This is a genomic window from Streptomyces inusitatus (assembly GCF_014651115.1).
Taxonomy (GTDB): domain Bacteria; phylum Actinomycetota; class Actinomycetes; order Streptomycetales; family Streptomycetaceae; genus Streptomyces; species Streptomyces amakusaensis.
Genome location: NZ_BMWG01000035.1, coordinates 1 through 51,884 on the forward strand (window position 1 = coordinate 1; position 51,884 = coordinate 51,884).

Genomic DNA, 51,884 nt, shown 5'->3' on the forward strand with positions numbered 1-51,884 from the left:
GGATTGAACCAGTGACCTCTTCCGTGTCAGGGAAGCGCTCTCCCGCTGAGCTAATCGCGCGGGTCTCCAGACCCGGGGGGCCAGAGTCGAATCCTCTCGGATTCAGTGGACGATACTGGGATTGAACCAGTGACCTCTTCCGTGTCAGGGAAGCGCTCTCCCGCTGAGCTAATCGTCCTTGGAGGTGGAGACGGGATTTGAACCCGTGTAGACGGCTTTGCAGGCCGTTGCCTCGCCTCTCGGCCACTCCACCCGGAGTGTGGGGGTTCGGGAAGGATCCCCCACTTCGAGCGGACGACCAGGTTCGAACTGGCGACCTCAACCTTGGCAAGGTTGCGCTCTACCAACTGAGCTACGTCCGCTTGTCCATTTCCGTTCCGCTTGCGCTTCCCGGCGACGTGTTGAACTCTAGCGGATTCCTGAGCCAGCACAAAAACACGTTTCCGCAGCGTGCTGACGTGTGCCCGGGCCACGGCGGGGCGACGGGCGCTTCCGGGGCGCTCCCCGGACGGCCGCCGGGCGCGTATCCGTGCCGGTCATAGACTCGACAGCGTGCACGACCTCGCTCCTCTCGCCCGCTTCGGGCGTCTTGTCGCCACCGGCCTCCGGGATGTCACCAGCGACCCCGCGGCCCTCGACTCAGCCGGCTTCTGGGCCGTCTCCGCCACCTTCGAAGGGGGGCTGACCTGCGCGCGCTTCGCCGATGTCCGTACTGAACCGGTGCCCGCGCCGACCCCCGGTCGTTGGCGTGGACCCGCCAAAGGCGACTGGGCGTCATCGCTGGACCGCGCCGGGTACACAGCGGGCGTACGCCGCATACGCGAGCACATCGCGGCCGGCGAGGTCTATCAGGCCAATCTCTGCCGGGTGCTCTCCGCCCCGCTGCCCGAGGGCCCGGGCGCGGCCGATGTGGACGAGCTGACCGCGCTGCTGGCGCGGGGCAACCCGGCCCCCTACGCCGGAACGATTCGGCTGCCCTCCCACGGCGTCGAGATCGCGACCGCCTCGCCCGAGCTGTATCTGCGGCGGACCGGCACCCTGGTCGAGTCCGGGCCGATCAAGGGCACCGGCCGCACCGCCGACGATCTGCTGGCGAAGGACCACGCCGAGAACGTCATGATCGTCGACCTGGTCCGCAACGACCTGGGCCGGGTCTGCGCCACCGGAACCGTCACCGTCCCGGCGCTCTGCGCGATCGAGGCCCACCCCGGGCTGGTCCATCTGGTCTCGACCGTCCGGGGCGAGCTGGTCCCCGAGGAGGGCTGGCCCCGGCTCCTCGACGCCACCTTCCCGCCCGGATCGGTCACCGGAGCGCCCAAGTCCGCCGCGCTGACGATCATCGAGGCGCTGGAGACCGCGCCCCGGGGCCCGTACTGCGGAGGCATCGGCTGGGTCGACGCCGACCGCCGTACCGCGGAGCTGGCCGTCGGCATCCGCACCTTCTGGGTGGACCGCGCCACGGGCGCGGGCCCGGTGCTGCGATTCGGCACCGGAGCGGGGATCACCTGGGGCTCGGACCCGGACCGTGAGTGGGAGGAGACCGAGCTGAAGGCCGCCCGGCTGCTCGCGATAGCGTCGTCCCACGCGCGGGAGAACGCGGGCGTACGAGCATGAGGCAGACGGAAGGACCAGCCAGATGAAGCTTTGGGTCAACGGCGGACTCAGGGACGCGGACGATGCCAGGATCTCGGTGCTCGACCACGGCCTCACCGTCGGCGACGGCGTCTTCGAGACGGCGAAGGCCGTCGAGGGGCGGCCCTTCGCGCTCACCCTCCATCTGGAACGGCTGACCCGCTCCGCCCTCGGCCTCGGACTCCCCGAGCCCGACCACGACGAGGCGCGCCGCGCCTGCGCCGCCGTGCTCGACGCCAACCCGATGGCGCTCGGCAGGCTCCGGATCACCTACACCGGCGGCCTCTCCCCGCTCGGCTCCGAGCGCGGCACCGCGAGCCCCACCCTGGTCGTGGCGCTCGGCGAGGCCTCGCCCCGCCCCGACACCACGGCCGTGGTCACCGTCCCCTGGACCCGTAACGAGCACTCCGCGGTGGCCGGGCTGAAGACGACCTCGTACGCGGAGAACGTGGTCGCCCTCGCCAGGGCCGCCGCACACGGCGCGTCCGAGGCGCTCATGGCCAACACCGCCGGACGGCTCTGCGAGGGCACCGGCTCCAATGTCTTCATCGTCCTCGACGGCGAACTGCACACCCCGCCGCTGACCACCGGCTGCCTCGCGGGCATCACCCGCGCCCTGACCGTGCGCTGGACCGGGGCGAAGGAGACCGAGCTGCCCTTCGACGTCCTGGAGCGGGCCGACGAGGTCTTCCTCACCTCCAGCCTCCGCGATGTCCAGGCCGTCCACCGGATCGACGGGCGGGCGCTCACGGACGCGCCGGGACCGGTGACCGCCAAGGCCATGCGGATCTTCGAGGAGCGCGCCGGGGCCGACCGGGACCCGGCCCTCGGCTGACCGAGGTCCGCCGGCCACTCCGGTAAAACCGCGTGACGTACGGCCGTACGGCAGGTAGAACACCCCTGATGACCACCACCCTGCGGCCGACCGGGCCGCTTCAGCAGGAGGCGGCCGGCGTGCGCTCGCGCCGCTACGAGGTCTGCGACAACAGCCGTCCCGTCGGGACGATCGAGATCGCCACCTTCCCCTCGCTCGGCCCGGCGGCCGGCACCGTCCGCTCGCTCCGGATCGACGAGGCCGACCGCCGCCGGGGCCGGGGGACCGTTGCCGTCCTCGCCGCCGAAGAGGTGCTGCGCGGCTGGGGCTGTGACCAGGTACGGGTCTCCGTGCCCCCGGAGGCCGCCGGAGCGGCCGCCCTCGCCGGGGTCCTCGGCTACACCGAGCGAAGCCGCAACATGGTCAAGACCCTCCCGGCGCTGCCGCCCCCGCTGCCGGACGGGACCCGGGCCCGCCCGATGAACGACGCCGAGTTCGCCCTCTGGTGGGAGGAGGGCCTGCGCTCCTACGCGCGGAGCTGGTCCGAGCAGGGACTGACCCCCGCCGAGGCCCTCGCCAAGGCCGAGGCCGACCGCGCCGCCGGACTCCCCGCCGGCCGTGCCACGGCCGGCGTCCGGCTGGAGGTCCTGGAACACCACGGCGTGCCCGTCGGCCTTCTCTACCTCGGCCTCCGCGAGGCGCTGCCCGGCGAGACGGGCGCGTACGTCTACGACGTGGAGGTCCCCGAGGAGCACCGCGGCCGGGGCCACGGCCGCTCCCTGCTCCTCCTCGCCGAGCGCCTCGCCCTGGAGACCGGGGCACGGCTGCTGGGGCTCCATGTCTTCGCGGACAACGCCCCGGCGCTCGGGCTCTACACCTCGCTCGGCCACCGCACGACGGCGATCCACTTCTCCAAGCGGCTGCTCTAGGCCGTGTCCTCGAAAGCGGGGATCAGCCTTCGAGGAGGCGGTCCGCGATCTCCTCGATACGGCCGCGCAGGCCCTCCTGGCTGACGCCGCCGTCGAGGCGCTCGTCGCCGATGACATAGGTCGGGGTGCCGGTGACGCCGATCGCCTTGCCCTCGGCCTGGTCGGCGTCGACCATCAGCATGTGCCGGCCGTCGATGAGGGCGGTGTCGAACTCCTCGGCGTCCAGGCCCAGTTCGCGCGCGGTCTCCAGGAGGACCGGCTCGCCGCGCTCGCGCAGCTCCGTCACCCGCGCCAGCAGCGCCTCATGGAACTCCCGGCCGCTGCCCTGGTCGGCGGCCTCCTCCGCGGCCTGGGCGGCGGCGTAGGAGTGCTTGTTCTTCTCCAGGGGGAAGTGCCGCAGCCGTACGTCGAGCCGGTCGCCGTAGCGCTCGCGCAGGGCGCGGATGTCGTCGAGGGCGGTGAGGCAGTCGGGGCACGAGAGGTCGCACCAGACGTCGAGTACGGCGGTGCGGCCGGTGGTGGAGTCGTTCATGGGCCCAGTCTCCCAGCCGGGGCCGGGCCCGGCCGACCGGCCCGGCGGCGGGCCGGGACCTGGGGATGATCTCGCCCCGGAGATATCCCTGAGGTGGGTGGGGGCCGTGGCCCCGAGGGTGTCCGCCGGTGCAGGATGGAAGGGACGTAACCGCTCATGCCCGTCACAGCCTGGAGGACCGGATGATTGCCGAGACCATATGTGCCGCGGCGTCGGTGGCAGGGCTGGGCGTCGCGGGGATCACCGCGTACCGCAAGCGCTTCCTCGCCGCCGCCCGGATCGCCGCCTACGCGCTGGTGCCGCTCGGCCTGGTGCTGACCGGCGCGGTCCAGTGGGTCGTGGACACCGCCTTCAGCCCCACGGCCTGGATCGGCTTCGGCCTGCTGGGCGGGGCGTGGGCGCTGTTCATGACCGTCCGGGCCGTCGAGCGGCGCTCGGGAGTCGGCCGCAAGGACCGCAAGGCCGCCGCCAAGGCGGCCCGGCGCGAGGCGGTCGCCCCGGCGGCCTCCGCGCCCTCCCTCGGCCGGGGCGCTCGCGGCGCCGCCGAGCCCGCCGCGCGGCCCAAGGCTTCCGGCTCCGGCTCCGGCGCGGGCGAGGACTTCAGCGACATCGAGGCGATCCTCAAGAAGCACGGAATCTGAGACGACCCCGCCGGAGCCGCCCCGGAGCGGCTCCGCCCCACCTGGGGGAACGCGGAAGTGTGACGAACTCCGTGTAACGCGGCGCGTGTTGGGCGATCACGGTGCCGGACACTGCGTCATCATCGCCCCGAGATGCTCGATACCTCCAGGGGCGATGCCCCCGCACCCACGAATGAGCCGCGAGGCTGTCTCTTCGCGCTCTCCCAGCCACCCCTGATGATCTTTCTGACGGTGATCGGAGTGCTGCTGCTCATGGCGGCCGTCCATGACCTCTTTCCGCTGTGAGGGCCCGGACGGCGGCCTCGCCCCGTCGGCGGTTCTCAGCCGGCCGCCTCCCGGCGGCGCGCCCGGTAGGCGGCCACATGCAGCCGGTTCCCGCAGGTGCGGCTGGAGCAGTAGCGGCGCGAGCGGTTACGGGAGAGATCGACGAAAGCACGGCCGCAGTCCGGGGCCTCGCACCGCCGCAGCCTCTCCCGCTCGCCCGCGACGACGATGAACGCCAGCGCCATGCCGCCGTCGGCCGCGACATGGTCGGCGACCGAGGCGCCCGGCGCGAAGTAGTGCACATGCCAGTCATAGCCGTCGTGGTCGGTCAGCTGGGGGGTGGTGCCCGCCGCCGCCACCAGATCGTTGAGCAGCGCGGCGGCGATCGCGCTGTCGACCGCCGCGAAGACCGCCGCGAATCGGGTGCGTACGTCGCGTACCGCTTTCAGATCCCGGGGATTCAGCTCGCCGACATCACTGAAGTCATGTCTGCGAACGAATTCGGCCAATGCGTCGAGATCGGCCAGTCCATCCGTCTGATCTCCGTCCGGTGCGGTGTTCACCAGATCGATGACCGCCTCAAGGGCATATCTGGTGTCGTGGGGGATCAGCACGATTCGCTCCCTGGCCTGCTTGCGGACCGGTGCCCGCCGAATTGCGCTGACTCTAGCGGCTCGTGGCCAAGCGTATCGGCGTCGTCACCGCGCTGGAATGCGCGATGGCGACGCCGATGGGTTCACCCTGTGAGGTTGTCCGCGATGAACGGCTGATCGCCGTATGCGGCTGTGCGCGCGGCGCCGTCTCCCCGAGTAGGACGGCGCCGTGCGGCTCCCGGTCTGGCTCAGCTCTCCGCCAGGATGTGCGAGAGCTCCGTGTCCAGATCGAAGTGGCGATGCTCGGTGCCCGGTGGCACCGCGGCATCGGTTCGCTTGAGGAACGACTCCAGGGCCCGCGCCGGGGCTTCGAGCAGGGCTTCGCCCTCCGGGGAGCTCAGCGCGATGCAGACGACTCCCTGGCCATGACTGCGCGATGGCCAGACTCTGACGTCGCCCGTGCCGGTGGGCCGATGGAGGCCCTCCGCGAGAAGGTCGCGGGCGAAGACCCATTCGACCGTCTCCTCGGCTCCGGTGTGGAAGGTGGCGTGCACGGCATAGGGATCGGCCGTGTCATACCGCAGGCCCGCGGGTACAGGCAGTGAAGACTCGCTCGATACAACGAGGCGCAGGTGCAGCTCGCAGCTGACCGTGGTGTTCATAAGCGCCAGGGCCTTTCGCTCAGTGTGCGCTCGGGGATTCGCACGTCGGCGAAATCGACATGCCACCTACGGTGCCGTTGTAAACCCCTCTGAGGGTTTTGGGTGTCTTTAGGTACCCCTAACGGCGGAGTGATTGTTCGTTCCCTGGGACCATTCCGGTGACTGCGCTCCGTCAGGTAGATTTGCCGCCATGAACACGGGGAGTAACGGCACGGAGGTCGCGATGGCGATCGACGGCGACAGGTCGGCCGAGGGTGAGCGGGTGACGGTGGACAAGGACGAGCAGGAGACCGAGAGGCCGCTCGGCTCGCGCGCGCCCGCCTACATCAAAGCGCGGAAGACCCTGCATCTGAGCTGGCAGGTCGGCGTCTTCGTGGTCGGGCTCGCGGTGGTCTCCGCGGGCGTGGCCATGCTGGTGCTGCCCGGCCCCGGCTGGGTCGTGATCTTCGGTGGCATGGCGATCTGGGCGACCGAGTTCGTCTGGGCCCAGCTGGTGCTGCGCTGGACCAAGCGCAAGGTCAGCGAGGCCGCCCAGCGGGCGCTCGACCCCAGGGTCCGGCGGCGGAACATCATCCTCACCACCATCGGCGTGGTGATCTGCGCGGTGCTGGCCGGGATCTACCTCTGGAAGTTCGGCATCACCCTGCCGTGGAAGATCGAATCCTGACCCGAAACGGGTCCGGGGCACCTGCTGACATGGGGTAATGTTTGCGGTGCGCCCGGGCGATTAGCTCAGCGGGAGAGCGCTTCGTTCACACCGAAGAGGTCACTGGTTCGATCCCAGTATCGCCCACATGTTCGAGGGTCGAGCGGTTCGCGAAAGCGGACGCTCGACCCTCGTCGTATGTGCCCAACGCCCCGGGACCCAGCGGTCCCGGGGCCTTCGGCATTCAGGCCTGTCCCGGCCTTTCCGGCCCGGTCAGCGCATCCGGCCCAGCCGCTCCCGCAGCCGCCGCGCGTTCCGCAGCCGCTGCTCATAGGTCGCGCCGACCGCCAGCAGCAGCAGTCCCGCCAGCGCGGGCGGGGCCCAGCGGGGAAGCGCGCCGACCGCCTGGACCACATACGGGGCCAGCTCGTGCAGCGCGTCCAGCGCCAGCACCACCCCGCCGATCAGCAGCGGGGCCCGCAGCCGCCACCGGGCCCCGGCGAGCGTCACCGCCAGCGCGGCGAGCCCCAGGAGCAGCGGACGCACCCAGTGGGCGTCCCCCCAGGCCGCCACGAGGCTCGGCGCCAGGGTCACGGCCAGTCCGGGCCCGTACGCCGTCCAGGACGACGCCGAGGGGTCCCCGCGGCGGCGCAGCGCACCCACGGCGAGCGCCGGGAGCGTCACCGGCAGGGTGTACGCCTCGGGGGTGACCACGTCGGAGGCGTACAGCCGCGCCCAGGCGGCCAGCACCCACAGCACCACGGCGACCGGGGCGGCCGCCCGGCGGCGGTCCGCGCGCAGCGCGGTGCCCGCGGCGATCACCCCGCCCAGCGCGAGCACCAGGGCGAGCGTCGCCGCGTCGCCCTGGGCGAGCGCGACGGCGAGCAGCCCCGCCCCGGCCCCCGCGCACTCCGTCGGGAGCGCCACGGGATGCCCGCCGCCCAGCCGGGCGGCGAGCAGTGCCGCACCGGCCGGCACGGCGAGCAGCAGCGGCGCCGTCTGCTGCGGCGCGAGGCCGGCCGCCGCCGCGACGGCGAGGAGCAGCGCCGTCGCCAGGGCCGTGGCGGCGCAGCCGAGCACTCCCCGTACGGCCCGCCCGGCGCCGGGCCGGGCTGCCGCCAGGGCCGTGGCGGCGAGCAGCGCCCCCAGCACGGCGAAGGTCGCCGGACGGGCCGCCGACGAGAGGACCGCCACGCTCGTCCCCCCGGCGAGAGCGCAGCCGAGGGCGGCCCAGGCCGCCGGGCGGCCCGCCGCCCGCGCGGCGACCGTGAGCGCGGCGACGGTCAGCGCCGTCTGGAACGCGGCCGTCGCGGCGAATCCCGCGCCCACCGCGCCCGGAGCGAGGAACAGCGCGGCCCAGCCGAGCCCGCCCGCCGTCCCCGGGGCCGCCGCCCGCCACTTCGGCCCCACCGCGTACGGCAGGGGCGACCGGGTGGCCGCCGCGACCGCCGCCGCCAGGATCAGCAGCGAGACCGCGGCCGCGGGCAGCACACCGGCCGGCAGCCCCCCGGCCGGGCCCGCGGGGGCGTCGGGCCCGGGGCCCGCCCAGGCGTCCGGCAGCACGGCCACCGGCCCGGCGAGTACGAGGAGCAGCGGCGGCACGGCCGCGAGCAGGGCCAGCGCGTGGACCGTCGCCGAGGCCGCCGCGAGCCCGTGCGACAGCCCGCGCGGTGTACGCGCCCGTACCCCGGGCGTCACGACGGCGCACAGCAGCGCCACCGCGCCGAGCAGATAGGCCGGTACCGCCCAGCCTCCGGGGGCCGCCGTGCGCACCACCGCGCCGACGCCCGCCAGCAGCGCGAGACCCCCGACGGCCGACACGGCCATGGCCGCGGACGGCAGCCGCCAGGCGGCGAACAGCGCCACGGCGGCGGACGCCGCCAGCAGCGCGGCGGGCCCGGCCGCCTCGGCCGGGGAACCGGCCATCAGCGACGGGAAGACCCCGTGCACCAGCGCCAGAGCGCCCGTCACCGAGCCACCCGCCGCGGCGAGGGCCCGTACGCCCGGGCTCGTCGCCCGGATCAGGACAACCACGTCGAACAGGGCCGTGCCCAGCAGCGCCCACCCCGGCGACGGCGCGGGACCGGCCGTCGCCGACCAGAGCACCAGCGGCAGTTGGGCCGCCGCGACCGCCGCCGGCAGCGGGGCGCGCAGCCGCTTCGCGACCCGCCCGTACCCCGCCCAGACCGCGGCCAGCGCCGCCGAGGCCCACGCCGCGTACGCCAGCGCGCCGACGTCCGGCAGCGCCACCCGGTGCAGTGCGTAGGCGTCCAGCACCAGCAGCGCCAGGCCGAGCGCGGCCACCGACTCCGCGGTGGCGGCGAGCCCCCGGCGCAGCAGCGCGAGCGGCCCGGCGAGCGCGGCGGCCGTCACGGCGGCCAGTACGGCCGAGCGCCCGCCGATTCCCATGCGGCCCCAGCCGACCAGGGTGAACGCGACCGCCGCGATCGTCAGCAGCAGCCCGCCCAGGACGAGCAGGACGTTCCGCGCGCTCGGCGACGAGGTCTCGGCGGGGCGGATCGTTTCCGCGGAGAGGGCCCGTCCGAGGGCCGGTCCGCCGGCCGCCGGCTGCCGGAGCACGGAGACCAGCCAGGCCCGGCGGGCCAGCAGCCGGTCCCGGTGGGCGTCCAGCCGCACCAGCTCGCGATCGAGAAGCACCAGCTCCTCGGCGGGCGGCGGCGGATGGGGCGGAAAGTTCGTCATGTCCGGATGGTGTCCGCCGCCCCGTTCGCGCGGCATCGGCGCGGATACTCAGACCGGACTGAGTACCCCCAGTGGGGCCCCGCCGGGAGGAGAATCGGGCGATGAACTGGTGCCACTACCGATTCCGCACCGTCTGGGAGCTGCCCGCCGCGCCCGCCGCCGTCTTCGCGGCCCTCGAACGCGCCGAGGACTACCCCCTCTGGTGGCCCCAGGTCCGTGAGGTCGCCCCCCTCGGCCCGGACAGCGGCACCGCCCGCTTCCGCTCCTTTCTGCCGTACGAACTCCGCGTCACCGTCCGGGCGCTGAGACACGACCCGGCGGCCGGAGTGCTGGAGATCGCTCTCTCGGGCGATCTGGCGGGATGGGCGCGGTGGACGCTGTCGGCGCACGGCACCGGCACCCGGGTGCTGTACGAACAGGAGACCGAGGTCGACAGGCCCCTGCTGCGGCTGCTGGCGCTGCCGGGCCGCCCGCTCTTCCGCGCCAACCACGCCCTCATGATGCGCGCGGGCCGCCGGGGCCTCGACGCCCGTCTCCGCGGGCACCCCCGCGAGATTTGAAGGCGGGGCGCACGGCCCTGTATGGTTCAGTCCGTTCCCGGGCGATTAGCTCAGTGGGAGAGCGCTTCGTTCACACCGAAGAGGTCACTGGTTCGAACCCAGTATCGCCCACCCGGGAGAGGCCGGTCCGTCGTCGACGGACCGGCCTTCGCGTTTCCCCGCCACCTGAACGGGACCTTTGGGCCGAGCCTGTCGGCTCAGGCGGCGGCCCGCAGTTCGGGACGGAGCGGCCACGCCGGATCCACCGGCTCCGCCGTGCCGCCCCGGGCGAACCAGGTCTGGAGCCCGCGCGCCTGCGCCGCGTGCCACACCGCCTGCAAGGTGTGCAGCTCCGCCGCCGACAGCCGCTCCATCCGCGCCGCGAACCGCCGGCCCACCGCCCGGGTCACCTCCAGCGCCGCCAGCGCGTCGGCCGCCCCGTCCCGCTCCTCGGCCAGCTCCACCTCGTACTGCTCGCACAGATCGGCCAGCGTACGGCTGCCCTTGCGGTAGCGGTCCAGATGGCGGTCCAGCACCCAGGGATCCAGCACACACAGCGAGACATTCTCCAGATAGCGGCCGAGCGAGGCCGCCCGATGGCGGCGCAGCTCGCGGTCGAGGACCGTCAGCGCGAACGGCGCGTTCAGCACCACCAGCGGGCGGGCGGCGGCGCACTGCTCGGCCAGCGCCCTGCCGACCTCCTCCATCACCGGCGCGGGCCAACGGCCGTGACACCGCAGCCGCTCCTCGGTCAGCCCGTGCGCCGCGGTCGCCTCGGGAGGCACCGGAACACCGGGATGGACCAGCCACCGGGTGACGCGCGGCCGTCCCCCCGCCGTGTCCTGGACCACGATCGAGACCGAGATTATTCGGTCCTCCTCGACATCGGTCCCGGTCGTCTCGGTGTCGAACGCGGTCAATGGGCCCTCGTACCAGAGCGTCATCCCCGAACCCCCAGGTCGTGTCTGACGGATGGCGACATCCTCCGCCGAATCGGTGATACCCGCGCCGTTTGCCGCGTACGCCGGGCGGTGACAACACAGATGACGGACCCCACAGCTGACGACCCGTCCGGAGCCATCAGACACCCCCTGATCCGCCCCGTCCCGGAAGGCACCCAGAGCCATGGCGCTCCCCCTGCCCGAAGACCCGCTCCGGCGGCCGGATCCCGCCGGGGTCGACCCCGCCGCCCTCGGCGCGCTGCTGGACCGGCACGGCTGGCGGCGGCGCGGTGGGGCCCCGGGGAGATACGCACACTGGACCCCGCCCGGCCGCACCACCGGCGGGGCCGGGCTGCTCGTCCCGGAGAGCCGGTCCCTGCCCGGCTGCACGGATCTGCTCGGCGCCGCCCTCACCGAGCTGGCCCGCAGCGCCGCCCCCTCCGCCCGTGAGGTCCTCCTCGGCCTGACCGTGCCCAGCGACGAGATCCACTGGTACCTGGACGCCCCCGGACAGCCGCCCGCCCCCGCCCCCGGGGCGGCGCAGGAGCGGCTGCGCTCGGCGGTGCGGCAGACGCTGATGGCCGGAGCGCTCGCGGCGCGCGGCCGCGCCGGGTACCACGGGGCCCGGCACCGCCGAGGTGCCCTGGACTCGCTGGGCGGGGTCCTGGTCTCGCCGGTGCGCGGCGGGCGCGCCCTCACCGCGTTCCTCCCGGTCGACACGGCGCGCACGGTCACCGTCGGGCTGCACCACGCGCTGCGCGCGACCCGGGAGGCCGTCGACCGCAGACGGGCCACCGGCGACATGGAGGCCTTCGACGCGGCGGTGGCGCGCGGGGTGAGCCGGGAGCTGACCGAGGCGGTCATCGCGCTGGTGCGCGGCTCGCAGGGGGCCCGGATAGCGCTGGAGTGGTCGCCCGCCGCCCCGCCGCCCGAGGGCTGCCCGCCCCGGAGCGAGCCGGTCGAATTCACCCCCGGCGATCTGCCCGCGCTCCGCGAGGCGGGCGCGCGCTATCTGCGGGACGAGCCCTCCGTGGCCGTACGGCTCACGGGCACGGTGGTCCGGCTGCGCCGCGCGGGCCCGGCCGGGCCCGGGACCGTACGGCTGAGAGTGCTGTCGGGGGCCGAGGTGCCCTTCGTCCGCGCGGCCCTGGAGGACGAGGCCTACGGCACGGCCGGCCGCGCCCATCTCGCCGGGGTGCCCGTCCGGGTGTCGGGGCGGCTGGAGAGCCGGGGCGGCTTCCGGCGGCTCACCGACGCCACCGGGATGCAACCGCTCCACGGCCCGGCGGGCGACGCTCCGGCCGACCTTCCGGCCGACCGCCACTCCGAGACGTACGTGCACACGGAGGTCTGCGGAGAGCTGTGGGAGGACGACTGCTACGAGGACGACGGGGCGGACGAGCCCGGCCGCCCCGGCGACGGCGGCTGACGGGCGGGCGGCCGGGCACGGGCGGACACGGCCGGGCCCGGGCCGGGCGCACGGCCCCCGCGGAACAACCGTTTCGCGGGCGGCCCCCTTCGCTCGGTACGATTCAGACGCGCGCAGTGACCGCTGGCGCACCCCATCAGTCAGGAGAGACCGGTGTCAGACGTCCGTGTGATCATCCAACGCGATTCCGAGCAGCGGGAAGAGCGCGTGGTGACCACGGGCACGACGGCGGCCGAACTCTTCCCCGGCGAGCGCACCGTCGTCGCCGCCCGGATCGCGGGCGAGCTGAAGGACCTCACGTACCAGGTGCGGGACGGCGAGGAGATCGAGCCCGTCGAGATCTCCTCACCCGACGGCCTCGACATCCTGCGCCACTCCACCGCGCATGTCATGGCGCAGGCCGTGCAGGAGCTGTTCCCCGAGGCCAAGCTCGGCATCGGCCCGCCGGTCAAGGACGGCTTCTACTACGACTTCGACGTCGAGAAGCCGTTCACGCCCGAGGATCTCAAGGCCATCGAGAAGAAGATGCAGGAGATCCAGAAGCGCGGCCAGAAGTTCTCCCGCCGGGTGGTGAGCGACGAGGCCGCCCGCGAGGAGCTGGCGGACGAGCCGTACAAGCTGGAGCTGATCGGCCTCAAGGGCTCGGCCTCCAGCGACGACGGCGCGGACGTCGAGGTGGGCGCCGGCGAGCTGACGATCTACGACAACCTGGACGCCAAGACCGGCGACCTGTGCTGGAAGGACCTCTGCCGGGGTCCGCACCTGCCCACCACCCGCAACATCCCCGCCTTCAAGCTGATGCGCAACGCGGCCGCCTACTGGCGCGGCAGCGAGAAGAACCCGATGCTCCAGCGGATCTACGGCACCGCCTGGCCGTCGAAGGACGAGCTGAAGGCGCACCTCGACTTCCTCGCCGAGGCCGAGAAGCGCGACCACCGCCGCCTCGGCACCGAGCTGGACCTCTTCTCCGTCCCCGACGAGATCGGCTCCGGCCTCGCCGTCTTCCACCCGCGCGGCGGCATCGTGCGCCGGGTCATGGAGGACTACTCGCGCCGCAGGCACGAGGAGGAAGGGTACGAGTTCGTCTACACCCCGCACGCCACCAAGGGCACGCTCTTCGAGAAGAGCGGCCACCTGGACTGGTACGCGGACGGCATGTACCCCCCCATGCAGCTCGACGGCGGCACGGACTACTACCTCAAGCCGATGAACTGCCCGATGCACAACCTGATCTTCGACGCCCGGGGGCGCTCCTACCGTGAGCTGCCGCTGCGCCTGTTCGAGTTCGGCACGGTCTACCGGCACGAGAAGTCCGGCGTGGTCCACGGTCTGACCCGCGCCCGGGGCTTCACCCAGGACGACGCGCACATCTACTGCACCCGTGAGCAGATGGCGGAGGAGCTGGACCGCACGCTCACCTTCGTCCTCAATCTGCTCCGCGACTACGGTCTGACCGACTTCTATCTGGAGCTGTCCACCAAGGACCCGGAGAAGTACGTCGGCTCGGACGAGGTCTGGGAGGAGGCCACCGAGGTGCTGCGCCAGGTGGCCGAGAAGCAGGGCCTCCCGCTCACCCCCGACCCGGGCGGCGCGGCCTTCTACGGTCCCAAGATCTCGGTGCAGGCGCGCGACGCCATCGGCCGGACCTGGCAGATGTCGACCGTGCAGCTCGACTTCAACCTGCCCGAGCTGTTCCACCTGGAGTACACCGCGCCCGACGGCTCGCGCCAGCAGCCGGTGATGATCCACCGCGCGCTCTTCGGCTCGATCGAGCGGTTCTTCGCCGTCCTGCTGGAGCACTACGCGGGCGCCATGCCGCCGTGGCTGGCCCCGGTGCAGGCGGTCGGCATCCCGATCGGCGACGCCCACGTCGAGTACCTCCAGGAGTTCGCCGCCGAGGCGAGGAAGAAGCGTCTGCGGGTCGAGGTCGACGCCTCCTCCGACCGGATGCAGAAGAAGATCCGCAACCACCAGAAGATGAAGGTCCCCTTCATGATCATCGTTGGTGACGAGGACATGAACGCGGGCACGGTCTCCTTCCGCTACCGCGACGGTTCGCAGGAGAACGGCATCCCGCGCGACCAGGCCCTGGCGAAGCTCGCCCAGGTCGTCGAGGACCGCGTCCAGGTCTGATCCGCCGGACCGGCTCCACAGCCGCTCAGAAGGCCCCCGGGGAGCTCCCCGGGGGCCTTCTGTCCTCCTCCAGCGTGAAGGACTGGATCAGCCACGAGGAGAACGACCCCGTCACCGCCCCCAGCAGCGCCAGCCCCCCGGCCATCATCACCGTCGCCACCACCCGGCCCTTCGGGGTCACCGGGGCGACATCCCCGTACCCGACCGTCGTCAGCGTCGAGCAGGCCCACCACACCGAGTCCCCGAACGTCCGGATCGTGGCCCCCGGCGCTCCGCGCTCCTCGGCGTAGACCGTGAGCGCGCCCGCGAAGCCCAGCAGCACCGCCGACATCCCGGCGTACGCGATCACCCGGGCGTACAGCGAGAGCCGGGCATGGGCGTGGCGGTGCCGGACCGACTCGTAGATCCGCATGATCCGCAGCGGGCGCAGCAGCGGCAGCAGCACCACGAGCGCGTCCAGCGGATGGCGCCGGACATAGCCGGGGCCCTGGCCGCTCAGCCGCCACTGCACCAGATAGTCCACGAGGAACAGCGCCCAGGACGCGTAGGTCACCGCCAGCAGGGCGTCCCGCCAGCCCTCGGGCAGCCCCTCGGCCAGCACTCTGACCGCGTAACAGCCCAGAAAGGCCACCGACGCCGCGAACAGCGGGACTTCCATGCGCCGGCGCCAGCTCCACAGCCGGCTCTCTTCGCCCAGCTCTTCGTCCACTGCTTCGTCCATCGCCCCAGCATCGCCGGGGCCGGGGAGCCCGCCCCCGGCGACACGCTCCCCGGGGGCGAAGCCATATGCTGCACAGCATGACGAGTGAGCCGGAGCAGCAGATCGGAGTGGGAACGCCCGACGCGTTCCAGCGCCTGTGGACGCCCCACCGGATGGCGTACATCCAGGGGGAGAACAAGCCGAGCGGGCCCGAGGCCGGTGACGGCTGCCCCTTCTGCTCCATCCCCGCGAAGTCGGACGAGGACGGGCTGGTGATCGCGCGCGGTTCCTCCGTGTACGCGGTGCTCAACCTCTACCCGTACAACGGCGGGCATCTCATGGTGGTGCCCTTCCGGCACGTCGCCGACTACACCGAGCTGGACGAGAGCGAGACCGCCGAGCTGGCGGTCTTCACCAAGCGGGCGATGACCGCGCTGCGGGCCGCCTCGGGGGCGCACGGCTTCAACATCGGGATGAACCAGGGCGTCTCGGCGGGTGCGGGCATCGCCGCGCATCTGCATCAGCACATCGTCCCGAGATGGGGCGGGGACACCAACTTCATGCCCGTCGTCGGCCACACCAAGGTGCTGCCGCAGCTCCTCGCGGACACCAGGGCGATGCTCGCCGACGCCTGGCCCCGCGCGTAACCTCTCAGCGGCCGTACGCACGACGCCCCGGGCGGGAGAATCTCCGCCCGGGGCGTCGTGCCACCGTCCGTCATCCGTTACGCGTCTAGGCGTCGTACAGATCCGCCTTCTTGGGGGCCGGGTCCTGCACCGCGCCGCTCACGGCCATCGAACGGCCCGCGAAGCGGTCGGTGTCCACGCCGTTCTCCTCCAGCACCCGCAGCGCCGCCGCGTGCGCCACCCGCAGTACGGGGGTGGCCGCGCGCATCGCGTCGTCGGCCATGAACCGGTGCCGCCAGGGCTTCTCCGCCCAGGCGTGCCGCAGCCCGAACGGCTCGGGCAGCGCCAGCTTGCCGCCGAGGAACTCCAGCAGCGGCGGGTACCAGGTGAGGGGCGCGCGCACCATCAGCCGGACCACCTCGCGGGTCTCCACCAGGGGCAGGGTCCGGGTCCGGGTCTCCCAGAAGCGGATGGTCTTGTTGACCGTGACCGTCTTCGGGGATGACTTGGTGGTGAAGAAGCCGTGCACCGGGCCGAGCGCGTGCCCGGTGACCTCGACGCGCAGGGTCTCGTGGAGCACCGTCACGGTGATCATCATGGTGATCACCAGCTGGCCGTCCCAGAGGGTGAACTGCACGCCCAGATAGTGCCGGTCGCCGCTGCCGAACTGCTGATGGTTGCAGATGCGCTGTATTTCATGGCCCTTGATCTGGAACGACTCCACCTCCTGGCCCTCCGGCCGGGACACCGAGCCGGCGTTCTCGCCGACCGGGGAGACGATCCAGTGCTTGACCGAAGGGGCGGGGAAACCCCCGGAGTTCAGCGGGCCGCGCTCCAGCAGCTTCAGCTTGTCGTGGATCGCCCTTATGACGTCCCAGCTGCGGAACTGGTTGATCTCCTTGCCCGGCACCTTGGAGACCAGCTCCTCGGCCATCTGCCAGCTGCCCCACCGGGTGCCCATGCCCAGTATCCCCTTGGGACCGGCGTAGAAGACCGAGTTGGAGCGCTGTTCGGCGCTCAGCTTCTCCAGCCCCTGGCGGAGCTGCTCGCGCGCCGAGTCATGGGGGCCGCCGGGCACCGTGTCGGGCGTCTTGGCCCCGATGCCGCCGCCGGAGAGCAGTCCGTCCCAGCGCTCCCGCAGATCCTTCGCGGTGGCCTCGCAGATCCGCCTGGCCAGCAGCCAGCCGATCACCGGGGCGACGATCATGCCGCGCAGGTAGTAGCCCCAGAAGCCGGTGAACGGCAGCCGGAGCAGCAGAATCAGGGCCAGCCCGCCGATGGCGACCAGCAGCAGGGTGCCGAGCGTCCCCGCGCGCTTGTTCGCGGAGCCCGCGATGGTCCGCCGGAGCTGGAAGACGCCCATCCACAGCAGCAGTCCGGGCAGGAAGAGCAGCCCGCACACCGCCATGATGACGCTCAGTTTGGTGTCCCGCTCCTTGCGGATGTGACTGGCCGCGAGGCAGTGCTCGACCACCGTCTGGGGGTCGGTGCCGAAGGACTGGATCAGCGCGCCGCGCGCGCCGCCGAGCATCCGCACCCGTACCGCGTTGGAGAACGCCTCACCGAGATTGGGTTCGAAGAGGGAGAACTTCCCCTTCTTCACCTCCGACTTGTGCCACTCGCTGTTGGCCTTGAGGATCTCCTCGGCCGGGCTGTCGCGGTACGCGGCCGAGGCCAGCGCATTCGTCGCCGCGGTCTGTCCCGCCGAGCCCATGAGCGGGACCTGTGCTCCGGGACTGAAATCGAAACCGTCGCTCGCCACTTACCGCCCCCAACATCGCCGCCTGCCGTCCGCTCTTGCGGCCTGTTCCCGACTGTCACGCCCCGTACACCTGCTGGGCTGGGGCATCTCAGGGTATCGGGGGCACGTCCCCGGCGTCATGGGAGTTGAGGAGCCGACCGGAATCGCCGCCCGCCCGTACGGGGGAGGGGCGGGCGGCGACCGCCGTGCGCCGGGGACGCGTTCGGGAGCGCGTCCCGGCGCGCGGAAGCGTTACCGGGGCGCGTTCCCGGCCTGTTCGCGCACCCGCTCGGCGATCTGCGGGGGCATCGGCTCATGACGGGCGTACGAGCGGCTGAAGCGGCCCGTGCCGTGGGAGACGGAGCGCAGATCGACCGCGTATCTGCCGATCTCGATCTCCGGCACCTCGGCCCGCACCACGGTCCGAGCCCCGGTGGACTGCTCGGTGCCGACGACCCGGCCGCGCCGCCCCGACAGATCGCTCATCACCTGCCCGACGTACTCGTCCGGGACCGTCACCTCGACCTCGGCCACCGGCTCCAGCAGCTGGATCGAGCAGTCGGCCGCCGCCTCCCGCAGCGCCAGCGCGCCCGCCGTCTGGAAGGCGGCGTCGGAGGAGTCCACCGAGTGCGCCTTGCCGTCGAGGAGCGTGATCCGCACATCCACCAGCGGATGCCCGGCGGCGAGCCCGCGCGCCGCCTGGGCGCGCACCCCCTTCTCGACGGAGGGGATGAACTGCCGGGGCACCGCCCCGCCCACCACCTTGTCCACGAACTCGATGCCCGACCCGGCGGGCAGCGGCTCCACCTCGATCTCGCAGATCGCGTACTGCCCGTGCCCGCCGGACTGCTTCACATGCCGCCCGCGCCCGGCCGCCCGCCCGCCGAAGGTCTCCCGCAGCGGCACCAGGTGCGGGACGACGTCGACCTGGACGCCGAAGCGGCCGCGCAGCCGCTCCAGCGCCACATCGGCGTGGGCCTCGCCCAGACACCAGAGCACCACCTGGCGCGTCGCCCGGTTCTGCTCCAGGCGCATTGTCGGATCCTCGGCGACCAGCCGGGCCAGCCCCTGCGAGAGCCGGTCCTCGTCCGCCTTGCTGTGCGCCTGGAGCGCCAGCGGCAGCAGCGGATCGGGCATCGCCCAGGCCGCCATCAGCAGCGGGTCGTCCCTGGCGGAGAGGGTGTCGCCGGTCTCCGCGCGCGAGAGCCTGGCGACGGCGGCGAGATCCCCGGCGACGGCCCGGTCCAGCGGCCGCTGGTGCTTGCCGAAGGGCGAGGAGAGCGCGCCCACCCGCTCGTCCACATCATGGTCCTCGTGGCCCCGGTCGGCGAGCCCGTGCCCGGAGACATGCACCGTCTCGTCCGGGCGCAGGGTGCCGGAGAAGACGCGCACCAGGGAGATCCGGCCCACATACGGATCGGACGCGGTCTTCACCACCTCGGCCACCAGCGGACCCTCGGGGTCGCAGCTCACCCTGGCGCGCGGCGCGCCCTCCGGGGTGGTGACGAGGGGGCACTCGGGCTCCAGCGGGCTGGGGAAGCCGCCGGTGATCAGCTCCAGCAGCTCGACCGTGCCCAGCCCTTGCCGCGCGCCCTCGGCCGCCGGTGCCGCCGCGAGCACCGGGTGGAAGACGCCCCGGGCCACGGCCTTCTCCAGATCGGCGATCAGGGTGGAGAGATCGATGTCCGCGCCGTCGAGATAGCGGTCCATGAGCGTCTCGTCCTCGCTCTCCGCGATGATCCCCTCGATCAGCCGGTCCCGGGCCTTCGCGATCAGCGGGGCCTGCTCCGGATCGGGCGGGATCTCCTTCCGCTCCCCCGAGGAGTAGTCGAAGATCCGCCGGGACAGCAGCCCGACCAGCCCGGTCACCGGCGCGTGCCCGTCCGGGCCGGGGCTCCCGTACTGCGGCAGATACAGCGGCAGCACCGCGTCCGGGTCGTCCCGGCCGAAGATCTCCCCGCAGACACGGGTCAGCTCCTCGTAGCCGGTCCGCGCGGTCTCCAGATGGGTGACGACGATCGCGCGCGGCATGCCGACCGCCGCGCACTCCTCCCACACCGCCCGGGTCGCGCTCGCCACCGCCCCCGCGTCCTGCGCCGCCGACACCACGAAGAGGGCCGCGTCCGCCGCGCGCAGACCGGCCCGCAGCTCCCCGACGAAGTCGGCGTACCCCGGGGTGTCCAGCAGATTGATCTTGTACCCGGCCCATTCGACCGGGACGAGCGAGAGCTGTACGGAACGCTGCTGACGGTGCTCGATCTCGTCGTAGTCGGAGACCGTCGCGCCGTCCTCGACCCGGCCCGCCCGGTTCAGCGCGCCCGCCGTGAGCGCGAGAGCCTCGGTCAGGGTGGTCTTGCCGGCACCGCTGTGGCCGACCAGCACCACATTCCGTACGGATGAGGGCTGGTCGGCCGCTCTTGCCCTGCCGGCGGCCCCGGGGTGTGCGTGCGCCTTGTCGCCCATGGTCTGTGCCTCCCGATCGATCCGGTCGATTGCCCGCGGCGGAGGGTGCGAGGAGAGGGGTCGCGGGCGCGGGCACATCCGCGCGGATGACCTCCGGACGGGGTCGCGGAGCCGTGGACGCGGTCTCCGGACGGCGTCCCGGGGCGGCTCCGCCGCTGCCCGCGATCGTCTTCTGTCCGAGCTTCCAGCTTCCGGTCGTCCTTCGAGCTTTCCACTCGGCCCGGGACCCGTCCATACGTCGCGCGGCACCGCGCGGATGTACGAGCGGCCCCGGCGCGCCTCGGGTCCCGGCGGTGGACCGCCCCGGTCCTGGCTACGATGGGCCAGCCGGTGGCCAATGGGGCCACACGGCCCACCGAACCTCGGGAAGGCCATGCTGAACAAGTACGCGCGTGCATTCTTCACGCGTGTCCTCACACCGTTCGCCGCATTTCTGCTCCGCCGTGGAGTGAGCCCCGACGCGGTCACTCTCATCGGAACGGCCGGAGTGATGGCGGGTGCTTTGGTCTTCTTCCCCAGGGGAGAGTTCTTCTGGGGCACGATCGTCATCACGCTTTTCGTGTTCTCGGATCTGATCGACGGCAACATGGCGCGCCAGGCGGGCACCTCCAGCCCCTGGGGCGCCTTCCTCGACTCCACCCTCGACCGGGTCGCCGACGGAGCGATCTTCGGCGGCTTCGCGCTCTGGTACGCGGGCGAGGGCGACAACAACGTCCTCTGCGCGGTGTCGATCTTCTGCCTCGCGAGCGGCCAGGTCGTCTCGTACACCAAGGCCCGCGGCGAGGCGATCGGTCTGCCGGTCGCCGTCAACGGTCTGATCGAGCGCGCCGAGCGCCTGGTGATCTCGCTGGTCGCCGCCGGTGTCGCCGGTCTGGGCGCCTTCGGGGTGCCCGGAGTGGACGTACTGCTCCCGATCGCCCTGTGGATCGTCGCCATCGGCAGCGCGGTGACCCTGGGACAGCGGGTCGTGACCGTCCGCCGGGAGTCCGCCGAAGCCGCGGCCGCGGCTGAGGCCGCCGGTGCGGGTGCGGGTGCTGGTGCCGCCGGTTCCGCCGCCCAGAGCGAGACCGAGGCGACATGAGCGCCGCGCGCGACCGTCTCATGGACGGGCTGTACGGAGTGGGCTGGGGCGCGGTCAAGAAGCTGCCCGAGCCCGTCGCCTCCGCCCTCGGCCGCAAGATCGCGGACACCGCGTGGAAGCGGCGCGGCCAGGGAGTGCTCCGATTGGAGTCCAACCTCGCCCGCGTCGTCCCGGACGCCGGGCCCGAGCGCCTCGCCGAGCTGTCCCGCGCCGGGATGCGCTCCTACATGCGGTACTGGATGGAGTCCTTCCGGCTGCCCTCCTGGAGCGCCGACAAGGTCCGCGACAACGTGGACATCAAGGGCGCCCACCATCTGACGGACGGCCTCGCCGCCGGCCGGGGCGTCATCGTCGCCCTGCCGCACCTGGCCAACTGGGACCTCGCGGGCGTCTGGGTCACCCGGACCCTCGGCATCCCCTTCACCACCGTCGCCGAACGGCTGAAGCCGGAATCGCTGTACGACCGCTTCGTGGCCTACCGCGAGAGCCTGGGCATGGAGGTGCTGCCCCATGCGGGCGGCGCGGCCTTCGGCACCCTGGCCCGCCGGCTCCGCTCCGGCGGCCTGATCTGTCTGGTCGCCGACCGCGACCTCTCGTCCTCGGGCGTCGAGGTCGACTACTTCGGCGAGCGCACCCGTATGCCCGCCGGACCCGCGCTGCTCGCCCAGCACACCGGCGCGCTGCTGCTGCCGGTCACCCTCTGGTACGGCGAGGAGCCCGTGCTGCACGGTGAGATCCACCCGCCCCTGGAGATACCCGCCGAGGGCACCAGGGCGGAGCGCACGTCGGCCATGACCCAGGCCCTCGCCGGCGTCTACGCCCAGGGGGTCGCCGAACACCCGGAGGACTGGCACATGCTCCAGCGGCTGTGGCTCGCGGACCTGGAACCCCGGGCCGGGGAGGATCGCACATGAGGATCGGCATCGTCTGCCCGTACTCCTGGGACGTGCCCGGCGGCGTCCAGTTCCACATCAGGGACCTCGCCGACCATCTGATCCGGCTCGGCCACGAGGTCTCCGTGCTCGCCCCGGCCGACGACGAGACCCCGCTGCCGCCGTTCGTGGTCTCGGCGGGCCGCGCCGTGCCCGTCCCGTACAACGGCTCGGTCGCCCGGCTCAATTTCGGCTTCCTCTCGGCCGCCCGCGTCAGACGCTGGCTCCACGACGGCACCTTCGACGTCATCCACATCCACGAGCCCACCTCGCCCTCGCTCGGACTGCTCGCCTGCTGGGCCGCGCAGGGCCCCATCGTGGCCACCTTCCACACCTCCAACCCGCGCTCCCGCGCCATGATCGCCGCGTATCCGATCCTCCAGCCCGCCCTGGAGAAGATCAGCGCCCGGATCGCGGTCAGCGAGTACGCCCGGCGCACCCTCGTCGAACACCTCGGCGGCGACGCGGTGGTCATCCCCAACGGCGTCGACGTCGGCTTCTTCGACCGGGTCGAGCCCAAGCCGGAGTGGCAGGGCGACACCATCGGCTTCATCGGCCGGATCGACGAGCCCCGCAAGGGCCTCCCCGTCCTCATGCGCGCGCTCCCCGCGATCCTCGCCGCCCGCCCCGCCACCCGGCTCCTCGTCGCGGGCCGGGGCGACGAGGAGGAGGCGGTCGCCGCCCTGCCCAAGGAGATGCGCTCCCGCGTGGAATTCCTCGGCATGGTCAGCGACGAGGACAAGGCCCGGCTGCTGCGCAGCGTCGACGTCTACGTCGCCCCCAACACCGGCGGCGAGAGCTTCGGCATCATCCTCGTGGAGGCGATGTCCGCGGGCGCCCCCGTCCTCGCCAGCGACCTCGACGCCTTCACCCAGGTCCTCGACCAGGGCGCGGCCGGCGAACTCTTCGCCAACGAGGACGCCGACGCCCTCGCCGCCGCCGCCCTCCGCCTCCTCGACGACCCCGCCCGCCGCGCCGAACTCCGCGCCCGCGGCAGCGCCCACGTCCGCCGCTTCGACTGGTCCACCGTCGGCGCCGACATCCTCTCCGTCTACGAAACCGTCACCGACGGCACCACCTCCGTCGCCACCGACGACCGCCCCTCCTTCCGCACCCGCTTCGGCCTCGCCAGAAACTGACCACGTCAATTCAAGCCCCGCTGGGGGTCCCCCCGGCGAAGCCAGGGGGAGATTGAGGCGCGGGGTTCGGGGCGGCGCCCCGACCACAAACCGAAACCCACCCCCCCTACCCCGGTACCCTTACCCGCCGTGACCGCAACGCTCATCTGGACCCTCGCCGCCCTCCTCACCATCGGCCTCTACCTCAGCTGGACCGCCGGCCGCCTCGACCGCCTCCACACTCGTATCGACGCCGCCCGCGCCGCCCTCGACGCCCAGCTGCTGCGCCGTGCGTCGGTCACCCAGGAACTCGCCACCGCCGGAGTGCTCGACCCCGCCGCCTCGATCGTGCTGTACGAGGCCGCGCACGCCGCCCGGCAGGCCGAGGAGGAGCAGCGCGAGGTCGCCGAGAGCGAGCTGAGCGCCGCACTGAGAGCCGTCTTCGAGGAGGCCGCGCAGGTGGAGGCCGTACGCCAGGTCCCCGGCGGCGAGGACGCCACCCTGGAGCTGGCGCAGGCCGTCCGCCGTGTCCCGATGGCCCGGCGCTTCCACAACGACGCGGTGCGCGCCGCCCGCGCGCTGCGCCGCCACCGCAAGGTCCGCTGGTTCCGGCTGGCCGGCCACGCACCCTTCCCGCTGGCCTTCGAGATGGACGACGAGCCCCCGACCGCGCTGGCGGACCGCCCCGGCAGCTGATCGGGGCCGGAAAGCGGCCGGCGCCCCCGGGAGTCGACAAAACGATCCACCGCCTATTCATTGGCCCTTGCTGTGGACTGGTCCGCGGATGTTCCATCGGTTACGCACCGCAACACCGGGCGCATCCTTATCCCCATCCCCATGAGTGAGGTCTCTCCGTGTCCAGCACGCTCATCCCCACCCCGCAGCCCGCCGACGGCCCGGCGACCGGCACCGCCCGCGTCAAGCGAGGCATGGCCGAGCAGCTCAAGGGCGGCGTCATCATGGACGTGGTCAACGCCGAGCAGGCGAAGATCGCCGAGGACGCGGGAGCCGTCGCCGTGATGGCCCTGGAGCGCGTCCCCGCCGACATCCGCAAGGACGGCGGAGTGGCCCGGATGTCGGACCCGAACATGATCGAGGAGATCATCGAGGCGGTCTCCATCCCCGTGATGGCCAAGTCCCGCATCGGCCACTTCGTGGAGGCCCAGGTCCTCCAGTCCCTCGGCGTCGACTACATCGACGAGTCCGAGGTGCTGACCCCCGCCGACGAGGTCAACCACTCCGACAAGTGGGCCTTCACCACCCCCTTCGTCTGCGGCGCCACCAACCTCGGAGAGGCCCTGCGCCGCATCGCCGAGGGCGCGGCCATGATCCGCTCCAAGGGCGAGGCCGGCACCGGCAATGTCGTGGAGGCCGTCCGCCACCTGCGCCAGATCAAGAACGAGATCGCCCGGCTGCGCGGCTACGACAACAACGAGCTGTTCGCCGCCGCCAAGGAGCTGCGAGCCCCCTACGAGCTGGTCAAGGAGGTCTCCGAGCTGGGCAAGCTGCCGGTGGTCCTCTTCTCGGCCGGCGGTGTCGCCACCCCCGCCGACGCCGCGCTGATGCGCCAGCTCGGCGCCGAGGGCGTCTTCGTCGGATCCGGCATCTTCAAGTCCGGCGACCCGGCCAAGCGCGCCGCCGCCATCGTGAAGGCCACCACCTTCTACGACGACCCCAAGATCATCGCGGATGCCTCCCGCAACCTGGGCGAGGCCATGGTCGGCATCAACTGCGACACCCTCCCCGAGTCCGAGCGCTACGCCAACCGGGGCTGGTGATGACCGCTCCCGGCACCCCCCGTATCGGGGTTCTCGCCCTCCAGGGCGATGTACGGGAGCACTTGGCCGCCCTGACCGCGGCGGGAGCCGCGGCCGGGCCGGTCAGACGCCCCGGGGAGCTGGCCGAGGTCGACGGCCTGGTGATCCCCGGCGGGGAGTCCACCACCATCTCCAAACTGGCCGCCCTCTTCGGCATGACGGAACCGCTGCGTGAGCGGATCGCCGCCGGAATGCCCGTCTACGGCAGCTGCGCCGGCCTGATCATGCTCGCCGACAAGATCCTCGACCCCCGCTCGGGGCAGGAGACCTTCGGCGGCATCGACATGATCGTCCGCCGCAACGCCTTCGGCCGCCAGAACGAGTCCTTCGAGGCCGCGGTGGAACTGGCCGGTGTGCCCGGCGGCCCGGTGGAGGGCGTCTTCATCCGCGCCCCCTGGGTGGAGTCGGTGGGCGCGCCGGTCGAGGTGCTCGCCGAGCACCGCGGCCACATCGTCGCCGTACGGCAGGGCAACGCCCTGGCGACGTCGTTCCACCCGGAGCTCACCGGGGACCACCGCGTCCACGGCCTCTTCGCGGAGATGGTGCGCGCCGCGGGATGACGCGCTCCCGGTAGGATCTCTGCCGAACGCAGCAGCAACGCAGCAGCAATGGGTAACGCGAAGGAGACAGGCAGATGTCCGGCCACTCTAAATGGGCTACGACGAAGCACAAGAAGGCCGTGATCGACGCCAAGCGCGGCAAGCTCTTCGCGAAGCTGATCAAGCACATCGAGGTCGCGGCCCGTACCGGCGGGGCCGACATCGAGGGCAACCCGACCCTCTTCGACGCCATCCAGAAGGCGAAGAAGCAGTCGGTCCCCAACAAGAACATCGACTCCGCGGTCAAGCGCGGCGCGGGCCTTGAGGCCGGCGGCGCCGACTACGAGACGATCATGTACGAGGGCTACGGGCCGAACGGCGTCGCGGTCCTGATCGAGTGCCTCACCGACAACCGCAACCGCGCCGCGTCCGACGTCCGGGTCGCCATGACCCGCAACGGCGGCTCGATGGCCGACCCCGGCTCGGTCTCCTACCTCTTCAACCGCAAGGGCGTCGTGATCGTCCCCAAGGGCGAGCTGACCGAGGACGACGTCCTCGGCGCGGTCCTGGACGCCGGCGCGGAAGAGGTCAACGACCTGGGCGAGTCCTTCGAGGTGCTCAGCGAGGCCACCGACCTGGTCGCGGTCCGCACCGCCCTCCAGACCGAGGGCATCGACTATGACTCGGCCGAGGCCAACTTCGTCCCGACCATGCAGGTCGAGCTGGACGAAGAGGGCGCGCGCAAGATCTTCAAGCTGATCGACGCGCTGGAGGACAGCGACGACGTCCAGAACGTCTTCGCCAACTTCGACATCTCCGACGAGGTCATGGAGAAGGTCGACGCCTGACCCGGACGCGAAGGGCGGCCCGGCGGGGGAAACACCCGCCGGGCCGCCCTTTCCCGTCTCCGTTGTCAGTGCCGCCGGATAGCCTGCACAAACAGATGACCGAAGGAGGGGCGGCGTGCGCGTGCTCGGGGTGGACCCAGGGCTGACCCGCTGCGGTGTCGGCGTGGTCGAGGGCGTCGCCGGCCGCCCGCTCACCATGCTCGGCGTCGGAGTCGTGCGCACCGCCGCCGACGCCGAGCTGGGCAGCCGGCTGGTCGCCATCGAGGCGGGCATCGAGCGCTGGCTCGACGAACACCGCCCCGAGTACGTCGCGGTCGAGCGGGTCTTCAGCCAGCACAACGTCCGTACGGTGATGGGCACCGCCCAGGCCAGCGCCATTGCCATGCTCTGCGCCTCCCGCCGGGGCATCCCCGTCGCCCTGCACACCCCCAGCGAGGTCAAGGCCGCCGTCACCGGAAGCGGCCGCGCCGACAAGGCGCAGGTCGGCGCGATGGTGACCCGACTGCTCAGGCTCGACGCCCCGCCCAGACCCGCCGACGCGGCCGACGCCCTCGCCCTCGCCATCTGCCACATCTGGCGCGCCCCCGCGCAGAACCGCCTCCAGCGGGCCGTCGCCCTGCACACCGCACCCAAGGCCGCCCGCCCCGCACCGAAAGGCCGTACCGCATGATCGCCTCCGTGAGCGGCACCGTTGCCGCCCTCGCCCCCACCACCGCGGTCGTCGAGGTCGGCGGCGTCGGCATGGCCGTCCAGTGCACCCCCCACACCCTCGCCGGACTCCGGATCGGCGCGGAGGCCAGGCTCGCCACCTCCCTGGTGGTCCGCGAGGACTCCCTCACCCTCTACGGCTTCGCCGACGACGACGAGCGCCAGACCTTCGAGCTGCTCCAGACCGCCAGCGGAGTCGGCCCCCGGCTCGCCCAGGCCATGCTCTCCGTGCACACCCCCGACGCCCTGCGCCTCGCCGTCGCCACCGCCGACGAGAAGGCGCTGACCGCCGTCCCCGGCATCGGCAAACGAGGCGCGCAGAAGCTGCTGCTCGAACTGAAGGACCGCCTCGGCGAACCCCTGGGCGCGCCCGCCCAGCGCCGCGGCCCGGCCGCCGCCGCGCCCTCCTGGCGCGAGCAGCTCCACGCCGCCCTGATCGGCCTCGGCTACGCCCCCCGCGAGGCCGACGAGGCGGTCACCGCCGTCACCCCCCAGGCCGAGGCCGCCCCCGGCGCCCCCCAGGTCGGCCACCTCCTCAAAGCCGCCCTCCAGACCCTCAACCGCACCCGCTGACCCGCGCCCCGCCCGCAGGAATCCCGCACCCCGGCGGCCCCGCCGCCCTCACCACACGAGGCACACACTCAGTGAACTGGGACGACGACACCGACACCGCCCCCGGCCCCGCGGCCGCCCCCCTCACCGCCGACGGGCGGATCGTGGGAGCCTCGGCCGACGGCGAGGATCAGGCCGTCGAGGCGGCGCTGCGCCCCAAGTCGCTGGGTGAGTTCGTGGGCCAGGAGCGCGTCCGCGAGCAGCTCGACCTCGTTCTCACGGCGGCCCGCGCCCGTGGCGCGACCGCCGATCACGTCCTGCTCTCCGGCGCTCCCGGGCTCGGCAAGACCACCCTCTCGATGATCATCGCCGCCGAGATGCAGGCCCCGATCCGCATCACATCGGGCCCCGCCATCCAGCACGCGGGTGACCTCGCCGCGATTCTCTCCTCCCTCCATGAGGGTGAAGTCCTCTTCCTCGACGAGATCCACCGGATGTCCCGGCCCGCCGAGGAAATGCTCTACATGGCCATGGAGGACTTCCGCGTCGATGTGATCGTCGGCAAGGGCCCCGGAGCCACCGCCATCCCCCTGGAGCTGCCCCCCTTCACCCTGGTCGGGGCCACCACTCGGGCCGGGCTGCTGCCGCCCCCGCTCCGCGACCGCTTCGGCTTCACCGCCCACATGGAGTTCTACGACCCCGCCGAGCTGGAGCGCGTCATCCACCGCTCCGCCCAGCTGCTCGACCTGGAGATCGAGACCGCGGGCGCCGCCGAGATCGCCGGGCGCTCCCGGGGCACCCCCCGTATCGCCAACCGGCTGCTGCGCCGGGTCCGGGACTACGCACAGGTCAAGGCCGACGGAGTGATCACCCGCGAGGTGGCCGGGGCGGCCCTGAGGGTCTACGAGGTGGACGACCGGGGTCTGGACCGGCTGGACCGCGCGGTGCTCCAGGCCCTGCTCAAGCTGTTCGGCGGCGGCCCGGTGGGGCTCTCCACCCTCGCTGTGGCGGTGGGGGAGGAGCGTGAGACGGTCGAGGAGGTCGCTGAGCCCTTTCTCGTACGGGAGGGCCTGCTCGCCAGGACCCCCAGGGGCCGGGTCGCCACCCCCGCCGCCTGGGCCCACCTCGGGCTCACCCCTCCGCAGCAGACGCCCGGGCAGGCCCCCGGGCAGCTCGGACGGCCCGGCTTGTTCGGGGTGTGACGGCGCGGAGACTCCCGGAGGAGGGAACCGTGGTGCGATGCTGGGCGTTGTTCCAATGATGCGGACTCGCTTAGACTCCGCCGATGCCGACCTTCCGGGTCGGCGTACCCACCCCCGTAGATCAGGCCGCCTCGTCGACGCGGTCGTGTGAAGGAAGTCTCTTCCCGTGAACCTCGTGACCCTCCTCCCCTTCGTCGTGCTCATCGGGGCCATGTTCCTGATGACCCGGTCCGCCAAGAAGAAGCAGCAGCAGGCCGCAGCGATGCGCGACTCGATGCAGATCGGCACCGGAGTGCGCACGATCGGGGGCATGTACGCCACCGTCAAGGAGGTTCACGACGACAACGTGCACCTTGAGATCGCTCCCGGCGTCCACGCCGTCTACGCGAAGAACGCCATCGGCGCGGTCCTCGACGATGAGGAGTACAACCGCATCGTGCACGGCGACACCGCCGACGAGACCCCGGTCGTGCCCGACGACGCGTCCTCGCTGACCGACTCCGCCGACTCCGGCTCCGGCTCCGAAGCGCCCAAGATCGACCTCGGCAAGAAGCCCGAGACGGACGCGGCCCAGGACGGCGACGCCGCGGAGACCAAGGACGGCAAGTCCGACGGCGACAAGTAGCCGGATTCGGGGACCGCGGCGGCACCACCGGTGCCGGGCGGTCCCCCGGTCGTGTTGACTTCTGCGGGGGCAGGTCCCCACAACACTTCGTGGCCGCTCCGGCGCACACCCGGCGCGGGGCGGTTGGACAGGGAGAAACGAAAAGGTGGCAGCACCGAACAGGGGCCGAAGGCCCGCGGGGGGTCAGGGGAAGCCAGGTCGCACCCTGGTTCTGATCCTGATCGCCATGGTCGCGCTGACCGGCGGGATGTTCGCGACCGGGGACACCACGCCGCGCCTGGGCATCGACCTCGCGGGCGGTACCACGATCACGCTCAAGGCCAAGGCGGAGCCCGGCAAGGAGAGCGCGGTCAATGAGACCAATATGAACACCGCGGTCGGCATCATCGAACGCCGTGTCAATGGTCTCGGTGTCTCCGAGGCTGAGGTCCAGACCCAGGGCCGCGAGCACATCATCGTCAACATCCCCAAGGGGACGGACTCGGAGCAGGCCCGTAAGCAGGTCGGCACCACCGCCCAGCTCTACTTCCGTCCGGTGCTGACCGTCGCCGCGGGCGGGGTGACCCCGGAGCCCAAGCCGAGCGCCTCCGAGTCCGGCAAGGGCGCCTCCGACAAGGACGCCAAGTCCGACAAGGACACCGAGAAGGCGACCGACGGCAAGAAGGCCGACGACGCCGACAAGGCCTCCTCGTCGGCCGGAGAGCCCAGCGACAGCCCCACCACCCAGGGCCGTGCCGTCACGGAAGCCCTCAGGGCCCCGGCGGCGGACCCCACCGGCTCCCCGAAGGCCGCCGAGTCGTCCAAGGCGCCCGAGTCCCCGGCGGCCGACCCCGCCGCCTCCGCCGAGATGACCGCCCTGGAGAAGCAGTTCACCGCTCTGAACTGCCAGGACGAGAAGGCCCGCACCGCTCTCAGCGACACCACCCGCCCCGAGAAGACCGCCGTCGCCTGTGGCAAGAACAGCGCCGGCCAGTGGGAGAAGTACATCCTCGGCCCCGCCGAGGTGGACGGCAAGGACGTCGACGACGCCAAGGGCCAGCTGGACCAGCAGCGCGGCATGTGGATCGTCACCATGGACTTCACCAGCTCCGGCGCGAAGAAGTTCCAGAAGATCACCAGCAAGCTCTCGCAGCAGCAGTCGCCGCAGAACCAGTTCGCCATCGTCCTCGACGGCGAGGTCATGTCGGCCCCGCAGGTCAACCAGACGCTGAGCGCCAACGCCGAGATCTCCGGAAACTTCAACCAGGACTCGGCCCAGGAACTGGGCAACATGCTCTCCTACGGCGCGCTGCCGCTGACCTTCTCCGAGGAGAGCGTCACCACCGTCAGCGCCGCCCTCGGCGACGAGCAGCTCAAGGCCGGTCTCATCGCCGGCGCGATCGGCCTCGCGCTGGTCGTGATCTACCTGGTGGTCTACTACCGGGGCCTCGCGCTGATCGCCCTGCTGAGCCTGCTGGCCTCCGCCCTGCTCACCTACGCGCTGATGTCGCTGCTCGGCCCGGCCATCGGCTTCGCGCTGAACCTGCCCGCGGTCTGTGGCGCGATCGTCGCGATCGGTATCACGGCGGACTCGTTCATCGTCTACTTCGAACGGGTCAGGGACGAGATCCGCGAGGGCCGCACCCTGCGTCCGGCCGTCGAGCGCGCCTGGCCGCGCGCCCGGCGCACCATCCTGGTCTCGGACTTCGTCTCCTTCCTCGCCGCCGCGGTGCTCTTCGTCGTCACCGTCGGCAAGGTCCAGGGCTTCGCCTTCACCCTCGGTCTGACCACCCTGCTCGACGTGGTCGTGGTGTTCTTCTTCACCAAGCCGCTGATGACGCTCGCCGCCCGTACGAAGTTCTTCTCCAGCGGTCGCCCCTGGTCCGGACTCGACCCCCAGCGTCTCGGCGCCAAGCCTCCACTGCGCCGCTCGCGCCGCACGTCCGCCGTCCCCACCGCCCCGAAGGAGGCGTGAGATGTCGCGTCTCGGCACCATTGGCGCCCGGCTCTACCGCGGCGAGATCGGCTACGACTTCGTCGCCAAGCGCAAGTTCTGGTACGCCGTCTCGATCCTGATCACCATCACGGCCATCGTCGGCCTGGCGGTCCGGGGCCTCAACATGGGCATCGAGTTCAAGGGCGGCGCGGTCTTCACCACCCCGAAGACCAGCGTCTCGGTGGCCCAGGCCACGGAGTACGCGGAGGAGGCCTCGGGTCATATCGCCATCGTCCAGAAGCTCGGCAACGACACCCTGCGCATCCAGGTCAGCGACCTGGACACCGCCGCTGCCAGCAAGGCCAAGATCCAGCTGGCCCAGGACATGAAGATGGACCCCGACAAGATCAACTCCGAGCTGGTGGGTCCCAGCTGGGGCGAGCAGATCGCCAATAAGGCCTGGACCGGCCTCGCCGTGTTCATGATCTTGGTGGTGATCTATCTGGCCATCGCCTTCGAGTGGCGCATGGCCGTCGCGGCGCTGATCGCCCTCATCCACGACCTCACGATCACCGTCGGTGTGTACGCGCTGGTCGGCTTCGAGGTCACCCCGGGCACGGTGATCGGTCTGCTCACCATCCTCGGCTACTCCCTCTACGACACCGTCGTCGTCTTCGACGGTCTCAAGGAGGGCGCGGTCGGGATCACCAAGCAGACCAGATTCACCTACAGCGAGCTGGCCAACCGCAGCCTCAACGCCACACTGGTGCGCTCCATCAACACCACCGTGGTCGCCCTGCTCCCGGTCGCCGGTCTGCTCTTCATCGGCGGCGGCTTCCTCGGCGCGGGCATGCTGAACGACATCTCGCTGTCGCTCTTCGTCGGCCTCGCGGCCGGCGCGTACTCCTCGATCTTCATCGCCACACCGCTCGTCGCCGACCTCAAGGAACGCGACCCGCAGATGAAGGCCCTGAAGAAGCGGATCCTCGCCAAGCGCGAGGCCGCCGCCGCCCGGGGCGAGTCCCCGGACGGAGAGGACTCCGACCAGTACGACGAGTCCGGCGAGTACGAGGACGCCCTGCCCGGCGATGTCGCCCCCGCGGGCGCCGGCGCCGTCGTGTCCCCCCGGAACGACCGGGGCCGCGGCCGCTCCTCGGGCCGGCGCCGATGACCGCCGCCGCCCGTCAGGAGCTGCTGCTCAGCCGCATCCGCGACGTCCACGACTATCCGCAGCGGGGAGTGGTGTTCAAGGACATCACCCCCCTGCTCGCGGACCCGTCGGCCTTCGCCGAGCTGACCGACGCGCTCGCCGAGCTGTGCGCCCGTCACGGCGCGACGAAGATCGTCGGCCTGGAGGCCCGGGGCTTCATCCTGGGCGCGCCGGTCGCGGTCCGCGCGGGCCTGGGCTTCATCCCCGTACGCAAGGCGGGCAAGCTCCCCGGAGCGACGCTCTCCCAGGCGTACGAGCTGGAGTACGGCACCGCCGAGATCGAGATCCACGCCGAGGACCTCGCCCCGGACGACCGGGTCATGGTCGTCGACGACGTCCTGGCCACCGGTGGCACCGCCGGGGCCGCGATAGAGCTGATCCGGCGCGGCGGCGCGCAGGTCGCGGGCGTCGCGGTCCTGATGGAGCTGGGCTTCCTCGGCGGCCGTGCCCGTCTGGAGCCCGCGCTGCGCGGGGCGCCGCTGGAGGCGCTGCTCTCCCTCTGACGCCTTTCCGCCGCGGCGGAAACGACACGACCTCTGGGGTCCCGGGAAGCCTGGGACCCCAGAGGTCTGTTTCATCCGCTGGGGCACCGGAACACCGAGGTCGATACCATGGCCTTTCCGGACCTGAACCGGGGGACCGGAACCGCACGAGGAGCGCTCTTGCCAGACGAGGTCCGTCCCGCCACCGCCGCGCAGCCCGACCGGAAGGCCGACGAGGCCGCGGCAGCCCCTGCCGCGCCCGCCGACAAGCCCTCCGGCGCATCCGCGCGGCCCGCGCCCGACCGGGCGGCGAGCGGCGCGAGCCCCGTATCGGCCGTCAAGCCCCCTGTGAAGCCCTCCGGGGCCACCGCGTCCAAGCCCCCGGCCACCGCGGCCCCCCGGCCCGCACCGGCCCCCACACCGCGCGGAACGGCCTCCTCCAACCGGGTCCGCGCCCGCCTCGCCCGTCTCGGCGTGCAGCGCTCGTCCCCGTACAACCCCGTGCTCGAACCGCTGCTGCGGATAGTGCGCAGCAACGATCCCAAGATCGAGACCTCCACGCTCCGCCAGATCGAACGCTCCTACCAGGTCGCCGAGCGCTGGCACCGGGGCCAGAAGCGCAAGAGCGGCGACCCTTACATCACCCATCCGCTCGCCGTCACCACCATCCTCGCCGAGCTGGGCATGGACCCGGCGACCCTGATGGCCGGGCTGCTGCACGACACCGTCGAGGACACCGAGTACGGCCTCGACACCCTCCGCCGCGACTTCGGCGACCAGGTCGCCCTGCTCGTCGACGGCGTCACCAAGCTGGACAAGGTCAAGTTCGGTGAGGCCGCGCAGGCCGAGACCGTGCGCAAGATGGTCGTCGCCATGGCCAAGGACCCCCGGGTCCTGGTCATCAAGCTCGCCGACCGCCTCCACAACATGCGCACCATGCGCTACCTCAAGCGGGAGAAGCAGGAGAAGAAGGCCCGCGAGACGCTGGAGATCTACGCCCCGCTCGCCCATCGGCTGGGCATGAACACGATCAAGTGGGAGCTGGAGGACCTCGCCTTCGCGATCCTCTACCCCAAGATGTACGACGAGATCGTGCGGCTGGTCGCCGAGCGCGCCCCCAAGCGGGACGAGTACCTCGCCATAGTGACCGACGAGGTCCAGTCCGATCTGCGCTCCGCCCGGATCAAGGCCACCGTCACCGGACGCCCCAAGCACTACTACAGCGTCTACCAGAAGATGATCGTCCGAGGCCGTGACTTCGCGGAGATCTACGACCTGGTCGGCATCCGGGTGCTCGTGGACACCGTCCGCGACTGCTACGCGGCGCTCGGCACCGTGCACGCGCGATGGAATCCGGTCCCCGGCCGGTTCAAGGACTACATCGCCATGCCGAAGTTCAACATGTACCAGTCGCTGCACACGACGGTCATCGGCCCCAACGGCAAGCCCGTCGAACTCCAGATCCGCACCTTCGACATGCACCGCCGCGCCGAGTACGGCATCGCCGCGCACTGGAAGTACAAGCAGGAACCGTCCGCCGGGGCCTCCAAGGTCCGCACCGACGTGCCCAAGAAGGCCGGCAAGGACGACCACATCAACGACATGGCGTGGCTGCGCCAGCTCCTCGACTGGCAGAAGGAGACCGAGGACCCCTCGGAGTTCCTGGAGTCCCTGCGCTTCGACCTCTCCCGCAACGAGGTCTTCGTCTTCACGCCCAAGGGCGATGTCATAGCGCTTCCGGCGGGCGCGACCCCGGTCGACTTCGCCTACGCCGTCCACACCGAGGTCGGCCACCGGACCATAGGAGCCCGGGTCAACGGGCGGCTCGTACCGCTGGAGTCGACCCTGGACAACGGCGACCTGGTGGAGGTCTTCACCTCCAAGGCCGAGGGCGCGGGCCCGTCCCGCGACTGGCTGGGCTTCGTCAAATCACCCCGTGCCCGCAACAAGATCCGCGCCTGGTTCTCCAAGGAGCGCCGCGACGAGGCGATCGAACAGGGCAAGGACTCCATCGCGCGCGCCATGCGCAAGCAGAATCTGCCCATCCAGCGGATCCTGACCGGCGATTCCCTGGTCACCCTCGCCCATGAGATGCGCTACCCCGACATCTCCTCGCTGTACGCGGCGATCGGCGAGGGCCATGTCGCCGCGCAGGGCGTCGTCCAGAAGCTCGTGCAGGCGCTCGGCGGCGAGGAGGCGGCCAACGAGGACATCGCCGAAGACGCCCTGCCCTCCACCGGGCGCGGCAAGAAGCGCCGCTCCAACGCCGACCCCGGAGTGGTCGTCAAGGGCGTCGACGATGTCTGGGTCAAGCTCGCCCGCTGCTGTACGCCGGTGCCGGGCGATCCCATCATCGGCTTCGTCACCCGGGGCAGCGGGGTCTCGGTGCACCGGGCGGACTGCGTCAACGTCGACTCGCTCTCACAGCAGCCCGAGCGCATCCTCGACGTCGAGTGGGCCCCGACCCAGTCCTCCGTCTTCCTCGTCGCCATACAGGTCGAGGCGCTGGACCGCTCACGACTCCTCTCCGACGTCACCCGCGTCCTCTCCGACCAGCACGTCAACATCCTCTCCGCCGCCGTCCAGACCTCCCGCGACCGCGTCGCCACCTCCCGCTTCACCTTCGAGATGGGCGACCCCAAACACCTCGGCCACGTCCTCAAAGCCGTCCGCGGCGTCGAAGGCGTCTACGACGTCTACCGCGTCACCTCCGCCCGCCGCCCCTGACCCCGTCCTCACACTTCTCCCGTGCTTCCGGACTGGCTGGACTTCAGCCGGTCTTGCCCGGTCACGCCAATTTCAGCCCGTCCGGCGTTTGAGGACGGACCCTGAAGCCCTTGTGGCGACACTGAAGGAACGGGCCCAGGTCCGTTAACCCAGCCCGTCCGGGGGCACTCCCCCTGGCTGCGCCGGAGGTACCCCCACCGGCGAAGCCAGGGGGAGATTGAGGACGGACCCTGCCCCCCCCAGAGAGCCGCAGACGCAAGAGGCCCGAGCGACCGGGCCCAACACCAAGGGGCCCCGTACCACGCAGGTACGGAGCCCCTCACCGGCCAACAGCGGCGCCAGCCGCCTACCCGCCGAACTCCTCCAGCCCCTTCAGAGCCTGGTCCAGCAGCGCCTGCCGCCCCTCAAGCTCCTTCGCGAGCTTGTCCGCCTTCGCGTTGTTCCCCGCGGCCCGGGCGGCGTCCACCTGCCCGCGCAGCTTGTCCACGGCGGCCTGGAGCTGCCCGGTCAGCCCCGCCGCACGCGCCCGCGCCTCGGGGTTGGTCCGGCGCCACTCGTTCTCCTCGGACTCCTGAATGGCGCGCTCCACGGCGTGCATCCGGCCCTCGACCTTGGGACGGGCGTCCCGGGGCACATGCCCGACGGCCTCCCAGCGCTCGTTGAGGGAGCGGAAGGCGGCCCGGGCGGCCTTCAGATCCGTCACCGGCACCAGCTTCTCCGCCTCGGTGGCCAGCTCTTCCTTCAGGGTCAGATTCTCCGCCTGCTCGGCGTCCCGCTCGGCGAACACCCCGCTGCGCGCGGCGAAGAAGACGTCCTGCGCACCGCGGAAACGGTTCCACAGATCGTCCTCGGCATCCCGCTGCGCCCGGCCGGCGGCCTTCCACTCCGCCATCAGGTCGCGGTAGCGGGCGGCCGTGACACCCCAGTCGGTGGACCCGGAGAGCGACTCCGCCTCGGCGACCAGCCGCTCCTTGATCTTGCGGGCGTCCTCACGCTGGGCGTCCAGCGACGCGAAGTGCGCCTTGCGGCGCTTGGAGAACGCCGAGCGCGCGTGCGAGAACCGGTGCCACAGCTCGTCGTCCGACTTGCGGTCCAGCCGGGGCAGCCCCTTCCAGGTGTCCACCAGCGCCCGGAGCCGCTCGCCCGCCGACCGCCACTGCTCGCTCTGGGCCAGCTCCTCGGCCTCGGTGACCAGGGTCTCCTTGGCCGTGCGCGCCTCGTCGTGCTGCTTGGCCCGCTGGACCTTGCGCTCCTCGCGCCGCTTGTCGACCGACTCGACCAGCGCGCTCAGCCGCTTGGCCAGCGCTTCGAGGTCGCCCACCGCGTGATGCTCGTCCACCTGCTGACGCAAGTGGTCGATGGCGGCCTGGGCGTCCTTCGCCGAGAGGTCGGTGGTCTTCACCCGCCGTTCGAGGAGGCCGATCTCGACCACCAAGCCCTCGTACTTGCGCTCGAAATAGGCCAGAGCCTCCTCGGGAGTTCCGGCCTGCCACGATCCGACGACCTTCTCGCCATCGGCTGTACGCACGTACACGGTGCCCGTCTCATCGACACGGCCCCACGGGTCGCTGCTCACAGCGCCTCCTCCACCTGATGCCCGTGAAGGGTCTCGCCCCCCGGGCATCGTCCACAGTTTCCTGGGGGCGGGCCGCGCCCGCCCTGCACAACGCCAATCTAGGCGACCGGTCGCCCGCCTGTCCGCACTCCGCGCGGCCGAAATTCCCCGGCCCCGCCCGCCGGCCCGCCGGCCGTCACCTCTTGGTGACGGTCGCCTTCTCGACGGTGACCGCGTTCTTCGGGGGCCCGTCCGCCCCGCCACCGGTGACTCCGGCCTTCGCGATCTTCTCCACCGTCTTCAGGGAGGCGGCGTCCATCTTCCCGAACGGCGTGTAGCTGGGAGGCAGTTTCGTCTCCTTGTAGACCAGGAAGAACTGGCTGCCGCCGGTGTTGGGCTGGCTGGTGTTGGCCATCGCCACCGTCCCCGCGGGGAAGGTCACCGTCCCGTCGCCGCCCGGCTTGCCCAGACCGCTCAGATTCTCGTCCGGGATGTTGTAGCCGGGGCCGCCGGATCCGTCGCCCTTGGGGTCGCCGCACTGAAGGACGAAGATGCCGTCCGTGGTCAGCCGGTGACACTTGGTCCCGTCGAAGTAGCCCTTGCCCGCGAGAGCGTTGAAGGAGTTCACGGTGCGAGGCGTCTTCGACGCCTCCATCGCGATGTTCACCGGCCCCCGGTTCGTGGTGAGCTTCATCGAGTACGCCGCCTTCTTGTCGATCGACATGGCGGGCTCGGGGCTCTTGGCCTCGGAGGGGGTGGGCGCGGGGGACTCACTGGCCTTGCCGGCCTGGGTGACCTTGTCCTTGTCCTTGCCGTCGTCGGAGAACGCTCCGGTCGCGAAGGCGGCCCCTGCCGCAGCCAGGACCATGGCGACCGCCGCGGCGATCACCTGGTTCCGCTGCTTCCTCTTGCGGGACTGCATCCGGCGCTGGTGCTGGCGCTCGAACTTCTCTCGGGCGAGCTGCCGCCGCCGCTGATCGCTGCTGACCACCGGGTCTTCTCCCTCTGTTCCGCTGTGTCCTTGAGTGGCGTGTGCCCGTACCGTATACGGGTTGGCTGTGGAGGGAGCAGCGCCGGTAGGCTCTGATCTGCTGGAATTCAGGGCTCTGCCGTAATCGCGGGACAGAGACCGTCCCTTCCCCGCCACTCTCCGCAACCACATCCGAGGACGAACGTGCTAATTGCCGGGTTCCCCGCCGGGGCCTGGGGGACCAATTGTTATCTGGTCGCCCCCGCCGCGGGTGAGGAGTGCGTGATCATCGACCCGGGCCATCAGGCCGCCGACGGCGTCGCCGAAGCGGTCCGGAAGCACCGGCTCAAGCCCGTCGCCGTGGTGCTGACCCACGGCCACATCGATCATGTCGCCTCGGTGGTGCCCGTCTGCGGCGCCCATGACGTGCCCGCGTGGATCCACCCCGCCGACCGGTACATGATGAGCGACCCGGAGAAGGCACTCGGCCGCTCCCTGGGTACGCAGCTCATGGGCGAGCTGACCGTGGGGGAGCCGTCCGACGTGCACGAGCTGACCGACGGCGCTCGGCTCAGCCTGGCCGGTCTGGAGCTGACCGTGTCGCACGCGCCCGGCCATACCAAGGGGTCGGTGACGTTCGGGATGCCCGAGGGCGGCGATGTGCCGCCGGTCTTCTTCTCGGGCGACCTGCTCTTCGCCGGCTCCATCGGACGCACCGACCTGCCCGGCGGCGACCACGCCGAGATCCTCCGGTCGCTGGCACGCGTGTGCCTGCCGCTGGACGACTCGACCGTGGTGCTGTCGGGACACGGTCCCCAGACGACCATCGGCCGCGAGCGCACGACCAATCCCTATCTCAGGGACGTCGCCGCCGGCCTCGGGAGCACGGACGCTCCCCGACGAGGAATGTGACGAGAGAATCGCTGTGAGCACCTTTCAGGCCCCCCGGGGCACCTATGACCTGCTGCCGCCCGACTCGGCGACCTATCTGGCCGTCCGGGAGGCGATCGCGGAGCCGCTGAAGAACTCCGGGTACGGCTATGTCGAGACGCCCGGTTTTGAAAGCGTCGAGCTGTTCGCCCGCGGCGTCGGCGAGTCCACCGACATCGTGAGCAAGGAGATGTACGCCTTCGAGACCAAGGGCGGCAGCAAGCTCGCCCTGCGCCCCGAGGGCACCGCCTCCGTACTCCGCGCCGCCCTGGAGGCCAACCTCCACAAGCAGGGCGTGCTGCCCGTCAAGCTCTGGTACTCCGGCTCGTACTACCGCTACGAGAAGCCGCAGAAGGGCCGCTACCGCCACTTCTCCCAGGTGGGAGCCGAGGCGATCGGAGCCGAGGACCCCGCGCTCGACGCCGAACTGATCATCCTGGCGGACCAGGCCTACCGCTCGCTGGGGCTGCGCCAGTTCCGGATCCTGCTGAACTCGCTGGGCGACCAGGAGTGCCGTCCCGTCTACCGCGAGGCGCTCCAGGGCTTTCTGCGCGGTCTCGACCTCGACGAGGAGACCCGCCGCCGGATCGAGATCAACCCGCTGCGCGTCCTCGACGACAAGCGCTCCGAGGTCCAGAAGCAGCTGGTGGGCGCGCCGTCGCTGCGCGACTACCTGTGCGAGGCGTGCCGGGCGTACCACGATGAGGTGCGCGCCCTGCTGACCGGGGCGGGCGTCGTCTTCGAGGACGACGAGAAGCTGGTGCGCGGTCTGGACTACTACACACGGACGACGTTCGAGTTCGTCCACGACGGTCTCGGCTCCCAGTCCGCGGTGGGCGGCGGCGGCCGTTACGACGGTCTGTCCGAGATGCTCGGCGGCCCGGCGCTGCCGTCGGTCGGCTGGGCGCTCGGTGTGGACCGCACGGTTCTCGCACTGCGCGCCGAGGGCGTCGAGCTGGAGATCCCCGCGTCCACCAGCGTCTTCGCGGTCCCGCTGGGCGAGGAGGCGCGCCGGGTGCTGTTCGGCGTGGTGACCAGGCTCCGCAAGGAGGGCGTCGCCACGGACTTCGCCTACGGCGGCCGGGGCCTCAAGGGCGCGATGAAGGTCGCGAACCGCAGCGGTGCGCGGTACACCATCGTCGCCGGTGAGCGTGATCTCGCCGAGGGCGTCGTCCAGCTCAAGGACATGGAGTCCGGCGAGCAGAACGCGATCCCGCTCGCGGACGTCGTCGCGGAAGTCGCCGCCCGGCTGAGCTGAGCGTCAACGCGCCGCCCGCGCGGTCATGCCACCGCGTGACCCTCGTTTTCGGACGGCCGCGGGCGGTTTCCGGTCGGCGGGCGATTCCCCTCCCTCGCCCCGCCGACCGGCCCCGCTCCCCCCTTTCCGGGACCCTCGGCCCCGCCGACCGGCCCTTTTCCCGGCTGTGCGAGGGCGGGCATCCTGGCCTCGGGGACCTGGGACGCCGGGAGGGGTGCGGCAGAATGGCCCTTCCACCGCAGGCCATCGAGCAATGGAACGGCGATATGACGACAGCAGCGGTAGACGACGTGGACTCCGGCGAGCGAGTGGACGGAGGCGTCCGGCGGGACACGGTCGGCGGCAGCCGCTCCCTGGCCTGGCTGCTGATCATCACGGGCGCCGCCGGACTGCTGGCCGCCTGGGTCATCACCCTGGACAAGTTCAAGCTGCTGAAGGACCCGAACTTCACCCCGGGATGCAGCCTCAACCCTGTGGTCTCCTGCGGCAACATCATGAAGAGCGACCAGGCCTCCGTCTTCGGGTTCCCCAACCCGATGCTCGGCCTGGTGACCTACGCGATGGTGATCGCCATCGGCGTCGGCCTGCTGGCGGGAGCCCGCTACAAGCGCTGGTACTGGCTGGGACTGAACCTCGGCACCGCCCTCGGCGCCGGGTTCTGCATGTGGCTGATGTACCAGTCGCTGTACAACATCAACTCGCTCTGTCTCTGGTGCTCGCTGGCCTGGGTCGCCACGATCGTGATGTTCTGCTACGTCACGGTCCACAACGTCCGGCACCGGATCATCAAGCTCCCCGAGGGCCCGCGCGGCGCGCTGCTGGAGTTCCACTGGGTGCCCCCGGTGCTCTGGATCGGCATCATCGGCATGCTCGTGCTGACCCGCTGGTGGGACTTCTGGACCAGCTGAGCCCCCCGCCCCCCGGGCCCCCTTGTGGGGCCTCTCGCCGAGCACGCCCCCGAGCCCCGTGCCGGGGGCGTTGTCAGTGGGCTGGCATAGGCTTCAGAGCGTGGAGCCCGATCTTTTCACCGCCGCAGCCGAACAGCGCCAGGAGCAGGATCCGTCCAGCAGCCCCCTGGCCGTCCGGATGCGCCCCCGCACCCTCGACGAGGTCGTCGGCCAGCGGCATCTGCTCAAACCCGGCTCCCCGCTGCGCCGGCTGGTCGGCGGCGGCACAGGCCCGGCCGGGGCCTCCTCGGTGATCCTCTGGGGCCCGCCCGGAATCGGCAAGACGACCCTGGCGTACGTCGTCTCCAAGGCCACCGAGAAGCGCTTCGTCGAGCTGTCCGCCATCACCTCCGGCGTCAAGGAGGTCAGGACGGTGATCGACGGCGCCCGCCGCGCCGCCGGGGGATACGGCAAGGAGACCGTCCTCTTCCTCGACGAGATCCACCGCTTCTCCAAGGCCCAGCAGGACTCCCTGCTCCCCGCCGTGGAGAACCGCTGGGTGACGCTGATCGCCGCCACCACCGAGAACCCCTACTTCTCGGTGATCTCCCCGCTGCTCTCCCGCTCGCTGCTGCTCACCCTGGAGTCGCTGACCGACGAGGACCTCAAGGGGCTGCTGCACCGGGCGCTCACCGAGGAGCGGGGCCTCGGCTCCGCCGTCGGCCTCGCGAAGGACGCCGAGACGCATCTGCTGCGGATCGCCGGCGGCGACGCCCGGCGGGCGCTGACGGCCCTGGAGGCCGCGGCGGGCGCGGCTCTCGACAAGGGGGAGACGGAGATCTCCCTCGCCTCGGTGGAGGAGACCGTCGACCGCGCCGCGGTGACCTACGACCGGGACGGCGACCAGCACTACGACGTGGCGAGCGCCCTCATCAAATCCATCCGGGGCTCCGACGTCGACGCCGCGCTGCACTATCTGGCCCGCATGATCGAGGCGGGGGAGGACCCCCGGTTCATCGCCCGCCGGCTGATGATCTCGGCGAGCGAGGACATCGGCCTCGCCGACCCGACCGCGCTGCCCACCGCGGTGGCCGCGGCCCAGGCCGTGGCCATGATCGGATTCCCGGAGGCCGCCCTCACCCTCAGCCACGCCACCATCGCGCTGGCGCTCGCCCCCAAGTCGAACACGGCGACCACGGCGATAGGAGCCGCGCTCGCCGACGTCCGCGCCGGTCTGGCGGGCCCGGTCCCGGCCCATCTCCGCGACGGCCACTACAAGGGCGCGGCCAAGCTCGGCCACGCCCAGGGCTATGTCTATCCCCACGACGTGCCGGGCGCGATCGCCGCCCAGCAGTACGCGCCGGACGCGGTCCACGGCAAGCGGTACTACGAACCGACGCGGTACGGCGCGGAAGCGCGGTACGCGGACGTGGTGGAGAAGGTCAGGGAGCGGCTCGGCAGATCCGGGCCCGCGGTCTGAGCCGGCCGGGTGAGGGGCGGGCCCAGCGGGCACGGGCCCAGTGGGCGCGGGCTCAGTGCGAGGCCGCCTCGAAGAGGGTGTGCATCGCCCGGCGCAGCTCGGTGACGTCCCGTACCGGCTCGGGGAAGTCGAAGCGCGCGTCGAAGCACTGCTTCCCGACGAACCGCACCCGCAGCCCGAACCGGTCCAGCGCCAGCGGCACCGCCCGCAGCCGCCGGCCGTCCTCCTGGAGCGCGGCGTCCGCGCGCTCCCCGAGCAGCGCGCACAGCTCCTGGAGCTGGTCGCCGTGGGCGGCGTGCAGATGCTGGAGCAGCTCCGTCTCATGGGCGACGAGAGGATCCACCGAGGCGCGGGCGAAGTCCTCGGCCTCGACGTCGGTCGCGCCCCACAGATCGTCCACATACACCTCTCCCACCTCCAGCCGGACCATCATCCCGCCCGGCTCGGCGAGGCCCGGCACACAGGTGAGCCACCCGGAGACCCAGGCCCGGCCCCGGATCCGGTGCGGTACCGACACCGGTGCCACATCCGTGATCTCCAGTACGGCGGCCAGCTCGTCGTCCTGGGCATGGGTGGCCGCCCGCACGGCGGGGGAGTCGGCGGGGAAGAGGAGGAACACCTCGCCGTCCGGACCCACCACCCGGGCCTGCGGAGTCAGCTGGTCGGGGCGGACGGTCTCCACACCGGGAATGAGCAGTACCGCGGAGCATGTACTCTGTACGAGAGTTCGTGTGCGTTCGGCTGCTGACGGCATCCGATCGATTTCAAGCCCGCTGGGACGCGGCTGACCATGAGCTGATCGGACCTCCGTCGCCTCGACGCTCTGCTGAGCAGCGTCGGCTTCTTTTGTGCTGTCCGTGATGCGTTTGGTGTTCCCCGGGCGAGACATGCGATCTCCTTGAGTAAGGTGAGCCTAACCTAACCTACAACGGAGGTCTGGAGAACGTGCCTAACCAGTCGCGTCCCAAGGTCAAGAAGTCTCGCGCGCTCGGCATTGCGCTGACGCCGAAGGCTGTCAAGTACTTCGAGGCCCGCCCCTACCCGCCGGGCGAGCACGGCCGTGGCCGCAAGCAGAACTCGGACTACAAGGTCCGTCTGCTGGAGAAGCAGCGTCTGCGCGCCCAGTACGACATCAGCGAGCGCCAGATGGTCCGCGCCTACGACCGTGCGCGCAAGGCCGAGGGCAAGACCGGCGAGGCGCTGGTCATCGAGCTTGAGCGTCGCCTCGACGCCCTGGTCCTGCGTTCGGGCATCGCCCGCACCATCTACCAGGCCCGCCAGATGGTCGTCCACGGCCACATCGAGGTCAACGGCGGCAAGGTCGACAAGCCGTCCTTCCGCGTCCGTCCCGACGACGTCGTGATGGTCCGCGAGCGCTCGCGTGAGAAGACGCTGTTCCAGGTCGCCCGCGAGGGTGGCTTCGCCGCCGACGGCGAGACCCCGCGCTACCTCCAGGTGAACCTGAAGGCCCTGGCCTTCCGCCTGGACCGCGACCCGAACCGCAAGGAAGTCCCCGTGATCTGCGACGAGCAGCTCGTCGTCGAGTACTACGCCCGCTGATCCCGGGCGCGGTACCCATCGCGCTTCAGCCCGCCCCCTCCCCGCCGTTCCACGGCGGCGGAGCCGGCGGGCTCTCGCGTCTCCACCCCCCGATTCACCCGGCCCGGACACCCGCCGCCGGGTTCGGGCGGGCACCCCGGGCGCGATAGGCTCGGAAGACGATTTCTCAGACATTCGGCGACAAGCAGAGAGCGGTGCGGTGTGACCGGTGGAGAGGTTGCCGGGATCCTGGTGGCCGTCTTCTGGGCGATCCTGGTCTCTTTCCTGGCCGTGGTGCTGGCGAGGCTGGCGCAGACGCTCAGGGCGACCACCCGGCTCGTGGCGGAGGTGACCGAGCAGGCCGTCCCGCTGCTGTCGGACGCCTCGGCGACGGTCCGCTCCGCGCAGACCCAGCTCGACCGGGTCGACGCGATCGCGACCGACGTCCAGGAAGTCACCTCCAACGCCTCCGCGCTCTCCACGACCGTCGCCTCCACCTTCGGCGGCCCCCTGGTCAAGGTCGCCGCCTTCGGATACGGCGTACGCCGGGCGATGGGCCGCAAGGACGAGCAGCCCCCGCGCGAACGGGAATCCCCCCGCCGCACGGTGGTCATCGGCCGTGCCGTGCCCCGCGCCGAGCGCGCCCGACGGAACAAGAAGGGCTGACACATATGTTCCGCCGCACCTTCTGGTTCACCGCGGGCGCAGCCGCCGGCGTCTGGGCCACCACCAAGGTCAACCGCAAGCTTCAGCAGCTGACCCCCGAGAGCCTCGCGGCACAGGCCGCGAACAAGGCCATCGACGCAGGTCACAAGCTCAAGGACTTCGCGCTCGACGTGAGAGCGGGAATGATCCAGCGCGAGGAGGAGTTGGGCGAGGCACTCGGCACCAACGCCCCGCCCGACCCGGAACTCCCCGCACAGCGCCGCCGCCCCGCGATCGGGCGCCCCGCACCCGTCAAAAACACGCGCTTCCACCACTCGTACAACCGGAATGAGGACCACTGATGGAGTCGGCTGAAATCCGCCGCCGCTGGCTGAGCTTCTTCGAGGAGCGCGGGCACACCGTCGTGCCTTCGGCGTCGCTCATCGCGGACGACCCGACTCTTCTGCTGGTCCCCGCGGGCATGGTCCCCTTCAAGCCCTACTTCCTCGGCGAGGCCAAGCCGCCCGCCCCGCGCGCCACCAGCGTGCAGAAGTGCGTCCGCACCCCGGACATCGAAGAGGTCGGCAAGACCACCCGCCACGGCACCTTCTTCCAGATGTGCGGCAACTTCTCCTTCGGCGACTACTTCAAGGAAGGCGCCATCAAGTTCGCCTGGGAGCTGCTCACCAGCTCGCAGGCCGACGGCGGCTACGGCCTCGACCCCGAGCGCCTGTGGATCACGGTCTACAAGGAGGACGACGAGGCCGAGCAGATCTGGCGCGACGTCATCGGCGTCCCCGCCGAGCGCATCCAGCGCCTGGGCATGGGCCCCAACTTCTGGTCCATGGGCGTCCCCGGCCCCTGCGGCCCCTGCTCCGAGATCAACTACGACCGCGGTCCCGAGTTCGGCGAAGAGGGCGGCCCCGCCGTCAACGACGAGCGCTATGTGGAGATCTGGAACCTGGTCTTCATGCAGTACGAGCGCGGTGCGGGCGAGGGCAAGGAGGACTTCCCGATCCTCGGGGAGCTGCCCTCCAAGAACATCGACACCGGCCTCGGTCTCGAACGCCTCGCCATGATCCTCCAGGGCGTACAGAACATGTACGAGACCGACACCCTGCGCGTCGTCATGGACAAGGCCACCGAGCTGACCGGCGTGCGGTACGGCGCGGAGCACGGCTCCGACGTCTCCCTGCGCGTGGTCGCCGACCACATCCGCACCTCCGTGATGCTCATCGGCGACGGCGTCACCCCCGGCAACGAGGGCCGCGGCTATGTGCTGCGCCGCATCATGCGCCGCGCCATCCGCAATATGCGCCTCCTCGGGGCCACCGGCCCGGTCGTCGCCGAGCTGGCCGACGTGGTCATCACCACCATGGGCGTCCAGTACCCCGAGCTGATCACCGACCGCAAGCGGATCGAGGCCGTCGCGCTGGCCGAGGAGGCCCGCTTCCTCAAGACCCTCAACGCCGGCACCAATGTGCTCGACACCGCCATCACCGACACCAAGGCCGGCGGCGGCAAGGTGCTCGCCGGCGACAAGGCGTTCCTGCTCCACGACACCTGGGGCTTCCCGATCGACCTCACCCTGGAGATCGCCTCCGAGCAGGGCCTGAGCGTCGACGAGGACGGCTTCCGCCGTCTGATGAAGGAGCAGCGGGACAAGGCCAAGGCCGACGCCCGGGCCAAGAAGACCGGCCACGCCGACCTCTCGGCCTACCGCGAGGTCGCCGACGTCGCCGGCTCCACCGAGTTCACCGGCTACACCTCCACCGAGGGCGAGACCACGGTCGTCGGTCTGCTGGTCGACGGAGTGCCCTCGCCCGCCGCCACCGAGGGCGACGAGATCGAGATCGTCCTCGACCGCACCCCCTTCTACGCCGAGGGCGGCGGCCAGCTCGCCGACCAGGGCCGCATCAAGCTCGACTCCGGCGCCGTCATCCAGATCCGCGACGTCCAGCAGCCGGTGCCCGGCGTCTCCGTGCACAAGGGATCGGTGCAGGTCGGCGAGGTCACCGTCGGCGCCTCCGCCTACGCCTCCATCGACACCAAGCGCCGCCGCGCCATCGCCCGCGCCCACAGCGCCACCCATCTGACCCACCAGGCGCTCCGTGACGCGCTCGGCCCCACCGCCGCCCAGGCCGGTTCGGAGAACTCGCCCGGCCGCTTCCGCTTCGACTTCGGCGCGCCCTCCGCCGTCCCCGGCACGGTCCTCACCGATGTCGAGCAGCGGATCAACGAGGTGCTCTCCCGGGAGCTGGACGTCCAGGCCGAGGTCATGTCCATCGACGAGGCCAAGAAGCAGGGCGCCATCGCCGAGTTCGGCGAGAAGTACGGCGAGCGGGTGCGGGTCGTCACCATCGGCGACTTCTCCAAGGAGCTGTGCGGTGGCACGCACGTCGGCAACACCGCCCAGCTGGGCCTGGTGAAGCTGCTCGGCGAGTCCTCGATCGGCTCCGGTGTGCGCCGTATCGAGGCCCTCGTCGGCGTCGACGCGTACAACTTCCTCGCCAAGGAGCACACGGTCGTCGCCCAGCTCCAGGAGCTGGTCAAGGGCCGTCCCGAGGAGCTGCCCGAGAAGATCTCCGGCATGCTGGCCAAGCTGAAGGACGCCGAGAAGGAGATCGACAGGTTCCGTGCGGAGAAGGTCCTCCAGGCCGCCGCCGGGCTCGCCGAGGGGGCCCGTGACATCCGGGGCACCGCCCTGGTGACCGGCCAGGTGCCCGACGGGACCTCCGCCGACGATCTGCGCAAGCTGGTCCTCGACGTCCGCGGCCGCATCCCGGGCGACCGGCCCGCCGTGGTCGCGCTCTTCACCGTGGCGAACGGCCGCCCGCTGACCGTCATCGCCACCAACGAGGCCGGGCGCGAGCGCGGCCTCAAGGCCGGCGAGCTGGTCCGCGCCGCGGCCAAGACCCTCGGCGGCGGTGGCGGCGGCAAGCCGGACGTCGCCCAGGGCGGCGGCCAGAACCCCGAGGCCGTCGACGACGCGATCGCCGCCGTGGAGCGTCTGGTGGCCGAGAACTCGTGAGGCGAGGACGCCGTCTGGCGCTCGACGTCGGGGACGCCCGGATCGGGGTCGCCTCGTGCGACCCCGACGGGGTCCTCGCCACCCCGGTGGAGACCGTGCCGGGGCGCGATGTTCCGGCCGCCCACCGGCGGCTCCGCGCGCTGGTCGAGGAGTACGAGCCGGTCGAGGTCGTCGTCGGGCTGCCCCGCTCGCTCAGCGGCGGGGAGGGCCCGGCGGCCCTGAAGATCCGCGCGTTCGCCCAGGAGCTGGCCCGGGGCGTCGCCCCGGTGCCGGTCCGGCTGCTGGACGAGAGGATGACCACAGTAACGGCGGCCCAGGGGCTGAGGGCCTCGGGCGTGAAGTCCAGAAAAGGCCGCTCTGTGATTGACCAAGCTGCCGCTGTGGTGATCCTTCAGAACGCTCTGGAGTCCGAACGGACGTCAGGTCTTCCCCCCGGCGAGTCCGTCGAAGTGGTTGTCTGATCGCGATACGGTAACGTTCCGCGCGACGTGGCGGCGTTCGAACAGCCGCCGCACCACGTAGAGGTGGACCGACCGGCTCCCTCGCGGCTGTTTGGGGAACGATGACTGAATATGGACGGGGCTCAGGCCCCGCACCGTGGCATCCGGAGGACCCGCTGTACGGGGACCAGGGGTGGACAGGTCACCAGACCCCGGACGGCGGGAACGCCCCCTACACGGCCGAGCAGGCGCAGCAGGCCCAGCAGCTGTACGAGGGCGGGCAGCAGGACCCGTACCAGCAGCAGTACGCCGCCGGTCAGCCCTACGGCAGCCCCTCCTACGGTGAACAGCAGTACGGAAACCAGCCGCAGCCCGACCAGCTCCAGGGCCAGGCGCAGCAGCAGGCGCACCAGGCACAGCAGCAGCAGGCGCAGCCTCAGCAGTACGCCGAACAGCAGCAGGACCCCTATCACCAGCAGTACGCGGAGCACCAGTACGCGGCCGGCGGCGGATGGGACGCCGCGCAGCAGACCGGGCTGCCCTACGACCCCGCCGCGCAGAGCGTCCAGTACCAGGGCGAGACGCCCGATCCGTACGGGACGCCCGAGGCGTACCCGCCGCCGGAGCCCCCGGCCCGCCGGTCCGCGCGGCCGGAACCGGCCGCCGGGGCGGAGTCCGGCTCCGAGCCCGAGCACGACTGGGACGCGGAGCCGGAGGCCGAGAAGCACCCCTTCTTCACCGGGGCCGACGCTCCCGACGCGGAACCCGAGCCGGGCGGCTCCCGCAGGTCCGGCGGAGGCGGCGGCAAGGAGGGGCGCGGCGGCGGCCGGTCCAAGAAGCAGAAGAAGGGCCGCAACGGCATCGCCTGTCTGGTCGTCGCCACGGTCCTGGTCGGCGGCCTCGGCGGAGTCACCTACTTCGGCTATCAGTTCTGGCAGGGCAAATTCGGCGCGGCCCCCGACTACACGGGCGAGGGCACCGGCACCGTCCAGGTCGAGATCCCCCAGGACTCCGGCGGCTTCGTCATCGGCCAGCTGCTCAAGAAGAAGGGCGTCGTCAAGAGCGTCGACGCCTTCGTCTCCGCGCAGGGGAACAATCCGCAGGGCAAGAGCATCCAGGCGGGCGTCTACACGATGAAGAAGGAGATGTCCGCGGCGAGCGCGGTGAAGCTGATGCTCAGCCCCAGCAGCCGCAACTCCCTGGTCATCCCCGAGGGCAAGCGCAACGTCTGGGTGTACGAGCAGATCGACACCAAGCTGGGACTGGAGTCGGGCACCACCAAGAAGGTCGCCCAGGACCAGGCCAAGAACCTCGGACTGCCCGACTGGGCGATGGGGCATCCGAATCTCAAGGACCCGCTGGAGGGATTCCTCTTCCCGGCCAGCTATCCGGTCGCCAAGGGCACCAAGCCGGAGAAGGTCCTCCGGAAGATGGTCTCCCGCGCCAATCAGGAATACAGCCGTCTCGACCTCGAAGCACAGGCCAAGAAGCTCAAGCTCGAAGGGCCGTGGCAGCTGATCACGGTGGCGAGTCTGGTGCAGGCCGAGGGCAAGACCGACGACGACTTCCGGAAGATGGCCGAGGTCGTCTACAACCGCCTCAAGCCCGACAACACCGAGACCAATCGGAAGATCCAGTTCGACTCTGCCTTCAATTATCTGAGGGGCCAGAGCGAGATCAAGATCAGCGAATCCGAGATCAACAGCAATCCGGACCTGTACAACACGTATTACCACGAGGGTCTCACCCCCGGCCCCATCGGGAATCCCGGTATGGAGGCGCTGGAGGCCACACTCAAGCCGACGGAAGACGGCTGGATGTATTTCGTGGCGACCGACGGAATGAACAAGACGGAATTCGCCAAGAATCATGACGACTTCGAGGAACTGAAGGACAAGTTCAATGACGCCGTCGGATGACCGGCCCGAGCGGGACGCCTGGGACGGTCCGGGCGCCGCGCACCGGGCCGCGGTGCTCGGCTCGCCGATCCAGCACTCCCTCTCCCCGATACTGCACCGCGCCGCCTACGCGGCGCTGGGCCTCACCGACTGGTCGTACGGCCGCTTCGAGGTGACCGAGGAGGCCCTCCCGTCCTTCGTGGAGCGGCTGGACGCCTCCTGGGCCGGGCTCTCGCTGACCATGCCGCTCAAGCGGGCGATCATTCCCCTGCTCGACGGGATCAGCGACACCGCCGCGTCGGTGGAGGCCGTCAACACGGTCGTCCTCACCGAGGACGGCCGCCGCCTCGGCGACAACACCGACATCCCCGGCATGATCGCCGCGCTCGCCGAGCGGGGCGTGCGCAAGGTCGAGTCCGCGGCCGTCCTCGGCGCCGGGGCGACCGCCTCCTCCGCGCTGGCGGCGCTCGCCCGGATCTGCTCGGGGCCGGTCACCGCCTATGTCCGCAGCGAGGCCCGGGCGGCCGAGATGCGCGGCTGGGGCGAACGGCTCGGAATCGACGTACGCACCGCCGACTGGGAGAAGGCCGCCGACGCGCTGCGGGCCCCGCTGATCATCGCCACCACCCCCGCCGGGGCCGCCGACGCCCTCGCGGCCGAGGTGCCCGCACGGCCCGGCACCCTCTTCGACGTGCTGTACGACCCCTGGCCCACCGCGCTCGCCGCGAGCTGGTCGGCGCGCGGCGGAGCCGTCGTCGGCGGACTGGACCTCCTGGTCCACCAGGCGGTCCTCCAGGTGGAGCAGATGACCGGAAAGTCTCCCGCGCCGCTCGCCGTGATGCGTAACGCGGGTGAAGAGGCCCTCGAATCCCTTTAGGATCACCGCAGTCGGCGACGCTGGACGGGGGACGCGATGGAGACCGCTCAGCCACAGGCCGGAGCGGTGGGCAAGGTCTTCGACCTGGTCGAAGTGATCACGACCTTCCTCCCGGACTGGCTGGAGATCCCGGTGCTCTGCGCGGCGGGCCTGCTGGTCGCCGGAGTCTGGGCGTACTCCCTCCGGGGCCGGCTCGCCGCCCGCAGGGCCGCCCGGGCCGTGCGCCCGGCCCCCGGGACCGACGGTCTGCGCGGCTCGGACTATCTCGGCGTGTACGCGCCGAAGCCGCAGCCCGAGCCCCGGCCCGAGTCGCAGTCCGAGTCGCGGCAGGAGCCCGCCCGGCCGCCCGGCCACCATGACCGGCAGGTTCCAGCGGTGTGAAATCTCCGCGAGGCATATGCCCCGCGACGAGGCGGGAACGGACGGTACGGACGGCCCCGCCGACGTCCGTCAGCTGGACCTCGCACCAGCGCACCCCGCCGGACATGGGAGGATCGACCCCGGCGGGCCAGGGCCGCGCACCCGGTCGCGCCATTGCACATGGAGGCGCGAACAGAGGAGCACTGGTGAGCAGGTTGCGTTGGCTGACGGCGGGGGAGTCCCACGGTCCCGCACTGGTGGCGACGCTGG

General features: G+C 71.5%; 48 protein-coding genes and 5 tRNA genes. 39 read left to right on the forward strand and 14 right to left on the reverse strand.

Going from position 1 to position 51,884, the window contains the following annotated elements; translation table 11 throughout:
- Positions 1–106: 106 nt before the first annotated feature.
- The 3 genes from IE247_RS32105 to IE247_RS32115 form a co-directional block, all read right to left on the reverse strand.
- Positions 107–178: transfer RNA gene (locus IE247_RS32105), tRNA-Val, on the reverse strand.
- A 1-nt stretch (position 179) separates the two neighbouring features.
- Positions 180–253: transfer RNA gene (locus IE247_RS32110), tRNA-Cys, on the reverse strand.
- 36 nt (positions 254–289) lie between these two features.
- Positions 290–362 (reverse strand) — tRNA-Gly (locus tag IE247_RS32115).
- Positions 363–552: 190 nt separating this feature from the next.
- Between IE247_RS32115 and IE247_RS32120 the strand changes: the two genes are divergently transcribed.
- The 3 genes from IE247_RS32120 (at position 553) to IE247_RS32130 (ending at position 3,375) form a co-directional block, all read left to right on the forward strand.
- Complete coding sequence (locus IE247_RS32120; RefSeq protein WP_190126886.1) at positions 553–1,614, forward strand: chorismate-binding protein; 1,062 nt, start codon at positions 553–555, stop codon at positions 1,612–1,614.
- Between the two features lie 22 nt (positions 1,615–1,636).
- Entirely contained in the window at positions 1,637–2,467 is an 831-nt protein-coding gene (locus IE247_RS32125; protein ID WP_190126887.1) for an aminotransferase class IV, read from the forward strand.
- A 68-nt stretch (positions 2,468–2,535) separates the two neighbouring features.
- The gene (locus IE247_RS32130; protein ID WP_190126888.1) at positions 2,536–3,375 is read left to right on the forward strand and encodes a GNAT family N-acetyltransferase; all 840 of its coding nucleotides are present in this window, start codon (positions 2,536–2,538) and stop codon (positions 3,373–3,375) included.
- A gap of 22 nt (positions 3,376–3,397) precedes the next feature.
- On the opposite strand, the gene IE247_RS32135 is transcribed toward IE247_RS32130, so the two are convergent.
- Positions 3,398–3,907, reverse strand: a complete 510-nt coding sequence (locus IE247_RS32135) for a DsbA family protein (protein ID WP_190126889.1) — start codon at positions 3,905–3,907, stop codon at positions 3,398–3,400.
- Positions 3,908–4,089: 182 nt separating this feature from the next.
- Between IE247_RS32135 and IE247_RS32140 the strand changes: the two genes are divergently transcribed.
- A complete protein-coding gene (locus tag IE247_RS32140; protein WP_190126890.1) occupies positions 4,090–4,548 on the forward strand; it encodes a hypothetical protein in 459 nt (152 codons plus the stop codon).
- A gap of 132 nt (positions 4,549–4,680) precedes the next feature.
- On the forward strand, positions 4,681–4,833 hold the full coding sequence (locus IE247_RS32145) for a hypothetical protein (RefSeq protein ID WP_190126891.1): 153 nt from the start codon (positions 4,681–4,683) through the stop codon (positions 4,831–4,833).
- A gap of 35 nt (positions 4,834–4,868) precedes the next feature.
- Here the strand turns inward: IE247_RS32145 and IE247_RS32150 are convergent, their stop codons facing one another.
- A complete protein-coding gene (locus tag IE247_RS32150; RefSeq protein ID WP_190126892.1) occupies positions 4,869–5,426 on the reverse strand; it encodes a CGNR zinc finger domain-containing protein in 558 nt (185 codons plus the stop codon).
- Between the two features lie 227 nt (positions 5,427–5,653).
- Complete coding sequence (locus tag IE247_RS32155; RefSeq protein ID WP_003959770.1) at positions 5,654–6,067, reverse strand: SsgA family sporulation/cell division regulator; 414 nt, start codon at positions 6,065–6,067, stop codon at positions 5,654–5,656.
- Positions 6,068–6,257: 190 nt separating this feature from the next.
- Here IE247_RS32155 and IE247_RS32160 point away from each other — a divergent pair, with 190 nt between their 5' ends.
- On the forward strand, positions 6,258–6,734 hold the full coding sequence (locus IE247_RS32160) for a TIGR02611 family protein (RefSeq protein ID WP_190126893.1): 477 nt from the start codon (positions 6,258–6,260) through the stop codon (positions 6,732–6,734).
- A 54-nt stretch (positions 6,735–6,788) separates the two neighbouring features.
- Positions 6,789–6,860 (forward strand) — tRNA-Val (locus tag IE247_RS32165).
- 126 nt (positions 6,861–6,986) lie between these two features.
- Here the strand turns inward: IE247_RS32165 and IE247_RS32170 are convergent.
- Positions 6,987–9,416 (reverse strand): SCO7613 C-terminal domain-containing membrane protein, encoded by a 2,430-nt coding sequence (locus IE247_RS32170; RefSeq protein ID WP_190126894.1) that lies wholly within the window; start codon positions 9,414–9,416, stop codon positions 6,987–6,989.
- Between the two features lie 101 nt (positions 9,417–9,517).
- On the opposite strand from IE247_RS32170, the gene IE247_RS32175 reads away from it, so the two are divergent.
- Both IE247_RS32175 and IE247_RS32180 read left to right on the forward strand, forming a co-directional pair.
- Positions 9,518–9,976 carry an SRPBCC family protein gene (locus tag IE247_RS32175; RefSeq protein WP_190126895.1) on the forward strand — a complete coding sequence of 153 codons (459 nt, stop codon included), beginning with the start codon at positions 9,518–9,520 and terminating at the stop codon, positions 9,974–9,976.
- A 39-nt stretch (positions 9,977–10,015) separates the two neighbouring features.
- A tRNA-Val gene (locus tag IE247_RS32180) sits at positions 10,016–10,087 on the forward strand.
- 86 nt (positions 10,088–10,173) lie between these two features.
- Here the strand turns inward: IE247_RS32180 and IE247_RS32185 are convergent.
- Positions 10,174–10,899 (reverse strand): exonuclease domain-containing protein, encoded by a 726-nt coding sequence (locus IE247_RS32185; RefSeq protein ID WP_190126896.1) that lies wholly within the window; start codon positions 10,897–10,899, stop codon positions 10,174–10,176.
- 181 nt (positions 10,900–11,080) lie between these two features.
- Here IE247_RS32185 and IE247_RS32190 point away from each other — a divergent pair, with 181 nt between their 5' ends.
- Positions 11,081–12,325, forward strand: a complete 1,245-nt coding sequence (locus IE247_RS32190; protein WP_229869499.1) for a hypothetical protein — start codon at positions 11,081–11,083, stop codon at positions 12,323–12,325.
- Between the two features lie 153 nt (positions 12,326–12,478).
- On the forward strand, positions 12,479–14,458 hold the full coding sequence (gene thrS, locus IE247_RS32195; RefSeq protein WP_190126897.1) for a threonine--tRNA ligase: 1,980 nt from the start codon (positions 12,479–12,481) through the stop codon (positions 14,456–14,458).
- Positions 14,459–14,483: 25 nt separating this feature from the next.
- Here thrS and IE247_RS32200 read toward each other — a convergent pair whose 3' ends face one another.
- Positions 14,484–15,179 (reverse strand): potassium channel family protein, encoded by a 696-nt coding sequence (locus tag IE247_RS32200; RefSeq protein ID WP_190126898.1) that lies wholly within the window; start codon positions 15,177–15,179, stop codon positions 14,484–14,486.
- Positions 15,180–15,244: 65 nt separating this feature from the next.
- Between IE247_RS32200 and IE247_RS32205 the strand changes: the two genes are divergently transcribed.
- Positions 15,245–15,805 (forward strand): HIT family protein, encoded by a 561-nt coding sequence (locus IE247_RS32205; RefSeq protein WP_190126899.1) that lies wholly within the window; start codon positions 15,245–15,247, stop codon positions 15,803–15,805.
- 85 nt (positions 15,806–15,890) lie between these two features.
- Here IE247_RS32205 and IE247_RS32210 read toward each other — a convergent pair whose 3' ends face one another.
- Entirely contained in the window at positions 15,891–17,546 is a 1,656-nt protein-coding gene (locus IE247_RS32210; protein WP_190126900.1) for an AbeC-like domain-containing protein, read from the reverse strand.
- A gap of 231 nt (positions 17,547–17,777) precedes the next feature.
- Positions 17,778–19,988, reverse strand: coding sequence for an elongation factor G-like protein EF-G2 (locus tag IE247_RS32215; protein ID WP_190126901.1), 2,211 nt, complete (start codon positions 19,986–19,988; stop codon positions 17,778–17,780).
- Between the two features lie 373 nt (positions 19,989–20,361).
- On the opposite strand from IE247_RS32215, the gene pgsA reads away from it, so the two are divergent.
- From pgsA to IE247_RS32290, 15 genes are all read left to right on the forward strand, one after another.
- Entirely contained in the window at positions 20,362–21,069 is a 708-nt protein-coding gene (gene pgsA / locus IE247_RS32220) for a phosphatidylinositol phosphate synthase (protein ID WP_190126902.1), read from the forward strand.
- A complete protein-coding gene (locus IE247_RS32225) occupies positions 21,066–21,983 on the forward strand; it encodes a phosphatidylinositol mannoside acyltransferase (protein ID WP_190126903.1) in 918 nt (305 codons plus the stop codon). Before pgsA ends, IE247_RS32225 begins: the two co-directional genes overlap by 4 nt.
- Positions 21,980–23,140, forward strand: a complete 1,161-nt coding sequence (locus tag IE247_RS32230; RefSeq protein WP_190126904.1) for a glycosyltransferase family 4 protein — start codon at positions 21,980–21,982, stop codon at positions 23,138–23,140. Before IE247_RS32225 ends, IE247_RS32230 begins: the two co-directional genes overlap by 4 nt.
- A gap of 129 nt (positions 23,141–23,269) precedes the next feature.
- A complete protein-coding gene (locus IE247_RS32235) occupies positions 23,270–23,815 on the forward strand; it encodes a hypothetical protein (protein WP_190126905.1) in 546 nt (181 codons plus the stop codon).
- A gap of 158 nt (positions 23,816–23,973) precedes the next feature.
- Complete coding sequence (gene pdxS, locus IE247_RS32240) at positions 23,974–24,897, forward strand: pyridoxal 5'-phosphate synthase lyase subunit PdxS (RefSeq protein ID WP_190126906.1); 924 nt, start codon at positions 23,974–23,976, stop codon at positions 24,895–24,897.
- On the forward strand, positions 24,897–25,496 hold the full coding sequence (pdxT, locus tag IE247_RS32245; RefSeq protein ID WP_190126907.1) for a pyridoxal 5'-phosphate synthase glutaminase subunit PdxT: 600 nt from the start codon (positions 24,897–24,899) through the stop codon (positions 25,494–25,496). The genes pdxS and pdxT overlap by 1 nt, the downstream gene beginning before the upstream one ends.
- Positions 25,497–25,570: 74 nt before the next feature.
- Positions 25,571–26,323 carry a YebC/PmpR family DNA-binding transcriptional regulator gene (locus tag IE247_RS32250; RefSeq protein ID WP_190126908.1) on the forward strand — a complete coding sequence of 251 codons (753 nt, stop codon included), beginning with the start codon at positions 25,571–25,573 and terminating at the stop codon, positions 26,321–26,323.
- A gap of 115 nt (positions 26,324–26,438) precedes the next feature.
- On the forward strand, positions 26,439–26,993 hold the full coding sequence (ruvC, locus tag IE247_RS32255) for a crossover junction endodeoxyribonuclease RuvC (RefSeq protein WP_190126909.1): 555 nt from the start codon (positions 26,439–26,441) through the stop codon (positions 26,991–26,993).
- The gene (gene ruvA / locus IE247_RS32260; RefSeq protein ID WP_190126910.1) at positions 26,990–27,604 is read left to right on the forward strand and encodes a Holliday junction branch migration protein RuvA; all 615 of its coding nucleotides are present in this window, start codon (positions 26,990–26,992) and stop codon (positions 27,602–27,604) included. The genes ruvC and ruvA overlap by 4 nt, the downstream gene beginning before the upstream one ends.
- Positions 27,605–27,675: 71 nt before the next feature.
- A complete protein-coding gene (gene ruvB, locus IE247_RS32265) occupies positions 27,676–28,785 on the forward strand; it encodes a Holliday junction branch migration DNA helicase RuvB (RefSeq protein ID WP_190126911.1) in 1,110 nt (369 codons plus the stop codon).
- Positions 28,786–28,951: 166 nt separating this feature from the next.
- Positions 28,952–29,410 (forward strand): preprotein translocase subunit YajC, encoded by a 459-nt coding sequence (yajC, locus tag IE247_RS32270; protein WP_190126912.1) that lies wholly within the window; start codon positions 28,952–28,954, stop codon positions 29,408–29,410.
- 145 nt (positions 29,411–29,555) lie between these two features.
- Entirely contained in the window at positions 29,556–31,364 is a 1,809-nt protein-coding gene (gene secD / locus IE247_RS32275; protein ID WP_190126913.1) for a protein translocase subunit SecD, read from the forward strand.
- 1 nt (position 31,365) lies between these two features.
- Positions 31,366–32,496 carry a protein translocase subunit SecF gene (gene secF / locus IE247_RS32280; RefSeq protein WP_190126914.1) on the forward strand — a complete coding sequence of 377 codons (1,131 nt, stop codon included), beginning with the start codon at positions 31,366–31,368 and terminating at the stop codon, positions 32,494–32,496.
- Positions 32,493–33,038, forward strand: coding sequence for an adenine phosphoribosyltransferase (locus tag IE247_RS32285; protein WP_190126915.1), 546 nt, complete (start codon positions 32,493–32,495; stop codon positions 33,036–33,038). The genes secF and IE247_RS32285 overlap by 4 nt, the downstream gene beginning before the upstream one ends.
- Positions 33,039–33,197: 159 nt before the next feature.
- Entirely contained in the window at positions 33,198–35,744 is a 2,547-nt protein-coding gene (locus IE247_RS32290; RefSeq protein ID WP_190126916.1) for a RelA/SpoT family protein, read from the forward strand.
- Positions 35,745–36,090: 346 nt separating this feature from the next.
- Here the strand turns inward: IE247_RS32290 and IE247_RS32295 are convergent, their stop codons facing one another.
- Both IE247_RS32295 and IE247_RS32300 read right to left on the reverse strand, forming a co-directional pair.
- The gene (locus tag IE247_RS32295) at positions 36,091–37,320 is read right to left on the reverse strand and encodes a DUF349 domain-containing protein (RefSeq protein WP_190126917.1); all 1,230 of its coding nucleotides are present in this window, start codon (positions 37,318–37,320) and stop codon (positions 36,091–36,093) included.
- Between the two features lie 175 nt (positions 37,321–37,495).
- The gene (locus IE247_RS32300) at positions 37,496–38,290 is read right to left on the reverse strand and encodes a peptidylprolyl isomerase (RefSeq protein WP_190126918.1); all 795 of its coding nucleotides are present in this window, start codon (positions 38,288–38,290) and stop codon (positions 37,496–37,498) included.
- A 183-nt stretch (positions 38,291–38,473) separates the two neighbouring features.
- Here IE247_RS32300 and IE247_RS32305 point away from each other — a divergent pair, with 183 nt between their 5' ends.
- The 4 genes from IE247_RS32305 to IE247_RS32320 all read left to right on the forward strand — a co-directional run bounded on the left by IE247_RS32305 (position 38,474) and on the right by IE247_RS32320 (position 42,824).
- A complete protein-coding gene (locus tag IE247_RS32305; RefSeq protein ID WP_190126919.1) occupies positions 38,474–39,181 on the forward strand; it encodes an MBL fold metallo-hydrolase in 708 nt (235 codons plus the stop codon).
- A gap of 13 nt (positions 39,182–39,194) precedes the next feature.
- A complete protein-coding gene (hisS, locus tag IE247_RS32310) occupies positions 39,195–40,457 on the forward strand; it encodes a histidine--tRNA ligase (protein WP_190126920.1) in 1,263 nt (420 codons plus the stop codon).
- Positions 40,458–40,723: 266 nt separating this feature from the next.
- A complete protein-coding gene (locus IE247_RS32315; protein WP_190126921.1) occupies positions 40,724–41,365 on the forward strand; it encodes a vitamin K epoxide reductase family protein in 642 nt (213 codons plus the stop codon).
- A gap of 100 nt (positions 41,366–41,465) precedes the next feature.
- Positions 41,466–42,824: a replication-associated recombination protein A gene (locus IE247_RS32320; protein WP_190126922.1), complete on the forward strand. Its 1,359-nt coding sequence runs from the start codon at positions 41,466–41,468 to the stop codon at positions 42,822–42,824.
- 52 nt (positions 42,825–42,876) lie between these two features.
- Here IE247_RS32320 and IE247_RS32325 read toward each other — a convergent pair whose 3' ends face one another.
- Positions 42,877–43,578 carry a DUF2470 domain-containing protein gene (locus IE247_RS32325; RefSeq protein ID WP_190126923.1) on the reverse strand — a complete coding sequence of 234 codons (702 nt, stop codon included), beginning with the start codon at positions 43,576–43,578 and terminating at the stop codon, positions 42,877–42,879.
- A gap of 191 nt (positions 43,579–43,769) precedes the next feature.
- Here IE247_RS32325 and rpsD point away from each other — a divergent pair, with 191 nt between their 5' ends.
- From rpsD to IE247_RS32365, 8 genes are all read left to right on the forward strand, one after another.
- A complete protein-coding gene (gene rpsD / locus IE247_RS32330; protein ID WP_190126924.1) occupies positions 43,770–44,384 on the forward strand; it encodes a 30S ribosomal protein S4 in 615 nt (204 codons plus the stop codon).
- 201 nt (positions 44,385–44,585) lie between these two features.
- On the forward strand, positions 44,586–45,029 hold the full coding sequence (locus IE247_RS32335; RefSeq protein WP_190126925.1) for a DUF948 domain-containing protein: 444 nt from the start codon (positions 44,586–44,588) through the stop codon (positions 45,027–45,029).
- A gap of 5 nt (positions 45,030–45,034) precedes the next feature.
- Positions 45,035–45,370, forward strand: a complete 336-nt coding sequence (locus IE247_RS32340) for a DUF6167 family protein (protein WP_190126926.1) — start codon at positions 45,035–45,037, stop codon at positions 45,368–45,370.
- Positions 45,370–48,039 carry an alanine--tRNA ligase gene (alaS, locus tag IE247_RS32345; protein ID WP_190126927.1) on the forward strand — a complete coding sequence of 890 codons (2,670 nt, stop codon included), beginning with the start codon at positions 45,370–45,372 and terminating at the stop codon, positions 48,037–48,039. Before IE247_RS32340 ends, alaS begins: the two co-directional genes overlap by 1 nt.
- Entirely contained in the window at positions 48,036–48,500 is a 465-nt protein-coding gene (gene ruvX, locus IE247_RS32350) for a Holliday junction resolvase RuvX (RefSeq protein WP_190126928.1), read from the forward strand. The genes alaS and ruvX overlap by 4 nt, the downstream gene beginning before the upstream one ends.
- Before the next feature lie 101 nt (positions 48,501–48,601).
- Complete coding sequence (gene mltG / locus IE247_RS32355; protein ID WP_190126929.1) at positions 48,602–50,398, forward strand: endolytic transglycosylase MltG; 1,797 nt, start codon at positions 48,602–48,604, stop codon at positions 50,396–50,398.
- On the forward strand, positions 50,382–51,254 hold the full coding sequence (locus IE247_RS32360) for a shikimate dehydrogenase (RefSeq protein WP_190126930.1): 873 nt from the start codon (positions 50,382–50,384) through the stop codon (positions 51,252–51,254). The genes mltG and IE247_RS32360 overlap by 17 nt, the downstream gene beginning before the upstream one ends.
- A gap of 36 nt (positions 51,255–51,290) precedes the next feature.
- A complete protein-coding gene (locus tag IE247_RS32365) occupies positions 51,291–51,635 on the forward strand; it encodes a hypothetical protein (RefSeq protein WP_190126931.1) in 345 nt (114 codons plus the stop codon).
- Positions 51,636–51,884: the final 249 nt, after the last annotated feature.

What these genes read in the sequence shown, in the direction of transcription:
- IE247_RS32125 (WP_190126887.1), top strand. Translation starts at nt 1,637, where the DNA reads ATGAAGCTTTGGGTCAACGGCGGACTCAGGGACGCGGACGATGCCAGG.
- IE247_RS32130 (WP_190126888.1), top strand. Translation starts at nt 2,536, where the DNA reads ATGACCACCACCCTGCGGCCGACCGGGCCGCTTCAGCAGGAGGCGGCC.
- IE247_RS32135 (WP_190126889.1), bottom strand. Translation starts at nt 3,907, where the DNA reads ATGAACGACTCCACCACCGGCCGCACCGCCGTACTCGACGTCTGGTGC.
- IE247_RS32140 (WP_190126890.1), top strand. Translation starts at nt 4,090, where the DNA reads ATGATTGCCGAGACCATATGTGCCGCGGCGTCGGTGGCAGGGCTGGGC.
- IE247_RS32145 (WP_190126891.1), top strand. Translation starts at nt 4,681, where the DNA reads ATGCTCGATACCTCCAGGGGCGATGCCCCCGCACCCACGAATGAGCCG.
- IE247_RS32155 (WP_003959770.1), bottom strand. Translation starts at nt 6,067, where the DNA reads ATGAACACCACGGTCAGCTGCGAGCTGCACCTGCGCCTCGTTGTATCG.
- IE247_RS32160 (WP_190126893.1), top strand. Translation starts at nt 6,258, where the DNA reads ATGAACACGGGGAGTAACGGCACGGAGGTCGCGATGGCGATCGACGGC.
- IE247_RS32170 (WP_190126894.1), bottom strand. Translation starts at nt 9,416, where the DNA reads ATGACGAACTTTCCGCCCCATCCGCCGCCGCCCGCCGAGGAGCTGGTG.
- IE247_RS32175 (WP_190126895.1), top strand. Translation starts at nt 9,518, where the DNA reads ATGAACTGGTGCCACTACCGATTCCGCACCGTCTGGGAGCTGCCCGCC.
- IE247_RS32185 (WP_190126896.1), bottom strand. Translation starts at nt 10,899, where the DNA reads ATGACGCTCTGGTACGAGGGCCCATTGACCGCGTTCGACACCGAGACG.
- IE247_RS32190 (WP_229869499.1), top strand. Translation starts at nt 11,081, where the DNA reads ATGGCGCTCCCCCTGCCCGAAGACCCGCTCCGGCGGCCGGATCCCGCC.
- IE247_RS32200 (WP_190126898.1), bottom strand. Translation starts at nt 15,179, where the DNA reads ATGGACGAAGCAGTGGACGAAGAGCTGGGCGAAGAGAGCCGGCTGTGG.
- IE247_RS32205 (WP_190126899.1), top strand. Translation starts at nt 15,245, where the DNA reads ATGCTGCACAGCATGACGAGTGAGCCGGAGCAGCAGATCGGAGTGGGA.
- IE247_RS32215 (WP_190126901.1), bottom strand. Translation starts at nt 19,988, where the DNA reads ATGGGCGACAAGGCGCACGCACACCCCGGGGCCGCCGGCAGGGCAAGA.
- pgsA (WP_190126902.1), top strand. Translation starts at nt 20,362, where the DNA reads ATGCTGAACAAGTACGCGCGTGCATTCTTCACGCGTGTCCTCACACCG.
- IE247_RS32225 (WP_190126903.1), top strand. Translation starts at nt 21,066, where the DNA reads ATGAGCGCCGCGCGCGACCGTCTCATGGACGGGCTGTACGGAGTGGGC.
- IE247_RS32230 (WP_190126904.1), top strand. Translation starts at nt 21,980, where the DNA reads ATGAGGATCGGCATCGTCTGCCCGTACTCCTGGGACGTGCCCGGCGGC.
- pdxT (WP_190126907.1), top strand. Translation starts at nt 24,897, where the DNA reads ATGACCGCTCCCGGCACCCCCCGTATCGGGGTTCTCGCCCTCCAGGGC.
- IE247_RS32250 (WP_190126908.1), top strand. Translation starts at nt 25,571, where the DNA reads ATGTCCGGCCACTCTAAATGGGCTACGACGAAGCACAAGAAGGCCGTG.
- ruvA (WP_190126910.1), top strand. Translation starts at nt 26,990, where the DNA reads ATGATCGCCTCCGTGAGCGGCACCGTTGCCGCCCTCGCCCCCACCACC.
- secF (WP_190126914.1), top strand. Translation starts at nt 31,366, where the DNA reads ATGTCGCGTCTCGGCACCATTGGCGCCCGGCTCTACCGCGGCGAGATC.
- IE247_RS32285 (WP_190126915.1), top strand. Translation starts at nt 32,493, where the DNA reads ATGACCGCCGCCGCCCGTCAGGAGCTGCTGCTCAGCCGCATCCGCGAC.
- IE247_RS32315 (WP_190126921.1), top strand. Translation starts at nt 40,724, where the DNA reads ATGACGACAGCAGCGGTAGACGACGTGGACTCCGGCGAGCGAGTGGAC.
- IE247_RS32325 (WP_190126923.1), bottom strand. Translation starts at nt 43,578, where the DNA reads ATGCCGTCAGCAGCCGAACGCACACGAACTCTCGTACAGAGTACATGC.
- IE247_RS32340 (WP_190126926.1), top strand. Translation starts at nt 45,035, where the DNA reads ATGTTCCGCCGCACCTTCTGGTTCACCGCGGGCGCAGCCGCCGGCGTC.
- alaS (WP_190126927.1), top strand. Translation starts at nt 45,370, where the DNA reads ATGGAGTCGGCTGAAATCCGCCGCCGCTGGCTGAGCTTCTTCGAGGAG.
- mltG (WP_190126929.1), top strand. Translation starts at nt 48,602, where the DNA reads ATGACTGAATATGGACGGGGCTCAGGCCCCGCACCGTGGCATCCGGAG.
- IE247_RS32360 (WP_190126930.1), top strand. Translation starts at nt 50,382, where the DNA reads ATGACGCCGTCGGATGACCGGCCCGAGCGGGACGCCTGGGACGGTCCG.
- IE247_RS32365 (WP_190126931.1), top strand. Translation starts at nt 51,291, where the DNA reads ATGGAGACCGCTCAGCCACAGGCCGGAGCGGTGGGCAAGGTCTTCGAC.